This is a genomic window from Marivivens marinus (genome assembly GCF_035969385.1).
Lineage (GTDB): Bacteria > Pseudomonadota > Alphaproteobacteria > Rhodobacterales > Rhodobacteraceae > SELP01.
On the sequence record NZ_JAYKKJ010000012.1, the window covers coordinates 1 to 55365 of the forward strand.

57 protein-coding genes and 1 tRNA gene (1 of these 58 only partly in view) are annotated in these 55365 nt (G+C 61.6%); 29 read left to right on the forward strand and 29 right to left on the reverse strand.

Annotated elements, in window-relative coordinates; translation table 11 throughout:
* Positions 1-104 precede the first annotated feature (104 nt).
* On the forward strand, positions 105-533 hold the full coding sequence (locus U3648_RS15585) for a hypothetical protein (protein ID WP_420860160.1): 429 nt from the start codon (positions 105-107) through the stop codon (positions 531-533).
* 2 nt (positions 534-535) lie between these two features.
* Positions 536-1003: an AraC family transcriptional regulator gene (locus U3648_RS15590; RefSeq protein WP_420860161.1), complete on the forward strand. Its 468-nt coding sequence runs from the start codon at positions 536-538 to the stop codon at positions 1001-1003.
* Here the strand turns inward: U3648_RS15590 and U3648_RS15595 are convergent.
* Entirely contained in the window at positions 1000-1956 is a 957-nt protein-coding gene (locus U3648_RS15595; RefSeq protein WP_420860162.1) for an L-malyl-CoA/beta-methylmalyl-CoA lyase, read from the reverse strand. The two genes, U3648_RS15590 and U3648_RS15595, sit on opposite strands and share 4 nt — an antisense overlap.
* Between U3648_RS15595 and U3648_RS15600 the strand changes: the two genes are divergently transcribed.
* From U3648_RS15600 to U3648_RS15620, 5 genes are all read left to right on the forward strand, one after another.
* Positions 1943-2179, forward strand: coding sequence for a hypothetical protein (locus U3648_RS15600; RefSeq protein ID WP_420860222.1), 237 nt, complete (start codon positions 1943-1945; stop codon positions 2177-2179). The two genes, U3648_RS15595 and U3648_RS15600, sit on opposite strands and share 14 nt — an antisense overlap.
* Positions 2180-2237: 58 nt before the next feature.
* Positions 2238-3239 carry an N-acetyltransferase DgcN gene (dgcN, locus tag U3648_RS15605; protein ID WP_420860163.1) on the forward strand — a complete coding sequence of 334 codons (1002 nt, stop codon included), beginning with the start codon at positions 2238-2240 and terminating at the stop codon, positions 3237-3239.
* Between the two features lie 58 nt (positions 3240-3297).
* Entirely contained in the window at positions 3298-4257 is a 960-nt protein-coding gene (gene dgcA / locus U3648_RS15610) for an N-acetyl-D-Glu racemase DgcA (protein ID WP_420860164.1), read from the forward strand.
* Between the two features lie 62 nt (positions 4258-4319).
* Positions 4320-6149 (forward strand): dihydroxy-acid dehydratase, encoded by a 1830-nt coding sequence (gene ilvD / locus U3648_RS15615; protein ID WP_420860165.1) that lies wholly within the window; start codon positions 4320-4322, stop codon positions 6147-6149.
* A 12-nt stretch (positions 6150-6161) separates the two neighbouring features.
* Positions 6162-7025, forward strand: a complete 864-nt coding sequence (locus U3648_RS15620; protein ID WP_420860166.1) for a D-amino-acid transaminase — start codon at positions 6162-6164, stop codon at positions 7023-7025.
* A 65-nt stretch (positions 7026-7090) separates the two neighbouring features.
* Here U3648_RS15620 and U3648_RS15625 read toward each other — a convergent pair whose 3' ends face one another.
* The 4 genes from U3648_RS15625 to U3648_RS15640 all read right to left on the reverse strand — a co-directional run bounded on the left by U3648_RS15625 (position 7091) and on the right by U3648_RS15640 (position 10009).
* Entirely contained in the window at positions 7091-7882 is a 792-nt protein-coding gene (locus U3648_RS15625) for a calcium-binding protein (protein WP_420860167.1), read from the reverse strand.
* Positions 7883-7923: 41 nt separating this feature from the next.
* Positions 7924-8736 carry a calcium-binding protein gene (locus U3648_RS15630; protein WP_420860168.1) on the reverse strand — a complete coding sequence of 271 codons (813 nt, stop codon included), beginning with the start codon at positions 8734-8736 and terminating at the stop codon, positions 7924-7926.
* 155 nt (positions 8737-8891) lie between these two features.
* On the reverse strand, positions 8892-9209 hold the full coding sequence (locus U3648_RS15635) for a DUF1244 domain-containing protein (protein WP_420860169.1): 318 nt from the start codon (positions 9207-9209) through the stop codon (positions 8892-8894).
* Positions 9210-9229: 20 nt separating this feature from the next.
* Positions 9230-10009, reverse strand: a complete 780-nt coding sequence (locus U3648_RS15640; RefSeq protein WP_420860170.1) for an N-formylglutamate amidohydrolase — start codon at positions 10007-10009, stop codon at positions 9230-9232.
* A 151-nt stretch (positions 10010-10160) separates the two neighbouring features.
* Between U3648_RS15640 and pyk the strand changes: the two genes are divergently transcribed.
* The 9 genes from pyk to mscL all read left to right on the forward strand — a co-directional run bounded on the left by pyk (position 10161) and on the right by mscL (position 17766).
* Entirely contained in the window at positions 10161-11606 is a 1446-nt protein-coding gene (gene pyk / locus U3648_RS15645) for a pyruvate kinase (protein WP_420860171.1), read from the forward strand.
* A gap of 32 nt (positions 11607-11638) precedes the next feature.
* Positions 11639-11863, forward strand: coding sequence for a hypothetical protein (locus U3648_RS15650; RefSeq protein ID WP_420860172.1), 225 nt, complete (start codon positions 11639-11641; stop codon positions 11861-11863).
* 116 nt (positions 11864-11979) lie between these two features.
* Positions 11980-12180, forward strand: coding sequence for a 50S ribosomal protein L35 (rpmI, locus tag U3648_RS15655; RefSeq protein WP_129685164.1), 201 nt, complete (start codon positions 11980-11982; stop codon positions 12178-12180).
* Between the two features lie 13 nt (positions 12181-12193).
* Complete coding sequence (gene rplT, locus U3648_RS15660) at positions 12194-12553, forward strand: 50S ribosomal protein L20 (RefSeq protein WP_129685166.1); 360 nt, start codon at positions 12194-12196, stop codon at positions 12551-12553.
* A gap of 144 nt (positions 12554-12697) precedes the next feature.
* Positions 12698-13768, forward strand: a complete 1071-nt coding sequence (gene pheS, locus U3648_RS15665; RefSeq protein ID WP_420860173.1) for a phenylalanine--tRNA ligase subunit alpha — start codon at positions 12698-12700, stop codon at positions 13766-13768.
* Between the two features lie 130 nt (positions 13769-13898).
* Entirely contained in the window at positions 13899-16295 is a 2397-nt protein-coding gene (pheT, locus tag U3648_RS15670) for a phenylalanine--tRNA ligase subunit beta (protein WP_420860174.1), read from the forward strand.
* 5 nt (positions 16296-16300) lie between these two features.
* On the forward strand, positions 16301-16744 hold the full coding sequence (locus U3648_RS15675; RefSeq protein WP_420860175.1) for a GNAT family N-acetyltransferase: 444 nt from the start codon (positions 16301-16303) through the stop codon (positions 16742-16744).
* Between the two features lie 9 nt (positions 16745-16753).
* The gene (locus tag U3648_RS15680; protein WP_420860176.1) at positions 16754-17203 is read left to right on the forward strand and encodes a YtoQ family protein; all 450 of its coding nucleotides are present in this window, start codon (positions 16754-16756) and stop codon (positions 17201-17203) included.
* Positions 17204-17331: 128 nt separating this feature from the next.
* Positions 17332-17766 (forward strand): large conductance mechanosensitive channel protein MscL, encoded by a 435-nt coding sequence (gene mscL / locus U3648_RS15685; RefSeq protein WP_129685176.1) that lies wholly within the window; start codon positions 17332-17334, stop codon positions 17764-17766.
* 47 nt (positions 17767-17813) lie between these two features.
* On the opposite strand, the gene U3648_RS15690 is transcribed toward mscL, so the two are convergent.
* Both U3648_RS15690 and ald read right to left on the reverse strand, forming a co-directional pair.
* Complete coding sequence (locus U3648_RS15690; RefSeq protein ID WP_420860177.1) at positions 17814-19043, reverse strand: cytochrome P450; 1230 nt, start codon at positions 19041-19043, stop codon at positions 17814-17816.
* Positions 19044-19145: 102 nt separating this feature from the next.
* Positions 19146-20261, reverse strand: coding sequence for an alanine dehydrogenase (gene ald, locus U3648_RS15695; RefSeq protein WP_420860220.1), 1116 nt, complete (start codon positions 20259-20261; stop codon positions 19146-19148).
* 159 nt (positions 20262-20420) lie between these two features.
* On the opposite strand from ald, the gene U3648_RS15700 reads away from it, so the two are divergent.
* On the forward strand, positions 20421-20879 hold the full coding sequence (locus tag U3648_RS15700; protein ID WP_129685182.1) for an Lrp/AsnC family transcriptional regulator: 459 nt from the start codon (positions 20421-20423) through the stop codon (positions 20877-20879).
* Between the two features lie 73 nt (positions 20880-20952).
* Here U3648_RS15700 and rpsU read toward each other — a convergent pair whose 3' ends face one another.
* On the reverse strand, positions 20953-21159 hold the full coding sequence (gene rpsU, locus U3648_RS15705; protein ID WP_129685184.1) for a 30S ribosomal protein S21: 207 nt from the start codon (positions 21157-21159) through the stop codon (positions 20953-20955).
* A gap of 107 nt (positions 21160-21266) precedes the next feature.
* On the opposite strand from rpsU, the gene U3648_RS15710 reads away from it, so the two are divergent.
* Both U3648_RS15710 and U3648_RS15715 read left to right on the forward strand, forming a co-directional pair.
* Positions 21267-21986 carry a COQ9 family protein gene (locus tag U3648_RS15710; RefSeq protein ID WP_420860178.1) on the forward strand — a complete coding sequence of 240 codons (720 nt, stop codon included), beginning with the start codon at positions 21267-21269 and terminating at the stop codon, positions 21984-21986.
* On the forward strand, positions 21986-22972 hold the full coding sequence (locus tag U3648_RS15715; protein ID WP_420860221.1) for an NAD(P)H-quinone oxidoreductase: 987 nt from the start codon (positions 21986-21988) through the stop codon (positions 22970-22972). The genes U3648_RS15710 and U3648_RS15715 overlap by 1 nt, the downstream gene beginning before the upstream one ends.
* Here U3648_RS15715 and U3648_RS15720 read toward each other — a convergent pair.
* On the reverse strand, positions 22969-23604 hold the full coding sequence (locus U3648_RS15720; protein ID WP_420860179.1) for a ribonuclease T2 family protein: 636 nt from the start codon (positions 23602-23604) through the stop codon (positions 22969-22971). The two genes, U3648_RS15715 and U3648_RS15720, sit on opposite strands and share 4 nt — an antisense overlap.
* 126 nt (positions 23605-23730) lie before the next feature.
* Here U3648_RS15720 and U3648_RS15725 point away from each other — a divergent pair, with 126 nt between their 5' ends.
* Complete coding sequence (locus U3648_RS15725; protein WP_420860180.1) at positions 23731-24513, forward strand: DUF1013 domain-containing protein; 783 nt, start codon at positions 23731-23733, stop codon at positions 24511-24513.
* 75 nt (positions 24514-24588) lie between these two features.
* Here the strand turns inward: U3648_RS15725 and U3648_RS15730 are convergent, their stop codons facing one another.
* Positions 24589-25575, reverse strand: a complete 987-nt coding sequence (locus tag U3648_RS15730) for a hypothetical protein (protein WP_420860181.1) — start codon at positions 25573-25575, stop codon at positions 24589-24591.
* A 51-nt stretch (positions 25576-25626) separates the two neighbouring features.
* Positions 25627-26436, reverse strand: coding sequence for a division plane positioning ATPase MipZ (locus U3648_RS15735; protein ID WP_129685195.1), 810 nt, complete (start codon positions 26434-26436; stop codon positions 25627-25629).
* 322 nt (positions 26437-26758) lie between these two features.
* Here U3648_RS15735 and U3648_RS15740 point away from each other — a divergent pair, with 322 nt between their 5' ends.
* Complete coding sequence (locus U3648_RS15740) at positions 26759-28042, forward strand: DEAD/DEAH box helicase (protein WP_420860182.1); 1284 nt, start codon at positions 26759-26761, stop codon at positions 28040-28042.
* Positions 28043-28044: 2 nt separating this feature from the next.
* Here U3648_RS15740 and U3648_RS15745 read toward each other — a convergent pair whose 3' ends face one another.
* The 4 genes from U3648_RS15745 to U3648_RS15760 all read right to left on the reverse strand — a co-directional run bounded on the left by U3648_RS15745 (position 28045) and on the right by U3648_RS15760 (position 30223).
* On the reverse strand, positions 28045-28794 hold the full coding sequence (locus U3648_RS15745; RefSeq protein ID WP_420860183.1) for a GGDEF domain-containing protein: 750 nt from the start codon (positions 28792-28794) through the stop codon (positions 28045-28047).
* Between the two features lie 148 nt (positions 28795-28942).
* A complete protein-coding gene (gene rpmE, locus U3648_RS15750) occupies positions 28943-29164 on the reverse strand; it encodes a 50S ribosomal protein L31 (RefSeq protein ID WP_420860184.1) in 222 nt (73 codons plus the stop codon).
* 11 nt (positions 29165-29175) lie between these two features.
* Complete coding sequence (gene rplS / locus U3648_RS15755; protein WP_420860185.1) at positions 29176-29559, reverse strand: 50S ribosomal protein L19; 384 nt, start codon at positions 29557-29559, stop codon at positions 29176-29178.
* A 244-nt stretch (positions 29560-29803) separates the two neighbouring features.
* Positions 29804-30223, reverse strand: a complete 420-nt coding sequence (locus tag U3648_RS15760) for a tellurite resistance TerB family protein (RefSeq protein ID WP_129685205.1) — start codon at positions 30221-30223, stop codon at positions 29804-29806.
* A 114-nt stretch (positions 30224-30337) separates the two neighbouring features.
* Between U3648_RS15760 and U3648_RS15765 the strand changes: the two genes are divergently transcribed.
* The 5 genes from U3648_RS15765 to U3648_RS15785 all read left to right on the forward strand — a co-directional run bounded on the left by U3648_RS15765 (position 30338) and on the right by U3648_RS15785 (position 36424).
* Complete coding sequence (locus U3648_RS15765; protein WP_420860186.1) at positions 30338-31981, forward strand: lysine--tRNA ligase; 1644 nt, start codon at positions 30338-30340, stop codon at positions 31979-31981.
* A 69-nt stretch (positions 31982-32050) separates the two neighbouring features.
* Positions 32051-32446 carry a DUF4864 domain-containing protein gene (locus U3648_RS15770; protein WP_420860187.1) on the forward strand — a complete coding sequence of 132 codons (396 nt, stop codon included), beginning with the start codon at positions 32051-32053 and terminating at the stop codon, positions 32444-32446.
* A 195-nt stretch (positions 32447-32641) separates the two neighbouring features.
* Positions 32642-34930, forward strand: a complete 2289-nt coding sequence (locus tag U3648_RS15775) for a glycosyl hydrolase family 28-related protein (protein WP_420860188.1) — start codon at positions 32642-32644, stop codon at positions 34928-34930.
* Positions 34931-34989: 59 nt separating this feature from the next.
* A complete protein-coding gene (locus U3648_RS15780; RefSeq protein WP_420860189.1) occupies positions 34990-35394 on the forward strand; it encodes a DUF3995 domain-containing protein in 405 nt (134 codons plus the stop codon).
* Positions 35395-35821: 427 nt separating this feature from the next.
* On the forward strand, positions 35822-36424 hold the full coding sequence (locus U3648_RS15785) for a hypothetical protein (protein WP_420860190.1): 603 nt from the start codon (positions 35822-35824) through the stop codon (positions 36422-36424).
* A gap of 2 nt (positions 36425-36426) precedes the next feature.
* Here the strand turns inward: U3648_RS15785 and U3648_RS15790 are convergent, their stop codons facing one another.
* From U3648_RS15790 to U3648_RS15815, 6 genes are all read right to left on the reverse strand, one after another.
* Positions 36427-37347: a hypothetical protein gene (locus U3648_RS15790; protein WP_420860191.1), complete on the reverse strand. Its 921-nt coding sequence runs from the start codon at positions 37345-37347 to the stop codon at positions 36427-36429.
* Positions 37348-39798 carry an adenylyltransferase/cytidyltransferase family protein gene (locus U3648_RS15795; protein WP_420860192.1) on the reverse strand — a complete coding sequence of 817 codons (2451 nt, stop codon included), beginning with the start codon at positions 39796-39798 and terminating at the stop codon, positions 37348-37350.
* A 25-nt stretch (positions 39799-39823) separates the two neighbouring features.
* Positions 39824-40780 carry a hypothetical protein gene (locus U3648_RS15800; protein ID WP_420860193.1) on the reverse strand — a complete coding sequence of 319 codons (957 nt, stop codon included), beginning with the start codon at positions 40778-40780 and terminating at the stop codon, positions 39824-39826.
* Between the two features lie 13 nt (positions 40781-40793).
* Positions 40794-42347, reverse strand: coding sequence for a glycosyltransferase family protein (locus U3648_RS15805; protein WP_420860194.1), 1554 nt, complete (start codon positions 42345-42347; stop codon positions 40794-40796).
* Between the two features lie 403 nt (positions 42348-42750).
* Positions 42751-43047, reverse strand: a complete 297-nt coding sequence (locus tag U3648_RS15810) for a hypothetical protein (protein ID WP_420860195.1) — start codon at positions 43045-43047, stop codon at positions 42751-42753.
* A 32-nt stretch (positions 43048-43079) separates the two neighbouring features.
* On the reverse strand, positions 43080-44141 hold the full coding sequence (locus tag U3648_RS15815; RefSeq protein WP_420860196.1) for a DUF2793 domain-containing protein: 1062 nt from the start codon (positions 44139-44141) through the stop codon (positions 43080-43082).
* A 252-nt stretch (positions 44142-44393) separates the two neighbouring features.
* Here U3648_RS15815 and U3648_RS15820 point away from each other — a divergent pair, with 252 nt between their 5' ends.
* A complete protein-coding gene (locus tag U3648_RS15820; protein ID WP_420860197.1) occupies positions 44394-46523 on the forward strand; it encodes a DEAD/DEAH box helicase in 2130 nt (709 codons plus the stop codon).
* A 3-nt stretch (positions 46524-46526) separates the two neighbouring features.
* Here the strand turns inward: U3648_RS15820 and U3648_RS15825 are convergent, their stop codons facing one another.
* The 5 genes from U3648_RS15825 to U3648_RS15845 form a co-directional block, all read right to left on the reverse strand.
* Positions 46527-47540: an oligopeptide/dipeptide ABC transporter ATP-binding protein gene (locus tag U3648_RS15825; RefSeq protein ID WP_420860198.1), complete on the reverse strand. Its 1014-nt coding sequence runs from the start codon at positions 47538-47540 to the stop codon at positions 46527-46529.
* The gene (locus tag U3648_RS15830; RefSeq protein WP_420860199.1) at positions 47540-48508 is read right to left on the reverse strand and encodes an oligopeptide/dipeptide ABC transporter ATP-binding protein; all 969 of its coding nucleotides are present in this window, start codon (positions 48506-48508) and stop codon (positions 47540-47542) included. The genes U3648_RS15825 and U3648_RS15830 overlap by 1 nt, the downstream gene beginning before the upstream one ends.
* A gap of 1 nt (position 48509) precedes the next feature.
* Positions 48510-49421 (reverse strand): ABC transporter permease subunit, encoded by a 912-nt coding sequence (locus U3648_RS15835; RefSeq protein ID WP_420860200.1) that lies wholly within the window; start codon positions 49419-49421, stop codon positions 48510-48512.
* Positions 49422-49431: 10 nt separating this feature from the next.
* A complete protein-coding gene (gene oppB / locus U3648_RS15840) occupies positions 49432-50355 on the reverse strand; it encodes an oligopeptide ABC transporter permease OppB (RefSeq protein ID WP_420860201.1) in 924 nt (307 codons plus the stop codon).
* Between the two features lie 77 nt (positions 50356-50432).
* Positions 50433-52064, reverse strand: coding sequence for a peptide ABC transporter substrate-binding protein (locus U3648_RS15845; RefSeq protein WP_420860202.1), 1632 nt, complete (start codon positions 52062-52064; stop codon positions 50433-50435).
* Between the two features lie 360 nt (positions 52065-52424).
* Here U3648_RS15845 and U3648_RS15850 point away from each other — a divergent pair, with 360 nt between their 5' ends.
* Positions 52425-53015, forward strand: a complete 591-nt coding sequence (locus U3648_RS15850; RefSeq protein ID WP_420860203.1) for a hemerythrin domain-containing protein — start codon at positions 52425-52427, stop codon at positions 53013-53015.
* A gap of 63 nt (positions 53016-53078) precedes the next feature.
* Here U3648_RS15850 and ykgO read toward each other — a convergent pair whose 3' ends face one another.
* Positions 53079-53204: a type B 50S ribosomal protein L36 gene (gene ykgO, locus U3648_RS15855; protein ID WP_010141322.1), complete on the reverse strand. Its 126-nt coding sequence runs from the start codon at positions 53202-53204 to the stop codon at positions 53079-53081.
* An 87-nt stretch (positions 53205-53291) separates the two neighbouring features.
* A tRNA-Val gene (locus U3648_RS15860) sits at positions 53292-53366 on the reverse strand.
* 159 nt (positions 53367-53525) lie between these two features.
* Here U3648_RS15860 and U3648_RS15865 point away from each other — a divergent pair.
* Positions 53526-54392, forward strand: a complete 867-nt coding sequence (locus tag U3648_RS15865; protein WP_420860204.1) for an N-formylglutamate amidohydrolase — start codon at positions 53526-53528, stop codon at positions 54390-54392.
* A 3-nt stretch (positions 54393-54395) separates the two neighbouring features.
* On the opposite strand, the gene U3648_RS15870 is transcribed toward U3648_RS15865, so the two are convergent.
* Positions 54396-55365 carry the 3' portion of a DNA polymerase IV gene (locus tag U3648_RS15870; RefSeq protein ID WP_420860205.1) on the reverse strand. 284 nt of this gene lie beyond the right edge of the window, so only the last 970 of its 1254 coding nucleotides appear in the window; its start codon lies beyond the right edge, outside the window; it ends in the stop codon at positions 54396-54398.

The window sequence follows — 55365 nt, forward strand, 5'->3', positions numbered from 1 at the left end:
TTCCCAGCCATCGCTGATCCTCCAATTTGCGGGACAAACTATCCCAGTTGGTGGACCACTTTCAGGGGGCTATTCCAGGACGACTGACCGTTCGCGGTGGTCAGATGCCGTCTGGCGGCGGCAAGGGGCAGCCCTCCGCCTCTGCCCAGATCGTCGACGGGATCAACTTTGGTGACGACAGCGGCGAATGGAGCCGGGACGGAGAATGCGACGACCGCCGGTTCTTCGGCAGCGGCATGGCCAGCGGGTTCAGCTGGGACCACGTTGGCCGCGACGCCAGCGACTGTGTGGCCGCCTTCCAATCGGGCACCGTGCGGATGTGGGACTACACCGAAGCCCGCGCCGCGACTCAATGCTCCGCCATTCAATTCGGCGATGACAGCGGCAGCTATCCCAATGACTATGAATGCGACGACATCCGGTTCGAAGGGCCGGGCGCGGCGATGGGGATGAGCATCGAAAACATGGGCGGGGACGCGAGCGATTGCAGCCGGTTGTGTGACTACGGCGTCGTCTTCCTGCGGGACTATTGACCATGACAGACCTGCCCTGGGTCGAAAGAGACATGCCGGAACGGCAATTGGCGGGGGTCCTGCACAAGGGCCCCTACAATCAGATCGGACCGGCCTTTGGCAGGCTGCATGAAGCCTTGTCCGGTTCCGGCCAGTTGCAGGCATCTGGGGCTTGGCTGGGTGTCTATTTGGATGATCTCGCCACCACTGCCCCGGCGGACCTGCGCAGTTATGCCGCCTGCGAGTTTCCAGCGGATCAGCCGGTCCCCGACGGCATGGAGCGCATCACTCTGCCAGCCTGCCGGGCTGCGATCTTCTTGCACGAAGGACCCTATGAGGGCCTGCCGTCCTTTTGGGAAGGGGTGACCGCGACGATCCGGGATCATGCGATCCCGGTCGGTACCGGCCCCTGCTGGGAAGCGTATCTGAATGACCCCACCACCACCGCGCCCGAGAACCTGCGGACCGAGGTGGGAATGCCGCTGGCCTAGCCCGCGATCATTTCAGACTGGCGCACGATCACCTCGGCCTGCTTGATGCTGGCGATATCGACAAGACGGCCCTTGTAGACGGTTGCACCTTCTCCGCGCGCCTTCGCCTCTTCCATGGCTTTCAGGATTTCGCGTGCTTCGGTCACGGCGTCTTCCGACGGGGTGAAAACTTCGTTTGCAAGGGCGACTTGTTTGGGGTGGATGGCCCATTTGCCGACCATGCCCAATGTTGCCGACCGGCGGGCCTGCGCGCGGTAGCCTTCATCGTCCGAGAAATCCCCGAACGGCCCGTCGACGGGCAGCACCCCGTGGGTCCGGCAGGCCGCGACGATGGCCGTCTGCGCCCAGTGCCACGGGTCGGAATAGTGCCGGGTATCGCCGTGCAGCATGTAATAGTTGTCCTGCGTGCCACCGATCCCGGTGGTTTGCATCCCCATGGAGGCCGCGAAGTCGGCGGCGCCAAGGCTCATGGCCTGAAGGCGGGGGGACGCTGCGGCGATTTCTTCGACATGGGCGATACCAGCGGCAGATTCGATGATTACCTCGAAGGCGATCGGCTTGGTCCGACCCGTAGCGCGTTCAACGGCCGTGGCCAGTGCATCGACGGCATAGATATCGGCGGCGCAGCCGACTTTGGGGATCATGATCTGGTCGATCCGGTCACTGGCGTTTTCCAGAAGGTCCACCACGTCCCTATACCAATAGGGTGTATCCAAGCCATTGATCCGCACCGACAGATGTTTGGTGCCCCAGTCGATATCGCCGATCGCCTCGATGATGTTCTTGCGGGCCTGCGCCTTGTCGTCTGGGGCGACCGAATCCTCAAGGTCCAAGTTGATCACGTCCGCGGCGCTGCCGGCCATCTTTTCGAAAATGGCAGGGCGCGACCCCGGGCCGAACAATTGGCAACGGTTCGGACGGGCGACGGGTGTGGGCTGAATGCGAAAGGACATCGGCGGCCTTGTAAGTTTGTTGCGTATTTGGATCACGGTTTTGGTAGAATATTACGCTGCGCTACGCAAGGCGCATTTTGCAGGTGCAGAAAAAGCTGGCGTTTCATCTGTTTCAAACGCAAAGCATTCGTTGAAACACCTGCGTTTCAGTAGAGAATTGTGCGTCAATATGCTTAGTGACGCTCATTTAAAAGCGTCATGCTGCAAGTTTGGGCGAAATTAGAGATCAACTTGCAAAGCGGCCATGGCACCTAGGGGCGTCCGCGCAAGGAGATGCTGCCATGATCAAGACCCCTTACCTGTTGTTCCTCGGAGATGCCCCTGACCAGCTCGCCGCCAAGGTGGCGCAAGGGATCAAGGATTGGCGCCCGGAAAATGCCGTTGGCCAGTTCCGGATGGAAGGCTGCGGGGCCGATCTGGGTCTGACCGACATGACCCTTGCCGAGGCGCAGGCCGCAGGTGCCAAGACGCTGGTGATTGGTGTCGCGAACCGCGGCGGCGTGATCTCGGCCGCGTGGAAGCAGGTCCTGCTCGAGGCGCTGTGCATGGGCTATGACATCGCGTCGGGCCTGCACAACCTTCTGAAAGACGAGGAGGACCTTGTGAAATGTGCCGCCGATCATGGCTGCACCCTGCATGACGTCCGCATCCCATCGGTAAAATATCCCATCGCCAACGGGGTCAAGCGCAGCGGCAAGCGCTGTCTGGCCGTTGGCACCGATTGTTCCGTGGGCAAGATGTACACGGCGCTGGCGATGGACGCGGAAATGCGGGAACGCGGCATGAAATCCACCTTCCGCGCGACGGGTCAGACCGGCATTCTGATCACCGGCGACGGCGTGCCGCTGGACGCGGTCATCGCGGATTTCATGGCAGGTTCTATCGAGTATCTGACCCCCGACAACGACGACGACCACTGGGACCTGATCGAAGGGCAGGGGAGCCTGTTCCACGTGTCCTATTCCGGTGTGACCATGGCGCTGGTTCACGGTGGCCAGCCTGACGCGCTTATTGTCTGTCACGAACCGACCCGCGCCCATATGCGGGGCCTGCCGGGTTATAAACTGCCCAGCCTTGAACAGGTGCGTGATCTTGCCCTGCAACTGGCCCATGTCGCCAACCCGGACTGCAAGGTCGTCGGCTATTCGATCAACACACAGCACATGACCGAGGCAGATGCCCTGACCTATCTGGCTGATATCGAACACCGGCTTGGCCTGCCCGCGACCGACCCGTTCCGCTTTGGTCCGGGCAAGCTGGTGGACGCGCTGGCCGCGATGTGATCGGGTCGCCCCGAACCACCGGGGCACCTGCCCGCCACCTGAATGCAAAGAGGCCGCCATGCAGATCACCGTCACCCCCGATACCTTCCGCCTTGCCCGTGTGTTCACCATTTCACGCGGGTCGCGGACCGAGGCGAAGGTGCTGACCGTGCGGGCGGAGCATGAGGGGGCGACGGGCTGGGGTGAATGCGTGCCCTATGCCCGCTACGGCGAAAGTCTGGACAGCGTGACGGCCCAGATCGAAGGCTTCTCGGGCCGCTGGTGTGACTTGCAAGAGGAACTGCCCGCAGGGGCGGCCCGCAATGCCATCGACTGCGCCCTATGGGACCACGCCGCCAAATGGAAGGGCAAGCCGGTCTGGGAACTGGCAGGGCTGTCCGCGCCGGGGCCGGAAATCACCGCCTATACCCTGTCGCTCGATACCCCCGAGGCGATGCGCGCGCAGGCCGCGGAAAACGCCCATCGTCCGCTTTTGAAGATCAAGCTGGGCACCCCTGACGACATGCCCCGGCTGGAAGCGGTCCGCGCAGGCGCGCCCAAGGCCCGGATCATCGTGGACGCAAACGAAGGCTGGACCGCCGAGGTCTATACCGATCTCGCGCCGCATCTGGTGCGGCTGGGGGTGGAACTGGTGGAACAGCCCTTGCCCGCCGGGCAGGACGACATGCTGGCCGAGATCGAACGCCCCTTGCCGGTCTGCGCCGACGAATCCTGCCACGACCGCGCCAGCCTTCCGGGGCTGAAGGGCAAGTACGATGTGGTCAATATAAAGCTCGACAAGACCGGCGGCCTGACCGAGGCGCTGGCCCTGCGCGAGGCGGCGCTGGCCGAGGGATACAAGGTCATGGTCGGCTGCATGGTGGGGTCGTCGCTGGCGATGGCGCCCGCGCTTCTGGTTGCGCAGGGGGCGATGGTCACCGATCTGGATGGCCCGCTGCTGCTGGCCGAAGACCGCGATCCGCCGATGACCTTTGACGTGGCGGGTATTCACCCCGCCCCCGCCGCGCTTTGGGGCTAAGCCCTATTTTACTCCACCCTGACCTGCGCTAAGTAACGGCGCGCGCTTCAGGAGGACAACAGATGCCCAGATACCGTTCCCGCACGACAACCCATGGCCGCAACATGGCCGGTGCCCGTGGCCTTTGGCGGGCCACAGGGATGAAAGAAGGCGATTTCGGCAAGCCGATCATCGCCATCGTAAACTCTTTCACCCAATTCGTGCCGGGGCATGTGCACCTGAAGGATCTGGGCCAGATGGTCGCCCGCGAGGTCGAAAAGGCCGGCGGTGTCGCCAAGGAATTCAACACTATCGCCGTCGATGACGGGATCGCCATGGGCCATGATGGGATGCTGTATTCGCTCCCCTCGCGCGAGGTGATCGCCGACAGCGTGGAATACATGGTCAACGCCCACTGCGCCGACGCGATGGTCTGCATCTCGAACTGTGACAAGATCACGCCGGGGATGCTGATGGCCGCGATGCGCCTGAACATTCCGTGTGTATTTGTCTCGGGCGGCCCGATGGAAGCGGGCAAGGTCGAATGGGGCGACGGGATCAAGGCGCTGGACCTTGTCGATGCGATGGTTGCCGCCGCCGACGACAAGTATTCGGACGAACAGGTGCAAGCCATCGAAGAGGCCGCCTGCCCGACCTGCGGGTCCTGTTCGGGGATGTTTACCGCCAACTCGATGAACTGCCTGACCGAGGCGCTGGGCCTTTCGCTGCCGGGCAATGGGTCGACCCTTGCCACCCACGCCGACCGCAAACGCCTGTTCCTTGAGGCCGGGCATCTGATCGTGGATCTGGCCAAGCGTCACTATGAAGGCGACGATTTCAGCGTCCTGCCGCGCAGCATCGCCACGTTTGAGGCGTTCGAGAACGCCATGTCGCTGGATATCGCCATGGGCGGGTCCACCAATACGGTGCTGCACCTGCTGGCCGCCGCCTATGAGGGCGAGGTCAATTTCACCATGGAAGACATCGACCGGCTGAGCCGCAAGGTACCTTGCCTGTGCAAGGTCGCCCCGGCGAAATCGGACGTGCACATGGAAGACGTCCACCGCGCCGGTGGCATCATGGCCATTCTGGGCGAGTTGGACCGCGCGGGCCTGTTGCACAACCATTTGCCGACTGTGCACAGCCCTACGATGGGTGATGCGCTCAAGAAATGGGACGTGGCGCAGACCGACAGCAACAGCGTGCACGAATTCTATTCCGCGGCCCCCGGTGGTGTCCGCACGACCGAAGCCTTCAGCACCGACCGCAGGTTCCCGAACCTTGATCTGGACCGGGAAAAGGGTGTGATCCGGGCAAAAGAACATGCCTTCAGCCAGGATGGCGGCCTTGCCGTTCTGTTCGGCAATCTGGCCGAGGAAGGCTGCATCGTGAAAACCGCAGGGGTCGACGATTCGATCCTGAAGTTCAGCGGCCCGGCCTATGTGGTTGAAAGCCAGGACGACGCGGTGAACGACATCCTGACCGGCAAGGTCAAGGCGGGCGACGTGGTCCTGATCCGCTATGAAGGGCCGCGCGGCGGGCCGGGGATGCAGGAAATGCTCTATCCGACCTCCTACCTGAAATCGAAAGGGCTGGGCGCAGCCTGTGCCTTGATCACCGATGGCCGCTTCTCGGGCGGAACCTCGGGCCTGTCGATTGGTCACGTGTCGCCAGAAGCCGCCGAAGGTGGCACCATCGGTCTTGTCGAACATGGCGACCTGATCGAGATCGACATCCCGAACCGGACCATCAACCTTGCCGTCTCGGACGCGGTTCTGGCCGAACGCCGCGCCGCGCAGGAGGCGAAAGGCTGGCACCCCGCCAAGCCGCGCAAGCGCAAGGTATCCACCGCGCTCAAGGCCTATGCCGCCCTGACCACCAGCGCCGCCAAGGGCGCTGTTCGCCAACTCTGAAGGAAGCCCAAGATGACCCGCACCGTCTATGTGAACGGAGACTACCTGCCCGAAACCGAAGCAACGGTTTCGATCTTTGACCGGTCCTTCCTGATGGCCGATGGCGTCTACGAGGTAACCTCTGTTCTGGGCGGCAAGCTGATCGACTTTGACGGCCATGTGGCCCGACTGGAGCGGTCCCTGACCGAACTGGACATGGCCAAGCCCGAGGCGTTCGATGATCTGTTGGAGATCCACCGCAAACTGGTGGAGGTCAACAACATCGACGAAGGCATGGTCTATCTTCAGGTCAGCCGCGGGTCTGCGGGCGACCGCGATTTCGTCTTCCCCGACCCAGAGGTGGTCAAACCCACGCTGGTGCTGTTCACCCAGTCCAAGCCCGGTCTGGCCGATAGCCCGGCGGCGAAGAGGGGGATCAAGGTCATCTCGATCGAGGACATCCGCTGGGGTCGCCGCGACATCAAGACGGTGCAGCTGCTCTATCCGTCGATGGGCAAGATGATGGCCAAGAAGGCGGGATGTGACGACGCATGGCTTGTCGAGGATGGCCATGTGACCGAGGGCACGTCGAACAACGCCTATATCGTCAAAGGCGGCAAGATCATCACCCGCAACCTGTCCAATGACATTCTGCACGGCATTACCCGCGCTGCCGTTCTGCGGTTCGCCCGCGAGGCGCAGATGGAGGTGGAAGAACGCCCCTTCACCATCGCAGAGGCACAAGAGGCGGACGAGGCGTTCATCACCTCCGCCTCGACCTTCGTGTTCCCGGTGGTGGAAATCGACGGCGTGGCCCTAGGTGACGGCACCCCCGGCCCGGTGGCCAAGCGGCTGCGTGAAATCTATCTGGATGAAAGCCTGAAATCGGCGATCTGAGCTGGTACCACCCTAACGGAAAAGGGGGCCGTCGGCCCCCTTTGCTGTTTCTGGTCGCCGTTCTGTCAGGCTGCGGCGTAGCTTACCGACACCGACGACAAAAGAGCGTTGATCTGATCCGTCGAGGTGGCCCCCTGAACGATCGCGACATCCTGACCACCAACCGTGATATGAAACCCGGCGCTGCTGGTCGTCCACGAAACAGGCTGCCCTGACAGCGCCGGGTTCAGGACAAGCGTAATGACCTCGGGGCCTTCAGCAAGCTCATGTTCCCAATCCGTGATGAGCACCGGATCCAGCGTCGGTTCGTAAACCACGACGTCAAATTCGTCATATTGTTCGCCGCCCGTCATGGTATCGCCCGCGTCGCCGACAAGGATGTCCTTGCCCCAGCCACCGTCGAGGATATCCGGCGTCCCTTCGTCGCCGGGGGCGTCCACGGCATAAATCTCATCCCAACCGGACCCGCCAAGTAGCGTGTTGCTACCTGCCACGTCGACAATCACGTCGGCGCCTGCGCCGCCCCGGATGACGTCATCGCCGTTGTCGTTGGCATCGACACCGGGCAAGAAATTGGTGTCGTCACCATCGCCCATGTATATGTCGTCGTCGCCCGCGCCACCATCGACGTAGTCATTCCCTGCCCCGGCAAATATGGCATCGTCGCCGTCGCGCCCGAGAAGAATGTCGTCGCCGGCACGGCCCGACAATGTATCGTCACCATCGCCACCGGTCAGGTCGTCGTCACCGTTGGTGCCCGAGACGGTTTCGCCCTCTTCGACCGTGTCTTCACCCCCGGTGAATAGTGCCGCCAAGAGGCCGAAGCTGATAAGCAACGGCAGAATAAAAAGTGCCATGTATCCCCCACAATATTACCGGCCCACCCGGCCGGAGTGCCCTAGATTACCGGATCGCTTCTGATTGTCTGAACGTCAGCAGCAGACAGCCCGGCAACCCCTTCGATCACCGCGACTTCGACGCCATCCAAAAAGATAATTGTGCCGGTTCCATCCGCCGTGGCCGCGACCGTTACCGGCAGGTCGGTCGCGCTCACGTATTGAATGACAATTGTGTCACCTTCGGACTGGTTGAAATCGGTGACCGTTGTTGCCGTGTCTCCAGTCGAGACATCAGTACGGAAGACATCCATACCCGTGCCGCCTGTCATCGTATCGCCGTCGTCGCCAAGCAGGGTGTCGTCGCCATCGCCGCCAATGAGCGTATCCGTTGCCGTACCCGCGCCGGTCTCGTCCGCCCCGCTCAGGGTGTCGTTGCCCGCACCGCCATCCAAGATGTTGCTTCCCAGCGCATCGGCCAGGATGTCGTTCCCGTCTCCGCCAAGCAGGGTATCATCGCCGGAATCGTCTGTCTCGCTTGATGCGGTGTGCAGGTCATCGCCCGCGCCGAAATCGAGGATGTCATTTCCGGCCCGGCCATCGAGTATATCGACACCGTCCAACCCGGACAGAGAGTCGTCGCCGTCTGTCCCTGTCAGCGTATCATCGAAATCTGTTCCAGCCGGAGCCCCGCTGTCGGTTTCGCTGTCGCCGCCACCATCAGTTGAGGTGGTGTCATCCGTGGTCGTATCCGTCTCGGGCTCATGATCGTCGTGGCTATCCTCGTCGACTTCTTCGTCGTCCATGTCACCGAAGGACAGTGGAAGCGCGGCCAAAAGGAGGAAGATGACAAACGGAAGAGCGGATGCAAACATTTCAGACTCTCAAGACTACGCCCGATGGGCCGATCAAAACCCACCTTGGTCGAAAACTGAGACAAATTCTTGCTTTATTCAAGAAGTCGAGGTGTTCGTTTCCGATTGCCCAACAAAGGCCCGATGAGGCCCTGATTGTTGACGGGCCTTCGACCCTAATCCGCTAGAGGGCCGACATTTTCGGCGAAGGCCTTCTTGAACTGCTCTTGCTTCTCGTCGCTGGCCTCGGTCTGGTTTTTGACCTTCCACGCATCGTAGGGCATTCCGTAAAAGGCCTCTCGGGCCTCTTCCTTGCTCATCTCGATGCCCTGATCGGTCGCGGCTTCCTGATACCAGCGCGACAGGCAGTTGCGGCAGAACCCGGCAAGGTTCATCAGGTCGATGTTCTGCACGTCGGGGCGTTGCACCATCAGGTGGTCGCGTAGGCGCCGGAAGGCGGCGGCCTCCAGTTCGGTCCGGGTCTTGTCGTCCATATCTGTCTCCTTCAAGGGCCTCAGACACCGTCAGCGATGGCAAGCGCGCGGTCAAGCAGCGGAGCAAGCCGTTCGGCCCATGCCTGCTGTTGCTCGGGTGTGCGGATCAGATCGTTGCGGATTTCCACCAGCACGTTCAAGCGCCCATGCTGCAAGGCATGGGTGTCGATGGAATCGCCGTCGAGGTGGCCGCCGTAGGGTTCGTTTTCGCCAACGCACCAGCGTTCGCCAAATGTGTCTTCGACCCAGGACGCAAGGGCCGCGTCCTGCCGCAACAGGTCGATCAGGGGGCGGGTCAGCCGTTCGTCGTAGGAATAGAGGATGCCCACCTGCCACGGACGGGGCGGCCGCCCGCGCAATTGGCGGGTAAAGCTGTGGACGGCGCAGATCACACTGTCAGGGCGACGGGCTGCGAGGGTCTCCAGCGCGTTGTGATAGGGGTGCCAGAGCCGCTCCATCCGGCGGGCCTTTTCTTCGGCAAAGGCCGCCCGGTTCGCCGGAATCACGGACCCGTCGTAAAGCTTCATCAGCACGGTCGGGTCGTCGGCGCCCCGGTTCGGGTCGATCACCAGACGTGAGAAATCCGATGAAACGGCGGGGCTGTCGAGCCGGTCGGCCAAGGCAAGCGTGACCCCAAGCGCACCGGGATCGAAGGCGATATGGCGCTCCATATCCTCGGGCGGAAGGCCCAGATCACCGCCGTTTACCCACTCCGGAACCCTGTTTGTGGCGTGATCGCAGGTAATCAGCCAGCGGGACTGCCGTTTTTCACCGTGAATATGGTAAGGTTTTTCCGACATTTGGGCCGTGGATCGTCTGTCATTATGCTGTCACAGCACATAGGCCAGTTGAGACCGGAATGGAATTGCGCAATAAGGGCGCAAATCGCCCGTTATCGCTAACGGCGCGAATCCGGCCAAGGGCCGCCAAAAGGATCGAAGGAACTGTCGCATGAGACGCCACCGCAATGTGAAAATCGTCGCCACACTTGGCCCGGCCTCCAGCACCTATGAAATGATACGGGGGCTTCACGAGGCGGGCGCGGATGTGTTCCGCCTGAACATGAGCCACGGATCGCACGACGAAATTGCTGAACGGCACGCAATCATCCGCAAGGTCGAGGCGGAACTTGGGTCGCCCATCGCGATTCTGGCAGACCTTCAGGGGCCGAAGCTGCGTCTTGGCACTTTCGCCAACGGCGAAGAAGAGCTGACCGAAGGCCAGTCGTTCCGATTGGACCTGAGCGACGCACCGGGCGACGCAACCCGCGTTCAACTGCCCCACAAAGAGATTTTCGACGCGCTGGAACCCAACGCGACCCTTCTGGTCAACGACGGCAAGATCCGCCTGCGGGTGAAGGATTGTGGCCGCGATTTTGCAGATTGCGTTGTCGAAGTTCCTGGCGTGATTTCCAACCGCAAGGGCGTGAACGTGCCGGATGTCGTCCTGCCGCTGGCTGCACTGTCCGACAAGGACCGCAAGGATCTGGAGTTTGTATGTGAACTCGGCGTGGATTGGCTGGCCCTGTCCTTCGTTCAGCGCCCCGCCGACGTGGAAGAGGCACGCGGCCTTGCCAAGGGCCGTGCGTCGATCCTGTCGAAGATTGAAAAGCCCGCGGCCGTGAAGGCCTTTGACGACATCCTTGCTGTGTCGGACGGGATCATGGTCGCCCGCGGCGATCTGGGCGTTGAACTGCCGGTGCAGAACGTGCCCCCGATACAGAAGCGGCTGATCCGGAAATCCCGTGCCGCCGCCAAGCCGGTGATCGTGGCGACCCAGATGTTGGAGAGCATGATCGACAGCCCGATGCCCACCCGTGCCGAGGTGTCCGACGTGGCCACCGCGATTTACGAAGGTGCAGACGCGATCATGCTGTCCGCCGAATCCGCCGCCGGCAGCTTCCCGATCGAAGCCGTCACCACGATGAGCAACGTGGCCACCGAGGTTGAAAGCGACCCCACCTATACCGACATCATCGAGGCGAGCCGCAAGGCCGACCGCAAGACGGTTGCCGATGGGATCGTCGCCGCAGCCCGTGAGATCGCGGAAACCACCAGCGTCAAGGCGATCTGCTGCTATTCGCAGTCGGGGACCACGGCGCTTCTGGTGTCGCGTGAACGTCCGCGGGTTCCGATCATCGCCCTGACCAGCGTGGAGCGGACCGCGCGCCGCCTGTGCCTGTCCTGGGGGACCAGCTGTGTCATCACCGGCCACGTCGACCGGTTCAAGACCGCCGTGATCGAGGCCGTCCGCGCCGCCAAGGCCGAAGGGCTGGCCGGAGAGCAGGACATGGTGGTCGTGACCGCCGGTGTCCCGTTCAACACGCCGGGGACGACGAACATCCTGCGTGTGGCCCCTTGCGAGGAACGTTTGATTTACAGCGCTGAAGCAGAGTAAGATCGGTCTATCGAGTTCCTGTTGGGTGTGTCATGGATACCGATCTATTTTTTGTCATTGGCCTGATTATTGCGGGCTTCTCCATTCCGCCGATCATTGGCGCCCTGTCCGAAGGGCGGGCGCCGCGGACAGCGGCGATCGCGATCCTGATCGGTGGCGGGCTTGTCGCGCTGGCGGTGAATGAACGTCCAGGCGCCTATTCGGTTTCTGAAATCCCCGATGCATTCGTTCGGGTGGTCGGGCGCTACATCAACTAGGCCTTTCCCTATTGCCTTTCCTCCATGCGCGGCCTATACGGCCCGCTCAACCCGCGAGACCGGCCGGAATGGCATGCCGAGTCGCGCGTCCGACCAACCCTTTCGAGGAGATGGAAATGCCGAAGATGAAGACAAAATCGAGCTGCAAAAAGCGGTTCAAAGTGACGGCCTCGGGCCGGATCAAGGCCGGTCAGGCGGGCAAGCGCCACGGCATGATCAAGCGCACCAACAAATTCCTCCGCGATGCTCGCGGCACCACCACCCTGTCGAAGGCTGATGAAGGTATCATCAAGCCGATGATGCCCTACGCGCGCTAAGGAGGACTGAAAGATGCGAGTTAAAGGCGGAACCGTCACTCATCGTCGTCACAAGAAGGTCCTTGACGCTGCCAAGGGCTATTACGACCGTCGCTCCAAGACCTTCAAGGTCGCGCGTCAGGCCGTGGACAAGGCCAACCAATACGCCACCCGTGACCGCAAGGCCCGCAAGCGGAACTTCCGCGCGCTGTGGATCCAGCGGATCAACGCCGGTGTGCGCGCCCTGGATGCCGACCTGACCTATTCGAAGTTCATCAACGGGCTGTCCAAAGCCGGGATCGAAGTGGACCGCAAGGTTCTCGCCGATCTGGCCGTGCACGAGCCCGAAGCGTTTAGCGCCATCGTCGACAAGGCGAAGGCCGCGCTCGCTTAACCCCCAGCCGGGTTAGAACATTACGAAGCCGCGGACCCTCGCCGGGGGCCGCGGCTTTTTGTTTGTCTGCATCCCCGGCAAAGCGTTGCGGCCCCGCCCGCCATTGGGTAGCACACGGGCAAGTGAACAAAGGACGCCAGAGACATGGACGATCTGAAGAACAAATACCTTGGGCTGATTGCCAATGCCGCCGACGAGGACGCGATCGAGGCGGTCCGCCTTGCGGCCATTGGCAAGAAGGGCGAGATCGCCCTGAAGATGCGTGAACTGGGCAAAATGACCCCGGAAGAGCGGCAGGTTATGGGCCCGGCGCTGAACGCGCTGAAGGATGAGATCAACAGTGCGCTGGCCGCCAAGAAGGTCGCGCTGGCCGATGCGGCGCTGGACGAGCGGTTGCGCGGCGAATGGCTGGACGTGACCCTGCCGTCGCGCCCGCGTCGGACCGGCACGATCCACCCGATCAGCCAGGTGACCGAGGAGCTGTCGGCGATCTTTGCCGACATGGGCTTTGCCGTGGCCGAGGGCCCGCAGATCGACAGCGACTGGTATAACTTCGACGCGCTGAACATCCCCGGCCACCACCCCGCCCGGGCCGAGATGGATACCTTCTACATGCACAGGGCCGAAGGCGATAACCGCCCGCCCCACGTGCTGCGCACCCACACCAGCCCGGTCCAGATCCGGACCATGGAAAAGACCGGCGCGCCCATTCGCATCATCGCGCCGGGCCGCGTCTATCGCGCCGATTACGATCAGACCCACACCCCGATGTTCCATCAGGTCGAAGGGCTGGCCATCGACAAGGATATCTCGATGGCAAACCTGAAATGGGTGCTTGAGGAATTCCTGTCGGCCTTCTTCGGCAAGCGGGTCAAGACGCGATTCCGGGCTTCGCATTTCCCCTTCACCGAACCCTCGGCCGAGGTGGACGTGCAGTGCCGCTGGGACAACGGATCGGTCACCGTCGGCGAAGGCGACGACTGGCTCGAGGTGCTGGGGTCCGGCATGGTCCACCCCAAGGTGTTGCAGAATGCGGGCATCGACCCGACCGAATGGCAGGGCTTTGCCTTTGGCATCGGGATCGACCGGATCGCCATGCTGAAATACGGCATCCCCGACCTGCGGGCCTTCTTCGACAGCGACCTGCGCTGGCTGCGCCACTACGGGTTCGCCGCGTTGGACGTGCCGACGCTGCACGGAGGGCTGTCGCGGTGACGCCCACATCCAATATCTGCGGCGCGTCAGCGCCGCATCGCGCCCGACCCGCCCCCATGGGCGGGCGCGATTGCGCCCACCCCGGGACGGGCGCGATGCTCACCAATTCGCTCCACAAGGAGACACGCGCATGAAATTCACCCTCTCCTGGCTCAAAGAGCATCTGGAAACCGACGCAACCGTTGACGAGATCACCGAGGCACTGACCGACCTTGGGCTTGAGGTCGAAGGCGTCGAAAACCCGGCGCAGAAGCTGGCCACCTTCACGCTGGCCAAGGTCAAGCACGCCGAACAGCACCCCGATGCCGACCGTCTGCGCGTCTGCACGGTGGAAACCGACGAAGGCGACAAGCAGATCGTCTGCGGCGCCCCCAACGCCCGCGCGGGCATCACCGTGGTGCTGGCGAAACCCGGCGACTATGTCCCCGGCATCGACGTGACCCTGTCTGTCGGAAAGATCCGCGGCGTCGAAAGCCACGGCATGATGGCCTCGGAGCGCGAGCTGGAGCTGTCGGACGAACATGACGGCATTATCGAACTGCCCTCTGGCGAGGTCGGTCAGAAGTTCATTGACTGGCTGGCGGTCAACGATCCGTCCAAGGTTGATCCGGTGATCGAGATCGCGATTACCCCGAACCGGCCCGACGCGCTGGGTGTACAGGGGATCGCCCGTGACCTTGCCGCGCGCGGATTGGGCAAGCTGATCGCGCGACCGGTTGACCCGGTCCCGGCCAGCTTTGAAAGTGACATCAAGGTGTCCATTGATGACGATACGCTAGAATTGGCGCCGGTTTTCTATGGCCGTTTGATCAAGGGCGTGAAGAATGGCCCGTCGCCACAGTGGTTGCAGGACCGGTTGAAGGCCATCGGGTTGCGCCCGATTTCCTTCCTTGTCGATGTCACCAACTTCTTCACCTATGACCGGAACCGCCCGCTGCACGTTTTCGACGCGGACAAGGTCAAGGGCGATCTGCGGGTGCACCGCGCCAAGGGCGGGGAAGAGTTCCTCGCGCTGGATGAAAAGACCTATACCCTTGCCGAAGGCATGGTCGCGATTTCCGACGACAACGGCGTCGAAAGCCTTGCCGGGATCATGGGCGGCGAACATTCCGGCTGCACCGAGGAAACGGTGAATGTCTTCGTCGAAAGCGCCTATTGGGAGCCGGTGAACATAGCCCTGACCGGTCGCGCGCTGAAGATCAATTCCGACGCCCGCTACCGGTTCGAACGCGGGATCGACCCAGCGTTTTCGCTGGAGGGGCTGGAACTTGCCGTGCGGATGATCGTGGATCATGCGGGCGGCGAGGCGTCCGAGGTGGTCAAGGCGGGTGAGGTTCCGGATCATTCCCGGTTTTACAAGCTGGACCCCAAGCGGGTGATCAGCCTTGTCGGGATGGAGATCCCCGAGGCCGAACAGCGCCAGACCCTCACTGCGCTTGGATTCCGTATGGAAGGCGACAAGGCCCATGTGCCCAGCTGGCGGCCCGATGTGTTGGGCGAGGCGGATCTGGTCGAGGAAGTGGCCCGCATCGCATCGCTGACCAAGCTGGAGGGCAAGCCCCTGCCGCGCGTCGCCCCCGGCGTGCCGAAGCCGATCCTGACCCCCGGTCAGGTGCGCGCCACCGCGGCCCGCCGCACCGCTGCCGCGCTGGGCTACAACGAATGCGTGACCTACAGCTTCATCGACCAAGAGGCCGCGTCGCTGTTTGGTGGGGGCGAGGATGGTTCGATGCTGGAAAACCCGATTTCCAGCGACATGAGCCATATGCGCCCCGATCTTCTGCCCGGTCTGTTGCGTGCTGCCGCCCGCAATCAGGCGCGTGGTTTCATGGACCTTGCGCTGTTCGAATGCGGCCATGCGTTCCACGGCGGAGAGCCGGGAGAGCAGAACCTGCAAATCTCGGGTGTTCTGATCGGCCGGACCGGGCCAAAGGACGTGCATGGCGCCTCGCGCCCTGTCGACCTTTACGATGCCAAAGCCGATGCAGAGGCGGTGCTGGCCGCCATCGGCGCGCCCGCAAAGGTGCAGATCCTGCGCAATGGGCCGGACTGGTGGCATCCGGGCCGCCACGGGCAGATTTGCCTTGGCCCGAAAAAGGTGTTGGGTGTCTTTGGGGAAATCCATCCCAAGGTCCTGCGTGACATGGACATCAAGGGCCCCGCGGTCGCCTTCACCATCTGGCCCGAGGAAGTGCCGCTGCCGCGCAGCCAAAGTGCCGCGCGCCCTGCGCTTCATGTGTCGGAATACCAGGCCGTCGAACGGGATTTCGCCTTTGTGGTGGATGCCGGGGTCGAGGCGCTAACCCTCATCAACGCCGCCGCCGGGGCCGACAAGGCCCTGATCGAAGAGGTGCGCCTGTTCGATGAATTCACCGGCGGCAGCCTTGGCGAAGGTAAGAAATCCCTTGCGATCACCGTGCGCATCCAGCCGACGGAGGGCACGTTGAAGGACAAGGACATCGAGGCGCTGAGCGCCAAGATTGTCGAGAAGGTGAGCAAGGCGACCGGCGGCACCCTGCGTGGGTGACGCCGGTGGAGGTCCGCCGCGCAACGGTATCGGATGCGGCGGCCCTGACCGAAGTTGTCAGGGCCGCCTACGCCCCTTTTCGTGCTGCTGGTCTGCGCCTGCCTGAGGTCGAGGCAGGCATTGCCGAAGCCATTACAGATGCGCCGGTTTGGGTGGCGGTCGAAGGGGCCGCGATCATCGGAGGGGTGATCGTCCGGCATTCGGACACGTCGACCATGGTCGAGAATCTTGCAGTCCATCCCGATGCATCGGGCAAGGGCGTAGGCAGACGTCTTTTGCAGGCTATCGAGCAGTGGGCGCAACAGTTGGGTTTGCCGGGCCTGCACCTGGCTACTCACGTCGATATGGCCGCAACGATTGCCTTCTATCGACACCTTGGATGGCATGAGGTGGGCAGGGAGGGCGCAAAGCTCTATCTTGCGAAGACATTGAATGAAAACGATCCCTAGGAGAACGACATGACCCTGAACGTCTACCTGTCTGGCGAAATCCATACCGACTGGCGCGACCAGATCATCGAGGGGTCCAAAGGTTTGGATGTGCTGTTTTCCGCGCCGGTCACGGACCACGATGCCAGTGATGATTGCGGTGTCGCAATCCTTGGCGCTGAAGACAACAAGTATTGGCACGACCACAAGGGCGCGATGGTCAACGCGATCCGAACCCGCAAGGGGATCGCCGACGCGGATGTTGTCGTCGTCCGGTTTGGCGAGAAATACCGCCAGTGGAACGCGGCCTTTGACGCGGGCTATGCGGCGGCCTTGGGCAAGTCCCTGATTGTCCTGCAAATGCCCGAACACGACCATGCCCTGAAAGAAGTGGACGCGGCCGCCCTTGCCGTCGCGCGGGAACCGGGGCAGGTGGTCGAGATCCTGCGGTACGTGCTGACTGGGCAGCTGCCCGGTTAGGCCCGCGTGCTCACGGGGAACCGGGGCGAAAAATTACCATAGATTTGTGTGGGGCTGACGCTAGGATTAGCGCTATCGGCGACAGCGTTTTGTCTGGGTGTCGCGATCAACAAAGAGTGGGGACAAGTATGCTCAAGGAATTCAAGGATTTCATTGCCAAGGGCAATGTTATGGACATGGCCGTCGGGATCATCATCGGCGCAGCCTTTACCGCTATCGTCAGCAGCCTTGTCGCTGACCTGATCAACCCGATCATCGGGCTGTTCACCGGCGGCGTCGATTTCACCAATAACTACGCGGTTCTGTCCGGCGAGGTCGCCGAGGGCGCGAGCCTTGAGGCCGCACGCGAGGCCGGGGCGTCTGTCTTTGCCTATGGGTCGTTCATCATGGCCGTGATCAACTTCCTGATCATCGCTTGGGTGGTCTTCATGCTCGTCAAGGCCGTGAACAAGGCCAAGGACGCCGCTGCGAAGGAAGAAGAGGCCGCCGCCGAGGCCGCGCCCGCTGGCCCGAGCGAGATCGACCTGCTGACCGAGATCCGCGACGCGCTGGCCAAAAAGTAAGTCCACCACCACGGAACGGAGAGGGCCTGCCGACCGGCGGGCCCTTTCTAGTTGGAGAAGGTCACTTTCAATGCCTTGGGGCCGCGCACGGACAGGCCGGTTTTGTAGATCGGGGCCTCTTCGGCCAGTTCGATCCGGCTGAACCGGTCGAATAATTGGCCAAAGACTACCTCCATGTCGATCCGGGCCAATTGGTTCCCAAGGCAGAAATGCGCCCCCCCGCCAAACGCCAGATGCCGGTTTGGGCTGCGACCCACGTCAAAGGTCTCGGGCTGGTCAAAGGCCGCCGGGTCGCGGTTGGCGGCCCCGTAAAGGACGCCGATCCGGTCGCCGCGATGGAAGGTCTTTCCGGCCACCTCGCAGTCTTCCGTCGCATAGCGGTGGAAGAATGGCAGGGGGCTTTCATAGCGGAACATCTCCTGAATCGCGGTGGGCATCAGCCCCCGGTCGTCACGCAGCCGCTGCATCTGATCGGGGTGGCGCAGCAGGGCGTGCATACCGGACCCCAGAACGTCGATGGTCGATCCATGGCCCGCCATGAGGATCAACATGCAGGTGGAGATTAGTTCATCCTCGGACAGATCGCCCCGGCCCAGTGCCCCGATCAGCGAGGTCAGGATGCCACCATCTGGTTCTGCCCGGCGCAATTTAATCAGGTCCAACAGGTAATGATAGAAATCGGTGACAGCCTGTTCGGCCTTTGCTTTTTTCGCGTCAGTCCTGTCGATGTCGAAATAACTGACGGTATCTTCGGACCATTGCCGCAACTGGGGGCAGTCTTCGTCCGGGACGCCGATGACCCGGCCGATGACATGGCCGGGGATGTGGGCGGCGAATTCGCCGATGAAGTCTATGGTCCCCTTGTCCGCAACCTCGTCCACCAGACCCGTTACGAAGGTTTCGATCATGCCGCGCTGCCCTGCAAGGTGGGTCTTGGTGAATTCCCGGAACACCAGCTTGCGCAGCCGATCGTGCACCGGCCCGTCACTGTCCAGAAGGCTGAACTGCACGAACCGTTCGTGGTTTGGCATGTCGTGGAAATTCTCGGCCCGTTGCTGGGCGGCGCGGTCCTCGTCTGACATGAAGGCGTCAGATGCCCGGACCATGGTCTTGTCCTGAATGACCCGGTTCACGTCCTCGAACCGCGAGACCAGCCAGATATCAAAGTCATCAAACCGGACCGGGCCGGGCTGGGTGCGCAGATCCGCGTAGGCCGGGTAGGGGTCTTGGGCGAAGGCGGCTGAAAGGGGATCAAAGGACGGGGGCAGGTCTGACATGGCTGTATCCATTTTTTCCAAGCATGGCACAGGCCAGATACAAAAGAGAAGGCCCGCCGGGAGGATGGCGGGCCTTCTTGCGGTTAGCAGTTGCTTTCCGGCTTACTTGATCGCCAGTTGCGGCGACAGAACGTCGATGCCCAGCGCTTCGCCAACTGCGTAGTAGGTCAGTTGACCGGCGTGGACGTTCAGACCGTTCAGCAGATGCTTGTCGTCTGCGCAGGCCTGTTTCCAGCCCTTGTTCGCCAGCGCCATCATGAAGGGCATGGTGGCATTGCCAAGCGCAATGGTAGAGGTGCGGGCAACCGCGCCGGGCATGTTGGCCACGCAGTAATGCATGATGCCGTCCACGTCATAGATCGGGTCCTGATGGGTCGTCGCGCGGGAGGTTTCAAAGCACCCGCCCTGGTCGATCGCCACGTCAACCAGAACCGCGCCGGGCTTCAGTTCCGACAGTTGGTCGCGCTTGATCAGTTTGGGCGCGGCGGCACCGGGGATCAGCACGGCACCGATGATCATGTCGGCCTGACGGGCCAGTTCGATGGTGTTGCCGGCGCTGGCGTAGGAGGTCTTGAAGGTGCCTCCGAACACGTCGTCAAGGTAGCGCAGACGGGGCAGGGACCGGTCCAGTACGGTCACATCGGCGCCCATACCGGCGGCGATCTTGGCCGCGTGGGTGCCGACGACACCGCCGCCGATGACCACGACCTTGGCCGGGCCGACGCCGGGAACGCCGCCCATCAGGACGCCACGGCCGCCATTGGCCTTTTGCAGGGTCCAGCTGCCAACCTGGGGGGCCAGACGGCCTGCAACTTCGGACATCGGGGCCAGCAGGGGCAGACCGCCACGGTCGTCGGTCACGGTTTCATAGGCGATGGCGGTGCAGCCCGAGGCCAGAAGGTCCTTGGTCTGTTCCGGATCGGGCGCAAGGTGCAGGTAGGTGAATAGAAGCTGGCCTTCGCGCAGCATCTTGCGTTCGCCAGCCTGCGGCTCTTTCACCTTCACGATCATGTCGGCGGTGTCGAACACCTCTTTCGCGGTGCCGACGATCTTAGCGCCAACGGCGATGTAGTCCTCATCGGTGAAGCCAGCGCCAGCACCGGCGTTCGTTTCGATGGTGACGGTGTGACCGGCCAGAATGGCCTCGTGCGCAGCGTTCGGGGTCATCCCGACCCGGAATTCCTGCGGCTTGATTTCCTTTGGGCAACCGATGTGCATTTGGGCGTCCTCCTCGTCCCCCGGGGCAGGGGGTGTTTTCATCTGAGCCGACTGTCGCGCGTCCCTATTGCAATTGCTTGGGGATTCTTTGTATAGCAGAACGAAATTTTCGAATGTTTGTGCGTATACATCTGAAAAGTTAGGAAAGGCGTGCGCGATATGGAACTGGATCACATTGATCGTCGACTCCTTGAGGCGCTTCAGAAGGACGGCCGTATGTCGAATGCGGAGCTGTCCGAACAGGTGAACCTGTCGCCTTCGGCCTGCCACCGTCGGGTTCAGCGGCTGGAGAAGGACGGGTTCATCAAAGGCTATGTGGCGCTTCTGTCGCCCCGCCGTCTTGGCCGCCCGTCGCTGGTGTTCGTGGAAATTACGCTCAGTGGGCAGGCTGACGAAATCCTTGATGCCTTTGAGAAGGCCGTGGCGCGTGTACCGGATGTTCTGGAATGCCACCTGATGGCCGGGTCGGCGGACTACCTGCTCAAGGTCGTGGCCCGCGACACCGACGATTTCGCCCGTATCCACCGGCAATATCTGGCGACCTTGCCGGGGGTGCAGACCATGCAATCCTCTTTTGCGCTGCGCACAGTTCGCCAGACCACGGCCCTTCCAGTCTGAGCGGGCAAAGAAAAACCCCCGTGGCCAGGCCGCGGGGGTAATCCAATAGTGTTCTCAGGCGAACAAGGGGTGCTTAGAGCAGACCCTCGCGCTGTGCCTTCTTACGAGCCAGCTTGCGCTGACGGCGGATGGCTTCTGCCTTCTCGCGCGCCTTGCGGATGGAGGGCTTCTCGAAGTGCTGACGCAGCTTCATTTCACGGAAGACACCTTCACGCTGCAGCTTTTTCTTGAGGGCACGAAGTGCCTGATCGACGTTGTTGTCGCGAACGCTAACCTGCATGTGGTTTTCACCACCTTTCTAAGTTGGATTTGCAAAAAGATTGCAGGAGCCGCGCCTATAGCAACTCCCCCCCGGTTTGTCTAGGGTATGCTCCGAAGGAGACCGCCATGGATGCCACCGTGACCGCACCGCAGATTTCCAAACAGAAGCAACGGCTTCTGGATGCGATCCTGCCACATGTTCCGTTTGACGGCTGGACCGACGCCGCATGGGCTGCGGCCCTTGCCGATCTGGGCGTTTCAGAGCCCGAGGGACGGCTGATTGCGCCGCGCGGCGCGGTTGATCTGGCGGTGGCCTATCATCATGCGGGCGACGCCGCGATGCTGGACCGGGCAGCGGCGGAAGACCTGTCAATGCTTCGCTATTCCGAACGTGTCGCGCGACTGATCCATCTGCGCCTTGACGGGGCCGACCGCGAGATCGTGCGCCGGGGCACGGCCCTGTTCGCAATGCCGCATCACGCGGTGGAAGGGGCGGCGCTGATCTGGGGCACCGCGGACCTGATCTGGCGGGCGCTGGGCGATACCTCGGATGATCTGAACTGGTATTCAAAGCGGGCGATCTTGTCGGGCGTCTACGGGTCGACCGTTTTGTTCTGGCTTGGGGATGACAGTGGCGGGGTGGACACAGATGCCTTCATCGACCGCCGCATTGCCGATGTCATGCGGTTCGAGAAGTTCAAGGCGGACGCGCGAGAGAAACCGCTATTGAAACCCTTTGCCGCCGGGATTGACCGTCTGGTTTCTGGTGTCCGCGCCCCGGCGGGGCGGGCAGCGCCGGACGATTTACCGGGGCATTGGTCCCCGTCGACGGGGGGCGAGCAATGATCCCCGAGACCATGCGCGCAATCGAGATATCCAAGCCGGGTGGGCCCGAGGTTCTGGTCGAAACGACACGGCCGGTTCCGACCCCCGGTTTGGGGCAGGTTCTGTTGCGGGTGGCCTATGCCGGGGTGAACCGCCCCGATGCCCTGCAACGCGCGGGCCTTTACGCGCCACCACCCACGGCAAGCGACCTGCCGGGATTGGAAGCCTCGGGCGAGGTGGTGGCGGTTGGGCCGGGCGTCGAAGGCGTGGCCAAGGGGGATTTCGTCTGTGCGCTTTTGCCGGGTGGGGGCTACGCGGAATATGTCGTCACACCTGCCGCCCATTGCCTGCCGATTCCCGCGGGCCTTAACCTTGGACAAGCGGCCTGCTTGCCGGAAACCTTTTTCACGGTCTGGTCCAATGTCTTCATGCGTGGCGGACTGCGTGGGGGAGAACGGTTTCTTGTCCATGGGGGATCGTCCGGTATCGGCACAACCGCGATTCAATTGGCGCGGGCCTTTGGGGCACGGGTCTTTGCCACGGCGGGCTCAGACCCCAAATGCGCCGCTTGCGCCGAGCTAGGGGCTGAACGCGTGATCAATTATCGGCAAGAGGATTTCGTGGATGTCCTGCGGGCCGAAGGTGGCGCGAACCTTATCCTCGACATGGTAGGTGGGTCCTATATCGCGCGAAATATCAAGACCCTGGCGGATGAAGGGCGGCTGGTCCAGATCGCCTTTCTTCAGGGTCCGAAGGCCGAGATCAACTTTGCTCAGGTCATGATGCGGCGACTGACGATCACCGGCAGCACCTTGCGCCCGCAGTCAGAACTTGCCAAGGCGCGGATCGCGGAAGAGCTGGAGGCGCAGGTCTGGCCGCTGATTGCCGCGGGTCGGGTGGCGCCGGTCATGGACAGTTCGTTCGTACTGGCCGATGCGGCCAAGGCCCATGCAAGAATGGAAGCCGGGGACCACATCGGAAAGATCGTGCTGAAGGTGGCGGACTAGCGCAGCGGCTGAAACAGGGCGTCATCCAGGGTGCAATCCCGGATCACGTCAGCCCCACAACGGCGCGGTTCCAGCGACCGGGTCAGGCAGATCCGCGCCTCTTGTATCTGGCCGGATCGGCAGGTGATGGTGATCTGGTCTGCCGAAAGGTCCGGATTGTCGCGCAGGAAGGCCTGTTCGACCACCGAAGCCGGCAGGGTCACCGGGTTTTGCAGGCGCCGGAAGACCTCGGGCCGGACAATCCGGCCATAGGCCTCGCGCGAGAGGGCGAAATAATCTTCGGGCGATAGCCCGCTGCACACCCCGTGCTTGCGCCACTGATGCCAGGCCAGCCCGCTGGTTCCCATAATATCGGCCATCGCCCCCGTCTGGCCCCGGCTGGGGGCGCTGAATCCGGTGCGGCAATAATCCGGCCAGCCCCGTTCATACTGCGGCCACAGCCCGTGCAGAACCCATCCGAACCCGCTGTCCGCATCGCATTGCGGGGAATTGCGCGCGTCCCCTTCCAGATCGCACCAGTTGGGCGACCATGACAGGGACAACACGTAATAGTCGAAGTCTTCCGCCGTGCCATCGGCGCGGGCGGCGGAAATTTGCAGGCACAGCAAGAGCAGCGAAATCAGACGAACCATTTTGATCTTTTCACTTGTTCCACGAAAGACTATACAGCGCCCGAGTTCCCCGACAACGAGAACTGGGCCCCCGCGGTCCGCCCCAGATCCGGGGCACGGGGAAGGCATGGATTTAGGAGACGCTTGATGTCTGACAAACCGATCATGGCGAAGGCCACCGCGGTCTGGCTCGTGGACAACACGACCATCACCTTCAAACAGATTGCCGACTTCGTGGGAATGCACGAGTTGGAGATTCAGGGCATCGCCGACGGCGACGTGGCGGTTGGCGTAAAGGGGTTCGACCCCATCGCAAACAACCAACTGACCCAGGAAGAGATCGACAAGGCCGAGGCCAGCCCGCTGCACAAGCTGAAGCTGAAGTTCAACCCCTCCGCCGTGGGCGAGGAAAAGCGGCGCGGCCCGCGCTACACCCCGCTGTCCAAGCGGCAGGACCGTCCGGCGGCCATCCTGTGGCTGGTAAAGTTCCACCCGGAACTTTCCGACAGCCAGGTTGGCAAACTGGTGGGCACCACCAAGCCGACCATCCAGGCGATTCGTGAGCGGACCCATTGGAACATTGGCAATATCCAACCGATCGATCCGGTCGCGCTGGGCCTGTGCAAGCAGTCGGAACTGGATGCCGCCGTGCAGAAGGCCAACGCCAAGAAGGCCAAGGAAGGCGGCGTGATGTCCGACGACGAACGGCGCAAGCTGGTGTCGACCGAACAGTCGCTGGGCATGGATCCGGAACCGCGGATCCCCACGGCCATTTCCGGGCTTGAAACCTTCACCCTGTCTGACAGCGGTACCGACCCGCGTGGCGACGACGAGGACGAAGACGACCGCACCGACAGCGATTTCGCCGATGCCGACAGCTTCTTCAACCTGCCGGGTGACGACGAGGATGATGACGACGACGACCGGTAGTTCGGTCTGACGTCGACGATTGAAAGCCCCGGCCATCGCGCCGGGGCTTTTTTGTTGAACCGCTGAAGGTGTGCCCTAGCCGGTTTTCTTGCGCGTGTTCTGAAACCGCCGTGCCAGAAGGATCAGCCCGCCAATCACGCCCACAAGCAGATAGTCGATCGCGGGGATGCGGATCACCTCGTTCAGATTTGCCCAGCCCCGGTCCGAATAGATCAGGACAATGGCAAGCGCATAGGCCGCGACGAACCCGGCCCGGACGACCCGCGACAGGCCAAGGCCGTGCATCTGGGTGACAACGAAGATGCCCGCAAAGCCGAAGAAAAACATCGGCCAAAATTCCTGCCCCGCCACGAGGGCCACGGTCGTGCCGTGAACCAGAACCGAGACCTCGAGCACAAGCGTCCACCAGCGGTTGGTATGCACACGCGTAAAGACCAGCGCGCCCTGGATCATCAGGAAGAAGGTATAAAGAAACCCCAGAAGGTGGCCGAGCGTGGTTTCCATCGGGTGGAACCAATAAGTGTAGGTGACGGCCCAGGCGAAATAATAGCCGTGATAGCGGATCAGCACCTGCCGAGCCCCGGCCAGCCATCCGCCGCCGTGGCCGAAGAACAAACCGCGCCGGGGGGCTTCGATGATCAGCACGATCACCAGAAGAAAGATCACCGAAAGCTGGGAGGAAAAGACAGAGGTGTCCTGTGCCAGCCCATCATACCAGACGGCGGTTTGCAGATAGTGCAACAGGCCAAATCCCAGCATTCCGAACAGGCCGATCACGTTGACCGGATGCAGCCGGGTTCGGTCGCGCAATCGGTCCCGGTGTCGTTGGGCCCAGGCGATCAACCCCCAGAAAAACAACTGGTGCAGGGCATAATACCCCCAGGCGGTCAGTTGGCCCATCGTGGTTTGTTCCGGCAGTTTCCAATAATACCACGCCGCCCCCTGGTCCGGCAGAAGATCGACCTGCGACAGGATGGGTTCCAGAAAAAGGATGGCGGACGTCAGAGCGCAAGCGGCAAAAACGGCGATCCAGAATGTGCGCCAAAGGGGGGAAAGTATCATGTGGCCCTCAGTTCACTCTATGGGTGATACGGGGACGCAGGCCCTTTCGGATCAGAAATCGACGGAAACGCCGGGAAGGTTCAGCGACTTGATAAGGTCGCGCAATTCCTGCCGTGCGGCCACGTTCGAGATATTCAACTGGGTCACGCCGACATCGCGCAGGTCCAGAAGGGTCAGGCCGCGTGGGAAAAGTTCGCGGAAAATCACCCGTTCATTGAACCCCGGCGCGGTGCGGAACCCGATCCGGCGCGACAGCTTGTTCAGCGCCGCCTCCATCTTTTGCTTGTTGACCATGTTCTGCGCGCCCAGCCGGTTGCGCACTACGACCCAGTCGATCGGCGGCAGCCCGGCCTGCGCCCGCAATTGCCGCGCGTTCCAGACCATTTCCGAATAGACGGACGGGCCGGTGATATTCTCGCCCGCGCTGTCTACATGGGCTAGCAGGTCAAAGTCGATGAAACTGTCGTTCAGCGGCGTGATCAGCGTGTCGGCTAGGGAATGCGCAACCTGGCTAAGCCGGGTGTGCGATCCGGGGCAGTCGATCAGGATGAAATCCACGTCAGGTTCAAGCCCTGCGACGGCAGCGGACAGGCGATGGTCAAAGACGTTTTCGCCCGGCTTCAGGCTGGCCTGATCAATCTCGGGCAGTTCATGATAGCTGGGCGACGGCAGGTCGAGCCCTTCAGCCGCAAGGAAGGCTTGCCGGTTTTGGACATATCGGCCAAGTGTCTTTTGCCGCAGGTCAAGGTCCAGCGTGCCGACCTTGTGCCCCATCCGGGCCAGTGCCGTGGCCACGTGCATGGAGACCGTCGATTTGCCCGCGCCGCCTTTTTCATTGCCCACTACGATGATATGCGCCACTGCCTGATCCCCGTTGTTCGTACCCCGACACTATATGTTGGGGTAGCCTCCGGGAAAAGCGCTGGCGTTGCTGCGCCTGCAAAATATCGGGGGTTGACTTGTTTGTGCATCAGCCCCATTTGCAGCCAGTCCGAACACCCCTGCCGCGTGAGCAGTGCGCCCCAAGGACTGGGCTGCGAAGGTGACGGACATTCTGGTTCCCACGGTCACGCAGGGGTGCCGCGTTCTGGCGGTTTGGGGCAATCCGGCCCCGCATCAGCCCAGCGCGCAACCCATCACCCCGCCGCGATGTCGCGTTTCGGGGACCGAAAGGACTATACTGATGGATTTTGATATGCTGGGGCTTTCGCCCCGTCTTGTGTCCAAGCTGCAAGAGCTGGGCATCAAGGACCCAACCCCGATTCAGGCGCAGGCGATCCCCCATGCGATGAACGGCCGCGACGTGATGGGCCTTGCCCAGACCGGGACCGGCAAGACCGCCGCCTTTGGCCTGCCCATGCTGAACGCACTTCTGTCTGACGGCGGGCGGCCGACGCCGAAAACGGCGAAGGCGCTGGTGTTGGCACCGACGCGCGAGTTGGCAAAGCAGATTGCCGATAACCTTGCCGCGTTTTCCGAAGGCACTCACCTCAAGACCGTTCTGGTCGTCGGCGGGGCCGGGATCACCGGACAGGCGCGGCGGCTGGAAAAAGGCTGTGCCGTTCTGGTGGCGACACCGGGCCGGTTGCTCGATCTGATCGACCGGGGCGCGGTGCGGTTGAACGAAACCCGGTTCCTTGTCTTGGACGAGGCCGATCAGATGCTGGACCTTGGGTTCATCCATGCCCTGCGCAAGATCGCCCCGATGTTGGCGGAGGAGCGGCAGACCATGCTGTTCTCGGCCACCATGCCGAAGCAAATGAACGAATTGGCCCAGACCTATCTGACCGATCCGGTCCGGGTGCAGGTCAACCCGCCGGGGCAGGCCGCCGACAAGATTGAACAGGGCGTGCACTATGTCGCCAAGGCGGCCAAAATTGACCTGTTGATCGAACTTCTCGACCAGCACCGGGATGAACGGGCGCTGGTCTTCGGCCGGACCAAGCATGGCATGGAAAAACTGTCCCGCGTGCTTGCAGGCAAGGGATTCGGCGTTGCCGCGATCCACGGCAACAAGAGCCAGGGGCAGCGGGACCGGGCCATCAAGTCGTTCAAGGACGGCGAGGTGAAGGTGCTGGTAGCAACGGATGTTGCCGCGCGCGGGATCGACATTCCAGATGTTCGGCACGTCTATAATTTTGAACTTCCCAACGTGCCGGAAAACTATGTGCACCGGATCGGGCGGACCGCCCGTGCCGGGGCGGATGGCATGGCAGTTGCGCTGTGTTCGCCCGATGAAATGGGCGAAATGCGAGATATCGAAAAGGTGCTCAAGGCTCCGATCCCGGTCTTGTCCGGGAGGCCCTGGGAACGCGCGGAAGAGCCGGAGAAGCCCAAGGGCGGCCGAGGCCGCGGCGGCCCGCGCCGGGGTGGCCAACCGGCGGTCGGTGCATCGCGCCCAGCGCGCAACGCCGGACCCACCAAATCGCGCCCGCGCCGCAACCGCGCCAAGTCACGGAGCGCCTGACCCTAAATCGCTTGCCGGGTCCGAATGCCCGGCGGTTCGGGGCGCCGGTCGTCATTGGCGGTCGACACCTCGATCCGGGCGCGGCCGTTTCGTTTGGCCGCATAAAGGGCGTCATCGGCGAACCGCATGAGCGTGTCCAGATCATCGAATTGATGGGTCTGGACCGCGCCGAGCGATACCGACACTGTCAGGTGTTCAAGATCGGGGCCCCCGGAAAAGGGAATGGGCTGAAGCATTGGCGCGAGAATGGCCTGCGCCTGCCGGATTGTCGTGTCGCGGAGGTAGACGCCAAACTCTTCTCCGCCCAGACGGCCGACAACGTCATCGGTCCGCAGACTTCGGCGCAGCCGATAAGCGATCGAGATCAGGCATTGATCCCCGATCTGGTGGCCGTAGGTGTCGTTGACACGTTTGAAGTGGTCTGCGTCCAGGATGATCAGCACCCCACGCGCATCATGTTGCAGGGCACTGCGCACCTGCGACATGAACCAGCGTCGGTTCGGGAGGTTGGTCATGGAATCAGTGCGGGACTTGAGCGACAGTTCGATTTGCAGCCGGGCCTGTTTGCGGACCAGAAGAAAGAACAGGATGACAAAGGGCGTCCCGACGCAGAGCGCATTGAAAACAACATATCCGGGCGGCAGGGCAAATTCGCCGAAATAGATACGCGAAAACGCAAAGTTCAACAGAACGATGACCGCCGAAAACCCAGCGATCTTTGCGGCAGTATCCCGCCATCCCCGCGGAACCATAGCCTTGTAGAACCAGTGCAACATAACCACCCCAAGCGACCGCGTCTGATTATCGGGCGAATGAGTTAACGATTGGTTGCCTCGCGACCGTCCAAACGAAAAACGCCGCCCCGAAGGGCGGCGTTTCGAAACATTGCGGTCGTTTGGATCAGAAGCCCAGACCGGCGTATTTGTTCTTGAACTTCGACACACGGCCGCCGGCGTCCAGCAGACGGGCGCCGCCACCGGTCCACGCCGGGTGCACGGAGGGGTCGATGTCGAGCGACATGGTATCGCCTTCTTTGCCCCAGGTCGATTTCATCTGAACCACAGTGCCATCGGTCATCTTGACGTCGATGATGTGGTAGTCGGGATGGATATCCTTTTTCATCGGTCGTCCCCTTATGCGTTGGCGCCGTCAAGCGGCTTGTAGTTCGACACTTCGGCGATCCGGGCGGATTTGCCGCGGCGCGAGCGGAGGTAGTACAGCTTGGCGCGACGGACGCGGCCACGGCGGACAACCTCGATCGAGTCGATGTTGGTTGAGTAGAGCGGGAACACACGTTCGACGCCTTCACCGAACGAAATCTTGCGAACGGTGAACGAGCCGGCAATGCCCTTGCCGTTCTTGCGGCTGATGCAGACGCCTTCGTACATCTGTACGCGCGAACGGGAGCCCTCGGTCACCTTGTAGCCAACGCGAATGGTGTCGCCGGCCTTGAAGTCGGGAATGCTCTTCCCGAGAGAGGCGATCTGTTCCGCCTCGAGCTGTGCGATCAGGTCCATCTGATACGCTCCTATCTTGCTCACGGTTGTCCCGTGAAGTTTCTCGCGTCCTCAGAGCTCTCGGTCTTCTTCCGGGTCCGCACGTGGCGCCCGCCAGAGTTCAGGTCGTCATTCCTAGTTCGGGTTCTTCCGGGCCAAACCCCGCCGAAGAAAGCGGGTGGTGATCCAACAGAACACAGGTCCAGTGGCCGATTCCGGCCCCGGACTGGCGCCGTATAGGCCCCGGCGCCCTTGTGATCAAGGGCTAAAGCGTCAGATGACGAGCCCGTGCGCCGCGTTCGATGGCTGCTGCATGCAGCCTGTCGATGTTCAGCTCGTATCGGATTTCTTCAAGAAGCCGACCTTCGCGGTCTTCGATCCGCCCGTCGGCTGCCGCCACGTCGCAGGCAAAGGCATAGGCAGTTTCCCACAGGCGTTCCGGAAGCGCGTCGCGCACCAGCCCGAACATGGCGTCCAGACCGTCTTCCTGATCGAGAAGGTCAAAGACCATGTGGGACACCCGCGGCAGCCGGTCGGTGTCGTAGTCCCCGAAGATCGGAAGGTGGTTGATCACGTTGTTGATCTTCACCAGTTCCGATGTCCGCATATCGGAATCCGAGGCCGACACGGTCAGCATCAGCGCCACAAGCGCATCCTGCGGGGTCAGCGGGGTTTCGATCGTCATGCGGCTGTCTCCTATCCGGCGTACCCTTCATTTATTGACGCCAAGCGCCCCCCGCAATAGGGAGTGCGCCTGAAGTGCACCATGGGGGTGCGCAAACCTGAAAAGAGAATGACGATGTCCGACCTGCGCGACGCCGCGATGAGTTCGAAAGCCTGGCCGTTTGAAGAGGCCCGGGCGCTGCTCAAACGTGTGGAAGCATCGGGCAAGAAAGAGGTGCTTTTCGAAACCGGTTATGGCCCGTCCGGCCTGCCGCACATCGGCACCTTTGGCGAGGTGCTGCGCACCACGATGATCCGCCGCGCGTTCGAGGTCATCTCGGACATTCCGACCCGGCTGATCTGTTTCTCGGATGATCTTGACGGGATGCGCAAGGTGCCGGGCAACGTTCCCAATCAGGACATGCTGGCCGAGCACATGCACAAGCCGCTGACCTCGGTGCCGGACCCGTTTGGCACCCACGAAAGCTTTGGTCATCACAACAACGCCATGCTGCGCCGGTTCCTCGATACCTTCGGGTTCGAGTACGAGTTCTATTCGGCCCGCGAATTCTACCGCTCGGGCCAGTTCGACGAGGTGCTGAAGCGGGCGGTTGAACGCTATGACGAGGTGATGAAGGTCATGCTGAAGTCGCTGCGCGAAGAGCGGCAGCAGACCTATTCCATCTTCCTGCCGATCCACCCGGAAACCGGCCGCGTGCTGTATGTTCCGATGAAGTCGGTGGATGCCGAGAACCACACCATCACCTTTGACGATGAAGATGGGCGTGAATGGACGCTGCCTGTCACGGGCGGCAACGTAAAGCTTCAGTGGAAGCCCGATTTTGGCGCGCGCTGGGCTGCGCTGGACGTCGATTTCGAGATGTATGGCAAGGAACACGCGACCAATACCGCGATCTATGACCGTATCTGCGAAATTCTGGGCGGGACCAAGCCGAACCACTTCAGCTATGAACTTTTCCTTGATGAGCAGGGCCAGAAGATCTCGAAGTCGTCCGGCAATGGCGTCAGCATTGACGAATGGCTCACCTATGCCTCGACCGAGAGCCTGTCGTATTTCATGTATCTCAAGCCAAAGACGGCCAAGCGGCTGCATTGGGATGTGATCCCCAAGATGGTGGACGAATACCACCAGCAGCTGCGCGCCTATGCGACGCAGGACAGCGCGGGCCGGGTAAACAACCCCGTGTTCCATATCCATGGCCACAACGTCCCGGCCTCGACCATGGTCGTGCCCTTTGCGATGCTTCTGAACCTTGCCGCCGTGTCTGGCGCGCAAGACAAGGACAAGCTGTGGGGGTTCATCCAGCGCTATGCCCCGGACGCGAGCCCTGAGGGCAACCCCGATCTTGATCAGGCCGCCGGTTTTGCGATCCGGTATTTCAACGACTTCGTGAAACCGACCCGCACCTTCCGCCTGCCGACCGATCAGGAACGCGCCGCGCTGGAAGATCTCGTTGCCTGTCTGAAAGACGAACAGACCGCACTGGCCGCGATCGCCAAGAAGAACGCCGCTGCCGGAACCCCGGACGAGGCGCTTCCGCAGGTAAACTGGGCGGACGAGGAATTCCTGCAATCCATCGTCTTCGCGGTTGGCAAGAACCACGGGTTCGAACCGCTTCGTGCGTGGTTTTCGTGCCTGTACGAGGTCCTTCTGGGCGCGTCGCAGGGGCCGCGTTTTGGCGGGTTCATCGCGCTATACGGGATCGAGGAAAGCATTGCCCTGATCGAATCCGGCCTGCGCGGCGAACTGGCCGCCTGACCCCAAGACTGAACCAATTTGGGCCTTCCGCCGTATCCTGATAAGAACGGGATACTGCGGGAGGCCCAAATGCTACGTCTGACTGCCCTGCTTGCCCTGCTGGCCACGCCGGTTGTCGCGCAGGACCGCGCCGCCATTGAGGCGGTGATTGACGACCAGATGGACGCCTTTACAGGGCGTGATCTGGACGGGGCATGGACCCACGCCAGCCCGATGATCCAGCGCCTGTTCCAGACGCCGGAGAATTTCGGCCTGATGGTCCGGGAGGGCTATCCCATGGTTTGGGACAATGAGGCGATCCGGTTCATGGACCTGACTGAAGCCGATGGCGCCTGGCGTCAGGACGTACTGGTCGAGGATTCAAACGGCACCCTTCACATGCTGGAATATCTGATGATCGAGACCCCGCAGGGATGGAAGATCAACGGCGTTGGCCTTCTTCCCGCCCCCGATTTGGGCGTCTGAAACCCCGCGCTGTTGCGCCGTCTACCGTGACGGTGCCCCAAGCCCGGTTTCACCATTGATTGCTACCCCTTTGGCGCGAGGGCCGCGTGCAATGCGTTGCCCGTGGTCGAGGATTTGGCGGGCGGGGCCATGGACGCGGACGGGCAGGGCTGCCCGACCCGGCGGACCCCGCCCCTGTGAAAGGGGAACCTTCGAATGAACAAGGCAATTACCGACGGGCTGGTCCTGATGCCGCCGCCCTTTGTGAATGGGCTAGATGTGTGGTCGACGGGGGATGGCACGCCTGGGTCCCAGACTTATGCCACATCCGGCACCGGCGCTTTCGTTCCTGCGGACGCGAATTTCGCGGGCTGTCTGGAGATCGTGAAGACCACGGCGACGACCAAGCTGCGCTATATGGGCGAAACGACGATCCTTCCGGGGTGCTATTTGCAGGTTCGCGCGCGGGTCAAGGCCGTGTCGGGGCCGTTGCCGGCGGTTCGGATCGCGGGCTGGGCCGGTGGCGCCGGTGGGGCGCATGTCCCGGGGCTGACGGAAACAGCGCCCTCCGTGCAACTGACCACCTATGGCGAGGTAGTCGAGGTGTCGGCGATCATCGGCACCGGGTTCCGCACCGGCGTGGATATGACCTGGCCCGATGCGATCTATGGCCATCTTGGGCTGGATCTGACCGGCCCGAACGGTGGGGTCGTCCGGATCGACGATGTCGAGATCGAGGATGTGACCAACGTTTTCATCCGCGACATGATCGGCTTTGTCGATGTTCGGGACTATGGCGCAATGGGGGACGGCGTGACCGACGACAGTGCCGCGTTCGAGGCCGCCGACGCTGACGCATTCGGGCGAGAGGTCCTTGTATCCGAAGGCACCTATTTCCTGGGCGACCATGTCACCATCGAAAACCAGATCCATTTCGCGGGCACCGTCACCATGCCCGACGACAAGCGGCTGATCCTGCAGAAGAACTTTGACTTCGAAACCTATTTCGACGCCTTTCAGGACGAAGAACTGGCGTTCAAGAAATCGTTTCAAGCGCTTCTGAATTTCTCGGATCATGACACGCTGGACCTTGGCGGGCGGATCATTTCGCTGTCGGCGCCGGTTGATATGCAGGCGGCGGAAGGGGCGAAAACCACCTTTGAGATCCGCCGCGTCATCCAGAACGGGCAATTGCGGCCAGTGGCCGGGCCGAATTGGGACCCGGATGTTGTGACGTCGCAGGCGACCTATTCCTCGGCCACTCCCTACCAACTGACCAACGTCGCCAATATCGCCAACATCGCGGTTGGGTCGCTGGTCGAAGGCAATGGCGTCGGGCGCGAGGTCTATGTGCAGGCGGTCAATGTGGCGCAGCAATCCCTGACGCTGAGCCAGCAGATCTATGACGTGGATGGCAGCCAGATCTTCACCTTCACCCGGTTCAAATACCTGATCGACCTGTCCGGTTTCGCCAAATACTCGCGGCTGCATTTCGACAATATCGAGTTCTACTGCGACGGCGAATCCAGCGCGGTGATGCTGGGGCAGGACGGGTCGCTGATGCAGTTTCGCGATTGCTATTTCAACAAGCCCCGCAACCGCGGCATCACCAGCATCGCCCGCGCCTGTCAGGGGATGATGATCGACCGTTGCGAATTCATTTCCAACGAACAGACCCTGCCGGACCAGACCCGCATTTCCGTGGGTGTGAACGCAAACGCAAACGATGTGAAGATTCGTGACTGCCGCCTCGTTCGGTTCAAGCATTTCGCTGTGCTGGGTGGAACCGGCAGCATGATCGTCGGCAATCACTGCTTTCAGGGGGACAACGAAACCGACGGGCTGCGGCAGGCCGGGTTCATCTTCACCCGCCCAAACAACAAGACGATCTTTACCGGCAACTACATCGACAATTGTTCGATTGAACTGACCAACGAACACGACGCGACGCCGGACCTTGGGGCGCAGTATTCCTTTGGGGGCATTTCAATCACCGGTAACATCTTTACCGCGGCCGATGTGGCCCCCTGGTTCAGCTGGATCGTGATCAAGCCCCATGGCGTGGGGCAGTTCATCCACGGGCTTTCGGTGTCGGGCAATGTGTTCAAGGCGCTGGACGGGGCGATTGAACGGGCCGAACGGATCGACACCAGCATCGCCGATCTGGATCGGACCCGGTTCCGCAACGTCTATTTCCAGAACAACACCTACACGGCCGTCAACACGGTGACCGAGAACCCGGTCAGCGTGAACCACAAGGAGAATTCGGAATCGGCTGTATGGACTGTCGATACGGCCGGGCGGCTTCCGTTCGAAGGCTACGCTCGGTTCGTAGAATCGGTGATGCCGATAGGTGCCCTGACGGCGGTTGGGGGCGGGCGGGTCTATGAACTTCCCTATTCCGAAGTCCGCGTGGGGCCGAACGAGGATCAGATCAACCTGCGGTTCGGCACGGCTTGCAAGGGCGAGGTTCAGGTTCGCGTCCGCTGCGACTGGATGGATTGATCACGCGATCCCGCTGAAATTTGAAAGACCACATGCCCCGGCCCGGTATAGGCTGGGGCATGTCGATTCTCGCGCTTGTCCTGTCGTCTTGCTGTATCGTCATCGCGGCGATCCATCTGATGTGGGCGCTGGGGCTTTGGTTCCCGTTGAGGGACGAACGGCGCATGGTCGCTGCGGTGGTCGGGTTTCGCGAAGCGACCCGGATGCCCGGCCCGATCCCTTGTTCGCTGGTCGTGGTGGGGCTTTTGTTTGCGGCTTCGGCTCCGTGGTGGGGCGGCGGGATGGTGCGGCAAACGGTCCTTTGGGCCTGTACGGTTGTTTTCGGCGTGCGGGGCGTCTTGGCCTACACACGCTGGTGGCGGTGGCTTACCCCGCAACAGCCGTTTGCGCGAAACGACAAATGGATCTACGGCCCGATGTGCCTTGGCCTGTCCATTGGATATCTCGTGCTCGCACTGGGTTAAATTTCCCTCGCGGCGCAATCAGCCGACAAATTCGGCGGAACTCTCTCTGCTACGATCAATAGGCTGCCCCGGTTCGGCCCTGACCTGTTCGGTCTCATTACCTGGTGAACCGCGCTTTGCCAGTCGACTTGCAGGACCTGCGCAAGTCATGGCACACCGAATCTGTAGTATTTGATCAAGATGTTGCGGGTAGCAGGATTGTTGCGGGAACAAGCACGACAGAAATGAGCGGGCGCGCGTGAAACCCATCGTCTTTCTTCACCTTCCAAAGACCGCTGGGCAAACGATTCATCATGCCATCGGTGCGATCTGTGGCGAAGACCGGATTTCCCCCCTTCGGCTACAGTCGCAGGTTACCAGTCTCGGAAGTTTTCCAGCGGGCTATGATTTTCATTCCGGTCATCTTCATTGGGATGGTCTAGAAGCGATGGTGCCCCCGCCGTTTGCGTTTTCCGTGATCCGTGATCCGAAAGAGAGGTTCGCGTCGTTCTATTTCTACATGCGCCACAAGATCCGGGAACAGGTCGACATGAGCGGCCCGATAACAAATCACGCAATCCACGCGGCCCTGACCGAACCGGCCGAGATGTTCTTCTTCAATCCTGACGAGGATCTTGAGCAGCGTATCCGTCTTGCGTGGGCGAACCGGACAATGACCTATTTCGCCCTGCGTCGACTTGAACGGCGCCGGGAAGACGCCCGCCATGATCTGACCGCCCTTCTGGAGGCGGCGATGCTTAACGTTGATCAGCTGTCTGCGGTCTACGATTTCGAGGATCTGTCGCCCTTGGAGGACGATGTCGAAACGCTTTGGGGCGCTCGTCCAGAGATCGTTGCGTGCAATACCAACAAGGGGCCCGTCGCACAGGGAGAGTCACGTTGGGCGCGCCTTCTGGACGAACTTGGGTCAGACAGATTGTCCCGAGGTCTGGAAAAATTCGTTTTCGAGGATAACGTTTTTGTCGACGCGCTTGTGGCTCGCAATCTGGGCGAAGGCGGGCGCCTCAAGGGGTTGGCCGGCCTTCGATAGCGTCATTCCGCGCCGGTCACGTTCGATGCTGGTTTGCTGAAATTGCGCAGGAAGAACCGTTCGGCGCTTTCCTCAATCACGAAATCGGCAGTGCGGATTGTGGTGTGGAGTTGGTCTGCAAGGCCACCGTATTTGCTGGCCCGCGAGGCCCAGAAGTAGGTCAGCCGTCTGACAAAGAAGGACAGCAACCCAGACAGCCCGCTGTAGCCGTGGGAATCGCCGATCAGGACAAGATGAACATCGTTGGCCGCCGCGGGATTTTCGAATGTCCGCGTTCGGCCTGTGTTTCGGCCTGGGTCCGCCGCGATTTCCGATTCGAGGAACGGGCTTTGGAAAAAGCAGGTCGGGGCGGCGGCCGATCCAAAACGTGCCGCCAGATCGCCAGCATAATCCCTTTGGTGAATCTTCAGATCCGGAATCGTGACGTCGAGGCCCAGGCCTTCCAGAAGATGAAGGGCTGTCTGAAGATAGAACGTGATGTTGGGATGGCTGTCGAAGAAACGAAGATGGGTTTCGAACGGCCCGCCAAGGTCCGGAATCATGAAGAAACCGTCGGCTGCGGCGGTGTTCATACCGTCCGCCATGGACACAAGCGCGGTGTTGAGCGCAGAGAATTCGGGGCGGGTTGCCGCGAACCCGGCCGTTTCGCGGATGACCAGAAAACGGTCAACGTCGACCCCCAGCATCTTGAAACCCGCGGCACGAAAGGCGCGAGCTTCATGCGCCCTGTCCCAGTAATTGTTCGCGCCGTTCTTCAGCAGTGGAATTGGTCCCAGCTGTGTTTGAAGCGACAGAAGGTCAAGGTCCTCGAGCGCGGCAGGGTCGTTTGCCAATGCGCCGAAGTCGGGTCCATAGGTGGTCATGGCGGCTTCGTTGCCCTTCAAGGCAAGCTCTGCCGCTTCTTCGATCGACGAGATCCACATCTACCCGGTCTCCAGACCTTCCTTGGACCCATATCGTGTGAAATGTGCCGCGGCACTGTCAAACGCATTGATGCTTGATTTGCGCAGTTTGGGGTTCTTGTTGATATAGCCTGAGTAATTGAAGCCTTCGGGCAGGTTATAGTCCGTGGGCCTGCCTTCGGCCTGCCCAAACCGCAGGTAATGCTGGATCGCTTCCACCTCTGTGACCCGGTCGGCCGCCATCAGGTCCCGGTTCAGAAACAGGTAGCGCTGCCAATTGAACCCATTTGGGATGTCCTTGAATTCGACCTTGCGGTCGATACTGTCCGCGAAAAGCCCGGCGTTCATACGCAGAATGCGGGGGTATTCCTCTGGCGGCGCGCCATGGATGAATATCCGCTTCCAGAAGGCATACATACGCATGAAATCCGGATGGTCGATGATCGGGCCGTCCATGTGCTTGTTTATGTAGGGCAGGGACAGACCCCAGACCGCATCGGCGTTGATTTCGATACAGCGGCGATAGAAATCGAACACCTCCGGCCCGATCGGATTGCGGTAGAAAAACTTCCATGCGGGCAACATGACGCGCTTGAACCCCAGCCGCATGGCCTCGGTGAAATCATCGACCGAATAGCATTGGATCACCGCCTGATCGATCTGTCCGTGTTCCTCGATCACGCGGCGTAGTTCCTGCGCGACTTCCTTGTAGGCGTCCCTGGTCGGCTTGATATCGCAGACCAGTGCCTTGCCCGTACGGGTGGCCCGGCGCACCGCCTCCTGGACGCCAATCGGTGTCAGGGCATCGTCAAACCGCGTTGCAAGGAAGGCATCGACATTTGTATCGCCAAATCCGGTTTCCAGACCATAGCGGGGCTCAAAGGTGTCATGGGCAATGATCAACCCATCCTTGCCCATGCAGAAATCCAGTTCGACGATGTTGATTGCGCCAAGCGCGGCCTCCATCGCCTCGCGGCTGTTGGAGGCGTGATGACCGTTGAAGTTGCCGCCGCCGTGGCCGATCAGGCGGTTCTTGGCAAAGAACAGGTTGCGCCGATAGCGCGGCGTCTTGGACTGTTCCGGTGCCGCGCTGACCCCGGCAAGGGGCGGCTTGCGTTTTTCCTCGCAGATCAGCGTGATCTGGTCCGCAATCGTTTCTGTCGCCTCGGCGGTGATATAGGTTCCTGCAAGGATTCGATCCTTGCAGGCTGACATCATGGCACGGGTGGCGGGGTCACCGGACGCAGCCTGGCTGATTGCCTCGACAAGCCCTTCCGGGCGACAGGGCAGGCCACCGCAGAAATGTTCCGCCGTGCCCGCCGACAGGGGCAGATCATAGAGCGTCGCCGTATTGTCCGGGTATTCCTTCAGCAGCAGTTGAACGACCGGTTTGTTCAGTGCCGCCGCCTCGTAGATGGTCGAAGACAGGTCGGACACAACCACATCGGCGTGTTTCATCAACTCGGTCGTGATTCCGTTGATATTGCGAACGGTGTTCAGGTCGCCGACGGGAAGATGCGCTGTTTCCGGATGGAACGACGCCACGTGGTTGTCGATCTTCTGGACCTCTTCGATCGCTCGGATGATGTCGTCGTTGGCGGTGATGTGCCAGGTCGGCGCAAACAGGATAATCGGCTTGTCAGGGTCCAGGTTCGCATGGGCGCAAACCTCTTCCCGGGTCATCTTTGGGGCTGACAGCAGGTCTTCGGATTTGATGAACCCGGCGGCCCGCGCCTTGCCCAGATTTGTGTCCCCATCGAATATTGCCTGTAGTGCACGCACGTGGTCCGGGCCGGCTGTCAGGATCACGTCGAAGAAATCGAACCGTTCGCGTGATCCCAGAAACCATTTCAGATGGCTGGCGCCGTGGTCGATCAGGACCCGTTTGTTTTCGTCGTATTCGGGGAAGGGCGCATTGATCGGCTTGTTGAAATATACAAGAACATCGGCGTCGATCTTGCGCGGCAGGGCGTTTTCCTTGGTCAGGATCGGGGCCACGTTGCGCGCTGTCAGCTGGTTCACGATGGTCAGCGCGCAATCCATATGTTTGTCTAGGTAGGTATCCCCGAACAACGCGCGGCCACAGCGGGTCATCTGCTTGATCTCGGTCTTGATCAGGGTGGATGAAATGCCTTCGGTCCGGGGTAGGTAGCGGACATCGCAACTGACCCAGTCAAACTTCCCGGCCCAATCGTCCCCCATGACCAGCAGGTCGGCATCGAACCGCTTGACGTAATCGTCCTTCAGTTCCAGCGACTCTTCCAGAAACACTTCGTCCACGTATTTCAGGTCCGCCACATAGGCCAGCCGCTGCGCTTCGGGAAAGACTGTCCGCTTGCCCTTGCGGTCGTTCAGCTGGTCGCTGGAGACGCCAACGATCAGGTAGTCGCCCTCGGCGCGCGCCCGTTGCAGGATCCGCAGATGACCTTCGTGCAATAGGTCAAAGGTCCCGAAGGTGATCACTTTCTTCATGGAATGTCCCTTTTGGCCTGCGCCGTCAGATTCGCCATTCTTCGCCCCAGAACTCTTGCCATTCCGCCCCGGCATGACGCGAAATGATTGTCCGCGTCGCTTCGGTCCAGCGGTCGTCATTTCGGTTTGAACTGGCGGTCGTGAATACGCTTTGGGTCGTATTCAGGCCGCCGGACTCGGTCTGATAAAAATTGTAGAACCCGATCAGCCGGTCGCGGTGCAGGCCGCTGAACGGATGTTGGCGTGCGACGGCAAGAAGAACATCGAAATCTTCCAGCCGTTCTAGGGTTTCGTCGTACCGCAGAAGGGATCGGTCAATGCGGCCCGTGTGGAACATATAGCTGTGAAGCGGCAGAAAGTTTCCGCGCAAAAGGTCCCGCTTGGTCTTCTGGCTGATCCGGAAAACGTCCTTCACGTCGCGCAGGTAGGTCTGTCCATCGTCATAGTAGACGTCTGCACAATGAATATCGGCATAGGACAGCGCGAAATTCGCCATACGCAGCGGCTCTACCAGGACCTGCAGGGCATGTTGGAACCAGATATCATCGAAGTCGATGAAGCACAGGAAATCAGAGACGCCGCGTGCATAGTGCCGATCGACGATCAGGTTCAGAAGGCGCGACCGCAGATCCAGATTGCGCGGATTGGGCAGGTTGTCGATCTCGACCGTGAACCCGGATCCGTCAAGGGCGGCAAGTGCGACGGCCTGGCTGGCGGCGACTTCGGGTTTGGTGAACCCCTGAAGGGCAACATGCACATGTACGAAGACACCGCTTTGCGCGGCGATGCTTTGCAGGCAGCGCTCCAGAAGTGGCATTTGGTCGACGTCATGAAACCGGACGCCGACTGTTATTTGCGGCAGGTCCGTGGCCGGCGAAGGCCCCGCTGCCTTCATTGCCTTGGGAAGGGGCCCGGCACCCTTGGCCTTGGGTGCGCGTTTGGCGCTGCGGCCCGTCGGTCCGGTCGAAGCGGGTTTTGTCATTTTCGTCCGCTCCTCAGGCATTCCAGAACCTGGAATGGGCAAAGCGCTCTTTGCGCATCAGGTCCGCAATCTGGTCCGGAATATTCGAAACAGACGGGGGAGCTGGCGGCAGGTCATCAATGTCAAATCCCTGCCGAAGCATTTCCGACCGCACCAATCGGGCCCGCTGCGTATTCCCCCATTTCATGCATAGATACCACGTTCCCACCATCATGCGTCCCGTGCGCCAGTCTTCCGGCGCGTGGGTCCGCCCGCTTGTGTCGTGATAGTAGCGGCCTCTTGGCGATACATACAGCCTTACCCCGGCCATGCGCGCACGAAAGGACAGATCGGTGTCTTCGCAGTACATGGGAAATGCCGGATCAAAGCCCTCGGTCCGGCGGTAGGTTTCCGCATCCAGCAGGAAGGCCGCGCCAGATACCCATTCGGTTTCGCCTGTTACCGGGTGATACCATTTCGGATGCGAAACCGGTTCGCAGTCCATCTCGATCAGGGCGGGGTGGCCACGCGAAACCGCGAACCGGAGGACCTGTTCAACCGCACGCGGCAGCAGGTATCCGTCCGGGTTCAGGCCAAGGTAGTGCGTAGCACCCGATCCGAATGCGTGTTCCATCAATCCGTTGTGCCCCAGCGCAAAACCGGGATTGTCGGGGTGCCGTTCAATGTGCAGGTCAACATCGGGGCAAAGATCAGACACCCAGTTCAGATCCGAACCTTCCGGGGTGTGGTCGAAGATGCAAAGCGTGGTCCGGAACGCGGCCCCATTGGCATTGCACTGAACCGAACGGACAAGGCGTTCTATCTCTGACCGGGGGTTTCGGTACAAGACGACCCCGATGGAAAGGGCCGTGTCGGTCAGGTCGGCGCCAATCTCAGGTTCCGGTCGGGCAAGGCGTAACCCGGAGAACCCGGTTGCAGCAATCGGCTCGTCCTGCGCGATCAGCAGTTCATAGTCATTTACGAAGCTCTCGACCGGGACCAAAAGCCGATGTAGGTGCTGGCCGTTGCGAAGCCGGTTCTGGAACAGCCCGTCATAGAACAGATGCGCGACAGGATGATGCGGCGACTGGCTCAGCACGTCATGTTGCGCGGCTGAATAGGCCGCAACATCGAAAAGAAACAGCTCTGCCAATGCCTCATCGCCTTCAGCAAGCGCGGATCGTATATCGCTCAGGGTCGTCGGGCGACGCAAGAGCGGGTTGTGGAAGACCGGGCCGTTCAGGCGGTTCGCCAGCTCGGTCAATGCTAGTGCGTCGATGTCATAGGCGCGGGCAATAAACCGCAAGAGCGTGAACGGATTCGGATCGCGCCGTTCCCGCCAGCCGAACGTCGCGAAATGCTCGACCGGATCGATTGATCCATCAAGGTCACGATAGCGGTATCGGTAAAACGCCGGATCGACGATCCGCGCTGCAAGCGCGATTTCGGCCGCCGTCGCGCCGCGCGGAATCCGGCCCTCGGTCTGGCCGTCCTTCAGATAATGCAGAAACGGGTTGTCGTCAGACGCGCGGACATCGGCGTATTGGGTAAGGTAGAAGGCGGGGTCAAAGTCTTTGGTCGGGCTCAAGCCGTCCTTCCAACCGTGCCGCAGGTAATGTTCCACAAGGTCGTCGCGACTCGCCCCTTGCGGGAGTTCGTGGCCCGCGCGCGCCGCCGACTGAACATAGTGATCGGGGTCAAGATGTGGTCTGACAAGCCTGACCAGCGCGTCATCCAAAGGGGCCGGGGGGGCGGCATCAACAACTTGCTCCCGGCCAATGTTCTCGGCCGGGTCTACGGCTTCGTCCGCTGCTTCCTTCAATGAAGAAAGCGCGCCGTTCGGTCGCCTGAAAAGCGAAAACAGGCCCATCTAAACGCCTCTGAAACACACTGTAGGGCACAGCGATAGGCCAGCGACGCTTGCATGTCTACCCGCGCAGAGAGGAAAAACTCGGCGGATTTCCCCTCACGCAATGGTTGTGGTTGCTGGATTAGTAAGCTGGCAGGTTGACCGGCCCGTCGCTGTCCAGAAGCAAGGGGTCGGGGTAGCGCGTCGCGTCGCCTGCCTCCGGCCCGTGTGGTAGAACGAGGCGAAGATACAGCTGTCCGGCCTCCCGACGCACAGCAGAGGCGAGCCATTTGCAGTCAAACTCGTCTATATCCACGGTTTCTCCCTCGGCAATGCCAGTCAGGTCGAGCAGCTCTCCGTTCAGGATCAGGGCATCGCCGCTTTTCTCGACGGTGAGCGGTTCATTGTGACGCACCGGCGCCAGTTCGATATGCATCATCTTTGGGTCCTTCCAGATTTTTGCTGACAGGGTCAGAACCAGCGTCCGATTACCGACATGTCGCACGTCACGGCGCTTTGGGTTCCCGTGGTCGGGATGAAGACCGCAAAGTTCACTGCGGTAGAGCTTTTTGCGCCGGTGACACAACAGCGGGGGCTTAAGCCCGGATTGGGCATGATCGTCTGGGCGTAGTTGTTGTCGACGAACATCGCAGGAAACGCCCAGGTGGCCCAGCCGGACGATACTGCCGCTTGCCTGTGCCAGCACATCTGCGTGCCGTCCGCAAATCTGACATAGCGACCATTGGCATTCTCGCCGTATTCGAACGCCGCACCGGTCGGAACACCCGCAACTTCTGACACTGTGCCCAAAAGGTTCCCAGGGCCATAGCCATAGTCGGCGCGCATCAACCGTCCGGGTGTTGTGTCGGTTGGGCTTTGCTGCACGGATTGGCCCGAAACGGTGGCGTCGGTTGCGTCAAAGGACAGGGCGGTGACCCAGCTGGTTCCATCCGGGCTGACCTTGACCGAAAAATCGTCAGACCCGATCGTGCCCAGTTCGGCGCGTCCCGACCAATTTGTCTGGTAAAGAAAGCTTGCTGTATCGGGGGCGGTCGCCTTGTTGATCTTCATCTGGTGGCCCGCGCCGTCATGGGTGAACAGCGATGCCTCTGATAGGACAGCCAAGCGGTTGGTCGCGTCTGCTGTCGTCGACACCCCCAGTTGATCCACATAGGTCCCGGCCGGTTCCCACTGGGTGCCATCAAAGCGCCATGCCGCGCCGGTCGGCGCAACATCGGCCCGCCACCCGGCCTTGGGCGGAATGAAATCCCAATAGGTGCCGGTCCATTGTGCAATGGATTGGTCCTGTCCGGCCCAGTCCCCGGTCGCCCCGGCCCCGACCAGATAGCAGTCGCCGGTTGTTGGCCCGACTGGCGGGGTTGGGGTCGGTGCGTCCAACACGGCCAATTGGCTTGCGACATCCAGAATGCGCAGGGCTTCGTTGTGGGTGACGTGTTTCTGCGCTTGCGACGGCAGGATCAGCGGCAACTCAAGGGAGGGTGTCTTGTCGCTCCACATGCGGCGTCCTTTCATGAAGGGAGGGTTCGGTCGGATTGCGGGGACAATCGCAGAACCGCCTTTCCGGAGGGGAAAGGCCCCGTGCGACCGTGGCAGGATTTGTTAACCAAACAGGGCCAGACCCGCCGCCCCGTCATGGCTTCCATGCAAAGATTGCGCATATACATTTGCGCCGTCTCGCAGTAGGAGGGCCACTCTGCCCCTTGTGATGACCGGCAGAAAAAGCGGCGCATGGTGCGCCCGAGAGCTGACGGATACCCCCTTCCCATGATCAAGACCCTTTCCGATGCACTGGCCGAACGTGGCTATGACCAGTTGACCGAGGTGCAGGAGGCCGTGACCGCGCCGGGCCTCGAGCACGCGGACCTTCTGGTGTCCGCACAAACCGGATCGGGCAAAACCGTGGGCTTTGGGCTCGCCATCGCGCCCAGCATTCTGGGCGAGGACGAAATGCTTGGCCGTCCGGAAACCCCGGTGGCGCTGGTCGTCGCACCCACCCGCGAATTGGCGTTTCAGGTAATGCGCGAACTGGGCTGGCTTTATGCCAAGGCCGGGGCACGGGTCGTCTCTTGTGTCGGCGGGATGGACATGCGCGATGAACGGCGCGCGCTTGAACGCGGCGCGCATATCGTTGTCGGAACACCCGGCCGCCTGCGCGACCACATCCAGCGCAATTCGCTCGACCTTTCGGCCATGCGGGCTGTCGTTCTGGACGAGGCGGACGAGATGCTCGACCTAGGGTTTCGGGAAGATCTGGAATTCATCCTTGCCGCCGCCCCCGAAGACCGGCGCACACTGCTGTTCTCGGCCACCGTGCCGCCGATGATCGCCAAGCTGGCACAGCAATTCCAGAAAGATGCGGTTCGGGTCACGACCGTCTCTGGCAAATCCCAGCATGCCGATATTTCCTATCAGGCGATCCGGGTTGCCCCGAACGACGCTGAATCGGCCATCTTCAACCTTCTTAGGTTCCACGATGCCCGCAACGCGATCATCTTCGCCAACACCCGCGCGGCTGTGAACCACCTTGCTGCTCGTCTCGCGAACCGGAATTTCTCGGTGGTCAGCCTCTCGGGCGAGTTGAGCCAGAGCGAACGAACCCATGCCCTTCAGGCGATGCGCGACGGTCGGGCGCGAGTCTGCGTGGCAACCGATGTTGCCGCGCGCGGGATCGACCTGCCCAACCTCGAACTGGTGATCCACGCCGAACTCCCCTCGAACTCCGAAGCGTTGCTGCACCGCTCGGGTCGCACGGGCCGCGCCGGTCGCAAGGGGACATCGGCCCTGATCGTACCGCCGAAATTGGCAAACAAGGCAGAGCGCCTGTTGAAATTCGCCAAGATCACCGCCGAATGGACCGAAGCACCCAGCGCGGACGACGTGCTGCGCAGAGACGAAGACCGGTTGTTGAACGACCCGGCATGGGACGATGAGCCGACCGAAACACAGGCTGCCTTCGCGGCACGCCTGCTTGATCTTCATTCGCCCGAGAAGATCGCGGCGGCTTACCTGCGGCAGTATCACGCCGCGCGCTCGGCCCCGGAAGACCTGTCGCCGCCCGATGCGAAACAGCCGCCCAAGGAACGCAAGCCCTTTGGACCCAGCGCCTGGGTTGCCCTGTCGGTTGGCCGTGACGACCGGGCCGAACCGCGCTGGCTTCTGCCAATGCTCTGCCGCGCCGGGAACCTGCAAAAGGATGACATCGGCGCAATCCGCATCCAACAAAGTGAATCCTTCGTCGAACTGGCCGAGGCCTCCGTCGACAGGTTCCTGTCGGCGCTTGGCGACAAGGCCGAACTTGAAGAAGGCGTGACCGTCCGCCGTTTGGACAGTGCACCGGACCTGAAACCGGCCGCGCGCGGCCCGCGCCCCGACCGTCCCGAACGTCCGGCCCGACCGGAGCGGCACAACGCACCCGAACGCAAACCCCGCCCCACCCCGGCGGAGCCTGCCGCCGAGCCCCGCCAATTCACGCCCCGCCCCGCCCCCCGCGACGACGCCGATAAACCGACCCGCAAGGTCTGGGACAAGGACAAGCCGCGCAGCAAGGGAAAGCCGGGGGATAAGCCCTTTTCCAAAGGCAAGCCCGCAGGCGACCGGCCGGAAAAGGCAAAGCATTGGGACAAGCCCACGGGCAAACCCGGTGGCGGAAAACCTTGGGAGAAATCGGGTGACAAGCCCAGGGGCAAGCCGCGGTCCAACGACGACAGCCGCCCCAAACGTCGCCCCGCAGACGAGGTAACCCCGTTCCGCAAAGGGGCATCCGACCCGTCGCATCGAATGGAGCGTCCCGGAAAACCCGGCGGGAAACCGGCTGGCAAACCGGGCTTCAAGGGCGGCAAACCCGGCCCGCGCAAGGCAGGTGGGTCCGAGCCGCCCCGTCGCCCGAAACGCTAGACCCTAGCCCGCAGCCGCCAGCACATCCTCGGCCTTGTGGAACGGGCAGGCGACGCCGTGTCCGTCGCCAAGGTCGATCGTCTCAGGCTTGGCCTGTGCGCAGCTGTTCTGCGCCTTGGGGCACCGGGTGCGGAACACGCAGCCCGATGGTGGGTTCAGGGGCGACGGCAACTCCCCCTCGATCACCAGACGGGGCCGGGCCCGTTCCAATGCCGGATCGGGGATCGGAACCGAGGAAATCAGCGCCTGAGTATAGGGGTGTTCAGGCCGGGTCGTCAGAACATCCGCCTCGGCCCGTTCCATGATCGTGCCCAGATACATCACCACGATCCGGTCCGAGATGTGCTTTACCACCGACAGGTCATGGGCGATGAAGATCATCGCCAGACCCATATCGCGCTGAAGCTCCATCAAGAGATTCACCACCTGCGCCTGCACCGACACATCCAGTGCCGAGACAGGTTCGTCACAGATGAGAAGTCGCGGGCGAAGGATCAGGGCGCGGGCGATGCCGATCCGCTGACATTGCCCGCCTGAAAACTCATGCGGGTAGCGGTTGATCAGGTTTGGCAGCAGGCCCACGCGTTCCATGATCTCGGCCACGCGCTTCTTGACCTCGGCGCGCGGGGTCTTGGGTTCATGGGTGATCAGGGGCTCGGCAATAATCTCGCCCACGGTCATGCGTGGGTTCAGCGCGGCCAGCGGATCCTGAAACACCATCTGAACATCGCGGCGGTGTCGGCGGCGCTGATCGGCCGACATCGCGGCAAGGTCTTCACCATCGAACAGAATTTGCCCGGCGGACGTGGGAACCGTCCCGACGATGGCGCGGGCCAGCGTGGATTTCCCCGACCCGCTTTCGCCCACGACGCCAAGACATTCGCCCGGCGCAATGTCGAAGGACACGCTGTTGACGGCGTGCAGCTTCAGGGATGGGGTCCAGGGCCAGCTTCCGGACCGGCGGATATCGAAGGTCACGGAAACGTCGCGGGCGGACAGAAGCGGTTGATCGGACATTACGCGACCTCCTTCACGGGCAGGTGGCAGGACCGGCGGCGATTGCCGTCAAAGACCTCTAGGGCAGGGCGGTCGGCTGGGCATCTTTCCAGCTTTTGCGCGCAGCGCGGGCTGAACGGGCAGCCCTTGGGCAGGCGGGACATATCCGGCGGCTCGCCTGCAATGGTCTGGAGCATCTCGTCATCCCGGTCGAGCCGGGGAACCGCCTTCAACAGCCCCTTCGTGTAGGGGTGGCTCGGGTTGGAAAACAGGGTCTGCGTCGGAGCCTCTTCCATGATCTGGCCGCCATACATCACCAAGGTCCGGTCACAGAACCCGGCGACGACCCCTAGGTCGTGGGTGATCAGGATAATCGCGGTCCCGAACTCTTCGCGGATATCGCCCAGAAGCTGCATGATCTGCGCCTGCACCGTCACATCCAGCGCGGTCGTCGGTTCATCCGCAATCAGCAGGCGCGGACGACATAGCAACGACATGGCGATCATCACCCGCTGGCGCATCCCGCCCGAAAACTCGTGCGGAAACATCCGCACCCTGTTCTTGGCGTCGGGAATGCGCACGGCGTCCAGCATCTTGGTTGCCTCGGTGATCGCCTCGGCCTTGGACATGCCCTGATGCAGCATCAGAACCTCGGCCATCTGGTCACTGACCCGCATGTAGGGGTTGAGCGATGTCATCGGGTCCTGAAAAATCATTCCGATCTCGCGCGACCGGATCTTGTTCAATTCAGCGGGCTTCATCGACAAAAGGTCGTGCCCGTCGAAGTTCACCGTGCCTGTGGCCGCGCCGTTCTTGGCCAACAGGCCCATCACGGCAAAGGCAGTCTGGCTTTTGCCCGATCCGCTTTCGCCCACGATGGCAAGGGTCTCTTTGGGGCCGATTCCGAAGGACACGCCGTTGACGGCGTTCACCGGACCGTCGCCGGTCTGGAAGGTCACCGTCAGGTCTTCGATGGTCAGAAGGCTCATGTCAGCGGTCCTTTGGATCAAGCGCATCGCGCAGCCCGTCGCCGACAAAGAAAAAGGCGAAAAGCGTGATGAGGAAGAAGAAGAGCGGGAAGAACAACATCCACAGTGTGCCGTTGTTCATCTGTTCCGTGCCGCCGTTGATCAAGGCGCCCAGCGATGTATTGGGTTCCTGAATGCCAAGGCCAAGGTAGGAGATGAAGCTTTCGAAGATGATCATCTCGGGCACCAGAAGGGTCGCGTAGACGATCACGATCCCCAGAAGGTTTGGCACGATATGGCGCAGGATGATGGTCATGCGCGGGACGCCGATGGCCACTGCGGCCTCAACGAATTCCTTGTTCTTGATCGACAGGGTCTGGCCCCGCGCGATCCGCGCCATGGACAGCCAGGAAATCAGCCCGATCCCAAGGAAGAGCATGAAGATCGACCGGCCGAAGATAACCAGCATCAGGATCAGCACGAACATGAAGGGAATGGACATCAGGATATCGACGGTCCGCATCATGACCCCGTCCGTGCGGCCCCCGACATAGCCCGCCAGCGCCCCGTAAAGTGTGCCGACGATCACCGCCACCATGGCGCCAACGATCCCGACCAGAAGCGAAATCCGCGTGCCCTGCACGGTCCGGGCATAAAGGTCGCGCCCGTCGATATCGACCCCGAAGTAGTGGCCGGTTTCGATAGAGGGGACACCGCGGTAGGCCTGCGCCCCCATCAGGGAAAAGTCCACGTAGTCGGGTTCGAATTTCGCGAAATAGCCGCCGAATATCGCGAACAGGCTGACAAAGATCAGAACGATCAACCCGGCCACCGCGGCCTTGTTGCGGAAGAACCGGGTCCGGGCATCCGCCCAAAGGGACCGGCCCTGAATCTCGCCCATCTGTGCGGGGGCGGTATCGGTTTGCATCGACATTGCGCGCCTCCTAGTAGCGGATCTTCGGGTCGATCCATGCGTAAAGGATATCGACCAGAAGGTTGAAGGTGATGGTCAGGACGCCCACAAGGATCGTGATGCCCATGATCACCGAATAGTCGCGGTTGAAGGCCGAGTTGACGAAGAACTGGCCAATGCCACCGGTGGAAAACGCGATATCTACCACAACCGACCCTGTAATCATGCCCACGACAGCCGGCCCAAGGTAGGAAATCACCGGCAGCAGGGTCGGCTTCAGCGCGTGGCGCAGGATGACGCGGCGCATCGGCAGGCCCTTGGCCTTGGCCGTGCGGATGAAATTGGAATTCAGAACCTCTAGCATCGACGACCGGGTGATCCGGGCAATGGACGCCATGTAGGACGTCGACAGCGCGATTACCGGCATGATGACATAGTTCCATTGGCCACCATTCCAGCCGCCACCGGGCAGCCAGCCCAAACCAAGGGTGAAAATCAGCAGCAGGATCGGCGCCATCACGAAGTTCGGCAGCGCCTGCGCCCCGATTGAGATGCCGACGGCGGTATAGTCCACGGCGGTATTATGTTTGATCGCGGCGGCGACACCCAGCGCCACGCCGACGACGACAGCGAACAATGCGGACCAGAGCCCATAGGTCAGGGTCACAGGGAAGCCCTGCGCGATCACCTCGTTCACGGTGCGGTCCGTGTATTGGAAGGACGGGCCGAAATCGAACCGGAAAACAACGCCGGTCACATAGTCCAGCATTTGCTTCCACATAGGTTGATCCAACCCGTATTTCGCCTCGATATTGGCCATGACCTCGGGCGGGATCGGGCGCTCGGAATTGAACGGGCCACCGGGGGCCAGATACATCAGGAAGAAGCTGACGACGATCAGGATAAGGATGGTCGGGATCGCCACGGCCAGCCGTCGAACGATATAGGAAAACATATCGGGGCTCCGGGAATAGCCAAAGACATCCGCGCCCCCGAAAACAGGGGGCGCGGACTTTTCAGGTCACTGCGCGTTTAGTTGGCAGTGAAATACAGGTCTTTGGAGTACCAGTTCTGCTGAACGTTCTGGACGGGCCAGGACCCGACAAGGTTCTCATCCATCATGTAGACGTTTGCATAGTGGTAGATCGGCGCGATCGGCGCTTCTGCGTCAATGATCTCTTCGACCCGGGTATAAAGCGGGTTGGGATCGTCCGAGGTTTTGGCCTCGGCCAGCAGGCTGTCCACCTCGGCATTGACGAACTTGGAGTCGTTGTAGCCGGATTCGGACTGCATCAGGTCAAGGAAGGTCGAGGCTTCGTTGTAGTCGCCACACCAGCCGCCACGGGCAATCTGGAAATCGCCGTTGGACCGGGCTTCCAGGTAGGTCTGCCATTCCATGTTGGCCAGTTCCGCCTCGACGCCAAGGGTCTGCTTCCACATCTGGCTGACGGCAACGGCGATCGACCGGTGGGCGTCAGAGGTGTTGTAGAGGATCGAAGTGGTCAGCGGGTTGTCCGGACCATAGCCGGCCTCGGCCATCAGTTCCTGCGCCATCGCGTTGCGCTCGTCCTGCGTCATCGACGCGGTCGGAACATCCGGCACGGTGAACGATGCGGTCGCGCCCGGGGTGAAGGTGTAGGCCGCGGTCTGGCCGCCGGCCAGCACGTTGTCCACGATCACGTCGCGGTTGATGGCAAGGCTCAGCGCCTTGCGGACGCGGGCGTCTTGCAGGGCTTCCGGCGCACCGTCACGCAGGTTGAACATGTAGTAGTAGGAACACAGGCTCGGGAAGCTGATGGCTTCGTTCGGGTGCTCTTCCTGAAGGCGCGGGAACTGGCCGGCCGGCACTTCGGTCCGGTCAAGCTCGCCAGCAAGGAAGCGGGTAAGCGCGTTGTTTTCATCGTTGATGACCAGCGCGGTCACTTTTTCGATAATGGTGTTGTCGTTGTCCCAATACATGGTGTTGCGCTCGCGCACCGACCGTTCCTGCGGCACGTGCTCGGTCAGGACATAGGCGCCGTTCGACACGATGTTGCCCGGCTTGGTCCACTCGGTGCCATGGGCCTCAACAGTGGCCTGATGGACCGGGAAGGTGGTCGAATGGGTCACCATCTGCGCGAAGTAGGGCAGCGGTTGCGACAGATGGACAACCAGCGTGTGATCGTCGGTCGCTTCAACGCCAAGGTCTTCCAGCGGCGCTTCGCCACCGATCACCGCGTCGACGTTCTCGATCGACATCAGCGACATGTACCACGAATAGGGCGATGCCAGTTCCGGGCTGGCCGCGCGGCGCCATGCATAGACGAAGTCATTCGCGGTGACCGGATCACCGTTCGACCACTTGGCGTTGTCGCGCAGGGTGAAGGTATAGGTCATCTTGTCGTCGGACACGGTATAGCCGGTCGCGACACCCGGAACGAGGTTGCCGTCAGCATCCTGGTTCATCAGACCTTCGAACAGGTCACGGATGATTTCAGAACCGGACACGTCTTCGACAAGACCCGGATCGGTCGAGCTGTGCTCGTCCAGAACGCGGTAGGTGAATTCCTGCACGTCAGCCAGCGCTTCGCCGGTGACGGGATGCGTGGCCTGCGCATAGGCCATGCCGCCGGTCAGGACGAGCAGCGCGGCGGTGGACGCCTTGAGGGTCATTTTGATGGACATGAAATAGTCTCCCTATCGTTGGGCCCGTTCCGGGCCGTGGAGTCGGTTGCTTCTCGCGGCAAGCGCGACAATGGAGTGATCCTTTTTCCTGTTGATCAAATTAGCAAGGGGGGAAAGGAAACTGACCAAACGTCACTTTGGGTGCCGCCTTCGTTTCGGCCGCTGTTTCGTCTTTTTGACCAAATCGGGCAGTCTCTGCGCCCGAAATGGGCGATATGGGATGTGTGCCCAAGGGAACGATGCGCGGCCGCTGTGCCAAAAACGGGCGCGGATAGTTTCAGGCAGGGGTTGATTCGGCGGGCTCGGCCTTCTGCGTGTCTCGGGTCTGGAATGTCCGGCGCGCAACCATATCCTAGGGGCATGACGCATTCCGAATCCTCGAACGACCTGTCACTCGATCAACGCCAAGGGTTGCCCGACGCGCTGCAGGTGCTTTTGCGCGACTACCCGCGGGATGCGTGGGAGGCTGATCCGGCCTTTGGCGGGCTTGTCCGGTTCTGGCTGGAACGTCATCAAATGTTCCGGCGGCTGATGGCTGCGATGCAGTCCGAAACCGAAGCGCTATTGGGCCGCACCGCCGACCCGCAAAGATTCGCTGCGCGGCTGTCCCGCTATGGCAGCCATTTCATCAACGATCTTCACGGGCACCACATGATCGAGGATCAGCACTACTTCCCACTTCTGGCCCAGAAAGATTCGCGTATTATCAAGGGGTTCGATCTACTTGACGCGGACCATCACGCGCTGGACGGCATCCTGTCCGGCTTTGCCGAGGCCGCAAACGCTGCCCTTGGCGTATGGGAAGGGGACCGGGCCATTCTGCAGGACCGGGCGGGTGACCTGCAATCGACCCTGGCGGGATTGCAGCGGATGATCTCGCGCCATCTGGATGACGAAGAAGATCTGATCGTGCCGGTCATTCTGAAATACGGGGAATCCGGGTTGGGCTGACCCCCGATCCCAAAAAGAAAAACCCCGCCAAAGGCGGGGCATTCTTTCGGTCTGTCTGCCGTCTTAGCCCTGGCGGGCTTTGAACCGGCGCTGGGTCTTGTTGATCACATAGACCCGGCCCTTGCGGCGCACGACGCGGCAATCGCGGTGGCGCTGCTTGAGCGAACGGAGCGAGTTGCGAACTTTCATAGTCCTTCTCCTCATGTCGCGGCGCGGCGATTGCGCCTGTTTCGTGCATGGGCTGGCGGGGTTGCCCCCGGAAGCCCGGTGAATAGATGGTGGGCGGTACTGGGATCGAACCAGTGGCCACTACGATGTCAACGTAGTGCTCTACCGCTGAGCTAACCGCCCATCTGCCTTTCGCGATCCGTCCATCTGCGCCCCCAAAACAAAAGGGACGCGGGCGTTCCGCGTCGGGTAGCGCGGTCTTTAAAAGGAATCGCGGGGGGGATCAAGGGCTTTTGGAAAATCCGTTTTCAAAGCTATCTTCACCAGTGAAAGGAGCCCGCCTTGGACAGCGAGTCGTATCGACTTTTCCTGCCGATGTCCCGTAAAACAAGCGTTGTTTTCGGGTCGCCGCACTCTGGGAATGCCTATCCGAAGGCGTTCCTTGATCGTGCGATTCTGGACAAACACACGATCCGATCCTCAGAAGATGCTTTTGTCGACGATCTTTTTTCATCGGTTCCACTGCATGGCGCACCCTTGATCGCCGCGCAAATGCCGCGGGCCTACATTGATCTTAATCGCGGACCCAACGAACTCGACCCGGCGCTGATCGACGGGCTGCGTCGTCCCGCCCACAATCCGCGGATCGCAAGCGGGCTGGGGGTGGTGCCAAGGGTTGTCGCCAATGGGCGCCCAATCTATCGCGGAAAACTGTCGCTGGACGAAGCGTACGATCGGATTGCCAACCATTGGCGCCCATATCATGACGGGCTTCAAACCCTGCTTGACCAGTCGATGGGCAGATTCGGGCAGTCGATCCTGATCGATTGCCATTCCATGCCGCGCGAGGCACTGGATGCCGTTGGCCGGCAAGGCGCCGACCGGCCGCAGGTCGTGCTGGGCGACAGGTTCGGCGCGGCGGCAAGCAATGACATCGTCGAACAGGTCGAGGCCGCCTTTGCAGCCGCCGGGTTCCGGGTCGCCCGGAACATGCCGTTTGCGGGCGCCTATATCTGCCAGACCTACGGGCGTCCGTCGCGCGGACAACACGCGATTCAGGTGGAAATCGACAGGTCGCTCTATATGGACGAAGCCCGAATCGCCCTTCTTCCCGACTACCCCTTATTCAAGGCGCGAATCGAACAGGCGATCCGTGAAATCTGCGCCATTGGCGCGGCGGATCAGGATCAGCCCATGGCGGCGGAATAGGCCCTAGCGCAACGCGCGGCCCTTGATGATCGCATCCTTGCCGAATTTCTTGCGGATCAGATCGGCGGCACGTTCCGCGTCGGTGCGCCGTCCGGCGTCGGGGTCCAGTAGATCGCCTTCGCGGTCCGCTTCGGAGGCATTGACAAGATGCGATATCCCCACGCCAAGCAGCCGATAGGGCCCTTCGTCCCCCAGCTGGTCCAAAAGCGCCCGGCAGGTGCGATAGATGCGGTCGGCCATCTGGGTTGGCTGGTGCAACTGATGCTGCCGGGTCAGCAGCTTGTGGGAGGCGCGTTTCAGCTTCAGGGTCACGACGCGCCCCGCCATGCCCTTGGCCTTGGCCCGGTCCGACACCTGTTCGGCCAGACGCCAGATATGGCCGTCCAGAACGTCGGTATTGCCCGTATCTTCGAAAAACGTGGTTTCCTTCGAGATGGATTTGACCGGCGCATTCGGGGATACGCGCCGCCGGTCTTGCCCCCGCGCAAGGTGCCAGAGCCGGTCTCCCATACCGCCGAACCGGTGGATCAGGTCGTCTTTCTCCCAGCGTAGCAGATCGTTGAAGGTGCGGATGCCGGCCCGATCAAGGCTTTCCTGCGCGGCGGGGCCGATCCCCCAGATCATCCGGACCGGTTTGTCGCGCAGGAATTCTCCGGTCTCCGCCGCGCCGATCACGGAAAACCCGCGCGGTTTGTCCAGATCCGATGCGACCTTTGCCAGAAACTTGTTGTGGGACAGGCCAATCGACCCGGTGATTCCGATTTCGTCGTGCATCCGTTTCACCAGACGGGCCAACATGACCGCGGGCGGCGCGCCGTGCAGGCGGGCGGTGCCGGTCAGGTCCATGAACGCCTCGTCCAGCGACAGCGGCTCTACCACGGGGGTCAATTCGTCCATCATCGCCCGGACTTGCCGCGATACCTCGACATAGCGCTGCATTCGACCATGCACCACGACCGCCTCGGGGCACAGT

Excerpts from the sequence above, each read along its gene's own strand:
- U3648_RS15585 (WP_420860160.1), top strand. The coding sequence starts at position 105 with ATGCCGTCTGGCGGCGGCAAGGGGCAGCCCTCCGCCTCTGCCCAGATC.
- U3648_RS15590 (WP_420860161.1), top strand. The coding sequence starts at position 536 with ATGACAGACCTGCCCTGGGTCGAAAGAGACATGCCGGAACGGCAATTG.
- U3648_RS15600 (WP_420860222.1), top strand. The coding sequence starts at position 1,943 with ATGCGAAAGGACATCGGCGGCCTTGTAAGTTTGTTGCGTATTTGGATC.
- U3648_RS15595 (WP_420860162.1), bottom strand. The coding sequence starts at position 1,956 with ATGTCCTTTCGCATTCAGCCCACACCCGTCGCCCGTCCGAACCGTTGC.
- dgcN (WP_420860163.1), top strand. The coding sequence starts at position 2,238 with ATGATCAAGACCCCTTACCTGTTGTTCCTCGGAGATGCCCCTGACCAG.
- dgcA (WP_420860164.1), top strand. The coding sequence starts at position 3,298 with ATGCAGATCACCGTCACCCCCGATACCTTCCGCCTTGCCCGTGTGTTC.
- ilvD (WP_420860165.1), top strand. The coding sequence starts at position 4,320 with ATGCCCAGATACCGTTCCCGCACGACAACCCATGGCCGCAACATGGCC.
- U3648_RS15620 (WP_420860166.1), top strand. The coding sequence starts at position 6,162 with ATGACCCGCACCGTCTATGTGAACGGAGACTACCTGCCCGAAACCGAA.
- U3648_RS15625 (WP_420860167.1), bottom strand. The coding sequence starts at position 7,882 with ATGGCACTTTTTATTCTGCCGTTGCTTATCAGCTTCGGCCTCTTGGCG.
- U3648_RS15630 (WP_420860168.1), bottom strand. The coding sequence starts at position 8,736 with ATGTTTGCATCCGCTCTTCCGTTTGTCATCTTCCTCCTTTTGGCCGCG.
- U3648_RS15635 (WP_420860169.1), bottom strand. The coding sequence starts at position 9,209 with ATGGACGACAAGACCCGGACCGAACTGGAGGCCGCCGCCTTCCGGCGC.
- U3648_RS15640 (WP_420860170.1), bottom strand. The coding sequence starts at position 10,009 with ATGTCGGAAAAACCTTACCATATTCACGGTGAAAAACGGCAGTCCCGC.
- pyk (WP_420860171.1), top strand. The coding sequence starts at position 10,161 with ATGAGACGCCACCGCAATGTGAAAATCGTCGCCACACTTGGCCCGGCC.
- U3648_RS15650 (WP_420860172.1), top strand. The coding sequence starts at position 11,639 with ATGGATACCGATCTATTTTTTGTCATTGGCCTGATTATTGCGGGCTTC.
- rpmI (WP_129685164.1), top strand. The coding sequence starts at position 11,980 with ATGCCGAAGATGAAGACAAAATCGAGCTGCAAAAAGCGGTTCAAAGTG.
- rplT (WP_129685166.1), top strand. The coding sequence starts at position 12,194 with ATGCGAGTTAAAGGCGGAACCGTCACTCATCGTCGTCACAAGAAGGTC.
- pheS (WP_420860173.1), top strand. The coding sequence starts at position 12,698 with ATGGACGATCTGAAGAACAAATACCTTGGGCTGATTGCCAATGCCGCC.
- pheT (WP_420860174.1), top strand. The coding sequence starts at position 13,899 with ATGAAATTCACCCTCTCCTGGCTCAAAGAGCATCTGGAAACCGACGCA.
- U3648_RS15680 (WP_420860176.1), top strand. The coding sequence starts at position 16,754 with ATGACCCTGAACGTCTACCTGTCTGGCGAAATCCATACCGACTGGCGC.
- mscL (WP_129685176.1), top strand. The coding sequence starts at position 17,332 with ATGCTCAAGGAATTCAAGGATTTCATTGCCAAGGGCAATGTTATGGAC.
- U3648_RS15690 (WP_420860177.1), bottom strand. The coding sequence starts at position 19,043 with ATGTCAGACCTGCCCCCGTCCTTTGATCCCCTTTCAGCCGCCTTCGCC.
- ald (WP_420860220.1), bottom strand. The coding sequence starts at position 20,261 with ATGCACATCGGTTGCCCAAAGGAAATCAAGCCGCAGGAATTCCGGGTC.
- U3648_RS15700 (WP_129685182.1), top strand. The coding sequence starts at position 20,421 with ATGGAACTGGATCACATTGATCGTCGACTCCTTGAGGCGCTTCAGAAG.
- rpsU (WP_129685184.1), bottom strand. The coding sequence starts at position 21,159 with ATGCAGGTTAGCGTTCGCGACAACAACGTCGATCAGGCACTTCGTGCC.
- U3648_RS15710 (WP_420860178.1), top strand. The coding sequence starts at position 21,267 with ATGGATGCCACCGTGACCGCACCGCAGATTTCCAAACAGAAGCAACGG.
- U3648_RS15720 (WP_420860179.1), bottom strand. The coding sequence starts at position 23,604 with ATGGTTCGTCTGATTTCGCTGCTCTTGCTGTGCCTGCAAATTTCCGCC.
- U3648_RS15725 (WP_420860180.1), top strand. The coding sequence starts at position 23,731 with ATGTCTGACAAACCGATCATGGCGAAGGCCACCGCGGTCTGGCTCGTG.
- U3648_RS15730 (WP_420860181.1), bottom strand. The coding sequence starts at position 25,575 with ATGATACTTTCCCCCCTTTGGCGCACATTCTGGATCGCCGTTTTTGCC.
- U3648_RS15740 (WP_420860182.1), top strand. The coding sequence starts at position 26,759 with ATGGATTTTGATATGCTGGGGCTTTCGCCCCGTCTTGTGTCCAAGCTG.
- U3648_RS15745 (WP_420860183.1), bottom strand. The coding sequence starts at position 28,794 with ATGGTTCCGCGGGGATGGCGGGATACTGCCGCAAAGATCGCTGGGTTT.
- rpmE (WP_420860184.1), bottom strand. The coding sequence starts at position 29,164 with ATGAAAAAGGATATCCATCCCGACTACCACATCATCGACGTCAAGATG.
- rplS (WP_420860185.1), bottom strand. The coding sequence starts at position 29,559 with ATGGACCTGATCGCACAGCTCGAGGCGGAACAGATCGCCTCTCTCGGG.
- U3648_RS15760 (WP_129685205.1), bottom strand. The coding sequence starts at position 30,223 with ATGACGATCGAAACCCCGCTGACCCCGCAGGATGCGCTTGTGGCGCTG.
- U3648_RS15765 (WP_420860186.1), top strand. The coding sequence starts at position 30,338 with ATGTCCGACCTGCGCGACGCCGCGATGAGTTCGAAAGCCTGGCCGTTT.
- U3648_RS15770 (WP_420860187.1), top strand. The coding sequence starts at position 32,051 with ATGCTACGTCTGACTGCCCTGCTTGCCCTGCTGGCCACGCCGGTTGTC.
- U3648_RS15775 (WP_420860188.1), top strand. The coding sequence starts at position 32,642 with ATGAACAAGGCAATTACCGACGGGCTGGTCCTGATGCCGCCGCCCTTT.
- U3648_RS15780 (WP_420860189.1), top strand. The coding sequence starts at position 34,990 with ATGTCGATTCTCGCGCTTGTCCTGTCGTCTTGCTGTATCGTCATCGCG.
- U3648_RS15785 (WP_420860190.1), top strand. The coding sequence starts at position 35,822 with ATGGTGCCCCCGCCGTTTGCGTTTTCCGTGATCCGTGATCCGAAAGAG.
- U3648_RS15790 (WP_420860191.1), bottom strand. The coding sequence starts at position 37,347 with ATGTGGATCTCGTCGATCGAAGAAGCGGCAGAGCTTGCCTTGAAGGGC.
- U3648_RS15795 (WP_420860192.1), bottom strand. The coding sequence starts at position 39,798 with ATGAAGAAAGTGATCACCTTCGGGACCTTTGACCTATTGCACGAAGGT.
- U3648_RS15800 (WP_420860193.1), bottom strand. The coding sequence starts at position 40,780 with ATGACAAAACCCGCTTCGACCGGACCGACGGGCCGCAGCGCCAAACGC.
- U3648_RS15810 (WP_420860195.1), bottom strand. The coding sequence starts at position 43,047 with ATGATGCATATCGAACTGGCGCCGGTGCGTCACAATGAACCGCTCACC.
- U3648_RS15815 (WP_420860196.1), bottom strand. The coding sequence starts at position 44,141 with ATGAAAGGACGCCGCATGTGGAGCGACAAGACACCCTCCCTTGAGTTG.
- U3648_RS15820 (WP_420860197.1), top strand. The coding sequence starts at position 44,394 with ATGATCAAGACCCTTTCCGATGCACTGGCCGAACGTGGCTATGACCAG.
- U3648_RS15825 (WP_420860198.1), bottom strand. The coding sequence starts at position 47,540 with ATGTCCGATCAACCGCTTCTGTCCGCCCGCGACGTTTCCGTGACCTTC.
- U3648_RS15830 (WP_420860199.1), bottom strand. The coding sequence starts at position 48,508 with ATGAGCCTTCTGACCATCGAAGACCTGACGGTGACCTTCCAGACCGGC.
- U3648_RS15835 (WP_420860200.1), bottom strand. The coding sequence starts at position 49,421 with ATGTCGATGCAAACCGATACCGCCCCCGCACAGATGGGCGAGATTCAG.
- oppB (WP_420860201.1), bottom strand. The coding sequence starts at position 50,355 with ATGTTTTCCTATATCGTTCGACGGCTGGCCGTGGCGATCCCGACCATC.
- U3648_RS15845 (WP_420860202.1), bottom strand. The coding sequence starts at position 52,064 with ATGTCCATCAAAATGACCCTCAAGGCGTCCACCGCCGCGCTGCTCGTC.
- U3648_RS15850 (WP_420860203.1), top strand. The coding sequence starts at position 52,425 with ATGACGCATTCCGAATCCTCGAACGACCTGTCACTCGATCAACGCCAA.
- ykgO (WP_010141322.1), bottom strand. The coding sequence starts at position 53,204 with ATGAAAGTTCGCAACTCGCTCCGTTCGCTCAAGCAGCGCCACCGCGAT.